The organism is Marinomonas sp. 63XJN7_7_ISO-PGPR-S23-202 (assembly GCF_056173505.1).
In genome coordinates this window covers 3,540,695-3,598,365 of record NZ_CM149677.1, presented here as the reverse complement: position 1 = coordinate 3,598,365, position 57,671 = coordinate 3,540,695, and the positions used below count along the sequence as shown (strand labels likewise).

The 57,671-nt window shown below is 44.2% G+C and carries 48 protein-coding genes (2 of these 48 running past the window's edge); 27 read left to right on the top strand and 21 right to left on the bottom strand.

Features of this window, described 5'->3' with window-relative positions; genetic code table 11:
* The 3 genes in view from AC0VYG_RS16625 to AC0VYG_RS16615 are tightly spaced (at most 52 nt apart) and all read right to left on the bottom strand, a layout consistent with a single transcriptional unit that may run on beyond the window.
* Positions 1–456, bottom strand: partial view of a VOC family protein gene (locus AC0VYG_RS16625; protein ID WP_475429056.1) — the start only. It extends 468 nt beyond the left edge of the window; only the first 456 of its 924 coding nucleotides appear in the window; its start codon is at positions 454–456; its stop codon lies off the left edge, out of view.
* Between the two features lie 29 nt (positions 457–485).
* Positions 486–1,616 (bottom strand): FAD-dependent oxidoreductase, encoded by a 1,131-nt coding sequence (locus AC0VYG_RS16620; RefSeq protein WP_475429055.1) that lies wholly within the window; start codon positions 1,614–1,616, stop codon positions 486–488.
* 52 nt (positions 1,617–1,668) lie between these two features.
* Positions 1,669–2,829 (bottom strand): alpha/beta hydrolase family protein, encoded by a 1,161-nt coding sequence (locus AC0VYG_RS16615; RefSeq protein WP_475429054.1) that lies wholly within the window; start codon positions 2,827–2,829, stop codon positions 1,669–1,671.
* 506 nt (positions 2,830–3,335) lie between these two features.
* Between AC0VYG_RS16615 and AC0VYG_RS16610 the strand changes: the two genes are divergently transcribed.
* The 6 genes from AC0VYG_RS16610 (at position 3,336) to AC0VYG_RS16585 (ending at position 10,712) form a co-directional block, all read left to right on the top strand.
* Positions 3,336–4,406, top strand: coding sequence for a sugar phosphate isomerase/epimerase family protein (locus tag AC0VYG_RS16610; RefSeq protein ID WP_475429053.1), 1,071 nt, complete (start codon positions 3,336–3,338; stop codon positions 4,404–4,406).
* Positions 4,406–5,536 carry a Gfo/Idh/MocA family protein gene (locus AC0VYG_RS16605; protein WP_475429052.1) on the top strand — a complete coding sequence of 377 codons (1,131 nt, stop codon included), beginning with the start codon at positions 4,406–4,408 and terminating at the stop codon, positions 5,534–5,536. The genes AC0VYG_RS16610 and AC0VYG_RS16605 overlap by 1 nt, the downstream gene beginning before the upstream one ends.
* 177 nt (positions 5,537–5,713) lie before the next feature.
* Positions 5,714–7,009 (top strand): C-glycoside deglycosidase beta subunit domain-containing protein, encoded by a 1,296-nt coding sequence (locus AC0VYG_RS16600; RefSeq protein ID WP_475429051.1) that lies wholly within the window; start codon positions 5,714–5,716, stop codon positions 7,007–7,009.
* Positions 7,010–7,092: 83 nt separating this feature from the next.
* The gene (locus AC0VYG_RS16595) at positions 7,093–8,316 is read left to right on the top strand and encodes an MFS transporter (protein ID WP_475429050.1); all 1,224 of its coding nucleotides are present in this window, start codon (positions 7,093–7,095) and stop codon (positions 8,314–8,316) included.
* A gap of 7 nt (positions 8,317–8,323) precedes the next feature.
* Positions 8,324–9,958, top strand: a complete 1,635-nt coding sequence (locus AC0VYG_RS16590) for a GMC family oxidoreductase (RefSeq protein ID WP_475429049.1) — start codon at positions 8,324–8,326, stop codon at positions 9,956–9,958.
* Positions 9,959–10,073: 115 nt separating this feature from the next.
* Entirely contained in the window at positions 10,074–10,712 is a 639-nt protein-coding gene (locus AC0VYG_RS16585; protein ID WP_475429048.1) for a TetR/AcrR family transcriptional regulator, read from the top strand.
* 318 nt (positions 10,713–11,030) lie between these two features.
* Here AC0VYG_RS16585 and AC0VYG_RS16580 read toward each other — a convergent pair whose 3' ends face one another.
* The 5 genes from AC0VYG_RS16580 to AC0VYG_RS16560 form a co-directional block, all read right to left on the bottom strand.
* Entirely contained in the window at positions 11,031–11,939 is a 909-nt protein-coding gene (locus AC0VYG_RS16580) for a LysR substrate-binding domain-containing protein (protein ID WP_475429047.1), read from the bottom strand.
* A gap of 136 nt (positions 11,940–12,075) precedes the next feature.
* Positions 12,076–13,572 carry a CoA-acylating methylmalonate-semialdehyde dehydrogenase gene (locus AC0VYG_RS16575; protein WP_475429046.1) on the bottom strand — a complete coding sequence of 499 codons (1,497 nt, stop codon included), beginning with the start codon at positions 13,570–13,572 and terminating at the stop codon, positions 12,076–12,078.
* Between the two features lie 38 nt (positions 13,573–13,610).
* On the bottom strand, positions 13,611–14,771 hold the full coding sequence (locus AC0VYG_RS16570; protein WP_475429045.1) for an iron-containing alcohol dehydrogenase: 1,161 nt from the start codon (positions 14,769–14,771) through the stop codon (positions 13,611–13,613).
* 132 nt (positions 14,772–14,903) lie between these two features.
* On the bottom strand, positions 14,904–16,535 hold the full coding sequence (locus AC0VYG_RS16565; protein ID WP_475429044.1) for a BCCT family transporter: 1,632 nt from the start codon (positions 16,533–16,535) through the stop codon (positions 14,904–14,906).
* The gene (locus tag AC0VYG_RS16560) at positions 16,528–16,989 is read right to left on the bottom strand and encodes an adenine nucleotide alpha hydrolase family protein (RefSeq protein WP_475429043.1); all 462 of its coding nucleotides are present in this window, start codon (positions 16,987–16,989) and stop codon (positions 16,528–16,530) included. Before AC0VYG_RS16560 ends, AC0VYG_RS16565 begins: the two co-directional genes overlap by 8 nt.
* A 432-nt stretch (positions 16,990–17,421) precedes the next feature.
* On the opposite strand from AC0VYG_RS16560, the gene AC0VYG_RS16555 reads away from it, so the two are divergent.
* Positions 17,422–19,935 carry a CoA transferase gene (locus AC0VYG_RS16555; RefSeq protein WP_475429042.1) on the top strand — a complete coding sequence of 838 codons (2,514 nt, stop codon included), beginning with the start codon at positions 17,422–17,424 and terminating at the stop codon, positions 19,933–19,935.
* Between the two features lie 114 nt (positions 19,936–20,049).
* Here the strand turns inward: AC0VYG_RS16555 and AC0VYG_RS16550 are convergent, their stop codons facing one another.
* A complete protein-coding gene (locus AC0VYG_RS16550; RefSeq protein WP_067341305.1) occupies positions 20,050–20,439 on the bottom strand; it encodes a tautomerase family protein in 390 nt (129 codons plus the stop codon).
* Positions 20,440–20,921: 482 nt separating this feature from the next.
* Between AC0VYG_RS16550 and AC0VYG_RS16545 the strand changes: the two genes are divergently transcribed.
* From AC0VYG_RS16545 to AC0VYG_RS16510, 8 genes are all read left to right on the top strand, one after another.
* Positions 20,922–21,179, top strand: a complete 258-nt coding sequence (locus AC0VYG_RS16545; RefSeq protein ID WP_475429041.1) for a hypothetical protein — start codon at positions 20,922–20,924, stop codon at positions 21,177–21,179.
* Positions 21,180–21,840: 661 nt separating this feature from the next.
* The gene (locus AC0VYG_RS16540) at positions 21,841–22,893 is read left to right on the top strand and encodes an efflux RND transporter periplasmic adaptor subunit (RefSeq protein ID WP_475429040.1); all 1,053 of its coding nucleotides are present in this window, start codon (positions 21,841–21,843) and stop codon (positions 22,891–22,893) included.
* Positions 22,893–25,961, top strand: coding sequence for an efflux RND transporter permease subunit (locus AC0VYG_RS16535; protein ID WP_475429039.1), 3,069 nt, complete (start codon positions 22,893–22,895; stop codon positions 25,959–25,961). Before AC0VYG_RS16540 ends, AC0VYG_RS16535 begins: the two co-directional genes overlap by 1 nt.
* 560 nt (positions 25,962–26,521) lie before the next feature.
* Positions 26,522–27,856, top strand: a complete 1,335-nt coding sequence (gene glnT / locus AC0VYG_RS16530; RefSeq protein ID WP_475429038.1) for a type III glutamate--ammonia ligase — start codon at positions 26,522–26,524, stop codon at positions 27,854–27,856.
* Positions 27,857–27,898: 42 nt separating this feature from the next.
* The gene (locus AC0VYG_RS16525; protein WP_475429037.1) at positions 27,899–28,798 is read left to right on the top strand and encodes a class II glutamine amidotransferase; all 900 of its coding nucleotides are present in this window, start codon (positions 27,899–27,901) and stop codon (positions 28,796–28,798) included.
* An 18-nt stretch (positions 28,799–28,816) separates the two neighbouring features.
* On the top strand, positions 28,817–29,500 hold the full coding sequence (locus tag AC0VYG_RS16520; protein WP_475429036.1) for a GltB/FmdC/FwdC-like GXGXG domain-containing protein: 684 nt from the start codon (positions 28,817–28,819) through the stop codon (positions 29,498–29,500).
* A gap of 19 nt (positions 29,501–29,519) precedes the next feature.
* On the top strand, positions 29,520–30,848 hold the full coding sequence (locus AC0VYG_RS16515; RefSeq protein ID WP_475429035.1) for an FMN-binding glutamate synthase family protein: 1,329 nt from the start codon (positions 29,520–29,522) through the stop codon (positions 30,846–30,848).
* Positions 30,849–31,111: 263 nt separating this feature from the next.
* Positions 31,112–32,371 carry an ammonium transporter gene (locus AC0VYG_RS16510; protein WP_475429034.1) on the top strand — a complete coding sequence of 420 codons (1,260 nt, stop codon included), beginning with the start codon at positions 31,112–31,114 and terminating at the stop codon, positions 32,369–32,371.
* Between the two features lie 204 nt (positions 32,372–32,575).
* On the opposite strand, the gene AC0VYG_RS16505 is transcribed toward AC0VYG_RS16510, so the two are convergent.
* The 7 genes from AC0VYG_RS16505 to AC0VYG_RS16475 form a co-directional block, all read right to left on the bottom strand.
* Positions 32,576–33,718, bottom strand: coding sequence for an ABC transporter ATP-binding protein (locus AC0VYG_RS16505; protein WP_475429033.1), 1,143 nt, complete (start codon positions 33,716–33,718; stop codon positions 32,576–32,578).
* A 10-nt stretch (positions 33,719–33,728) separates the two neighbouring features.
* Positions 33,729–34,535: an ABC transporter permease gene (locus AC0VYG_RS16500; RefSeq protein WP_475429032.1), complete on the bottom strand. Its 807-nt coding sequence runs from the start codon at positions 34,533–34,535 to the stop codon at positions 33,729–33,731.
* 2 nt (positions 34,536–34,537) lie between these two features.
* Entirely contained in the window at positions 34,538–35,389 is an 852-nt protein-coding gene (locus AC0VYG_RS16495) for an ABC transporter permease (protein WP_475449865.1), read from the bottom strand.
* Positions 35,390–35,468: 79 nt separating this feature from the next.
* Positions 35,469–36,488 (bottom strand): ABC transporter substrate-binding protein, encoded by a 1,020-nt coding sequence (locus AC0VYG_RS16490; RefSeq protein WP_475429030.1) that lies wholly within the window; start codon positions 36,486–36,488, stop codon positions 35,469–35,471.
* A 383-nt stretch (positions 36,489–36,871) separates the two neighbouring features.
* On the bottom strand, positions 36,872–37,165 hold the full coding sequence (locus AC0VYG_RS16485; protein ID WP_199477036.1) for a DUF1330 domain-containing protein: 294 nt from the start codon (positions 37,163–37,165) through the stop codon (positions 36,872–36,874).
* 23 nt (positions 37,166–37,188) lie between these two features.
* Positions 37,189–37,575: a carboxymuconolactone decarboxylase family protein gene (locus AC0VYG_RS16480; protein ID WP_199477035.1), complete on the bottom strand. Its 387-nt coding sequence runs from the start codon at positions 37,573–37,575 to the stop codon at positions 37,189–37,191.
* A gap of 11 nt (positions 37,576–37,586) precedes the next feature.
* On the bottom strand, positions 37,587–38,234 hold the full coding sequence (locus tag AC0VYG_RS16475) for a GntR family transcriptional regulator (RefSeq protein ID WP_199477034.1): 648 nt from the start codon (positions 38,232–38,234) through the stop codon (positions 37,587–37,589).
* Positions 38,235–38,374: 140 nt separating this feature from the next.
* On the opposite strand from AC0VYG_RS16475, the gene AC0VYG_RS16470 reads away from it, so the two are divergent.
* Genes AC0VYG_RS16470 through AC0VYG_RS16450 form a run of 5 tightly spaced genes read left to right on the top strand, consistent with a single transcriptional unit; the run spans position 38,375 to position 43,216 of the window.
* The gene (locus AC0VYG_RS16470) at positions 38,375–38,974 is read left to right on the top strand and encodes an amino acid synthesis family protein (protein ID WP_475429029.1); all 600 of its coding nucleotides are present in this window, start codon (positions 38,375–38,377) and stop codon (positions 38,972–38,974) included.
* A complete protein-coding gene (locus tag AC0VYG_RS16465) occupies positions 38,946–39,779 on the top strand; it encodes an alpha/beta fold hydrolase (RefSeq protein ID WP_199477032.1) in 834 nt (277 codons plus the stop codon). The genes AC0VYG_RS16470 and AC0VYG_RS16465 overlap by 29 nt, the downstream gene beginning before the upstream one ends.
* Complete coding sequence (locus tag AC0VYG_RS16460; protein WP_475429028.1) at positions 39,772–40,680, top strand: flavin reductase family protein; 909 nt, start codon at positions 39,772–39,774, stop codon at positions 40,678–40,680. Before AC0VYG_RS16465 ends, AC0VYG_RS16460 begins: the two co-directional genes overlap by 8 nt.
* Positions 40,677–41,711, top strand: a complete 1,035-nt coding sequence (locus AC0VYG_RS16455; protein WP_475429027.1) for an LLM class flavin-dependent oxidoreductase — start codon at positions 40,677–40,679, stop codon at positions 41,709–41,711. Before AC0VYG_RS16460 ends, AC0VYG_RS16455 begins: the two co-directional genes overlap by 4 nt.
* Before the next feature lie 11 nt (positions 41,712–41,722).
* On the top strand, positions 41,723–43,216 hold the full coding sequence (locus AC0VYG_RS16450) for an aldehyde dehydrogenase (protein WP_475429026.1): 1,494 nt from the start codon (positions 41,723–41,725) through the stop codon (positions 43,214–43,216).
* 133 nt (positions 43,217–43,349) lie between these two features.
* Here AC0VYG_RS16450 and AC0VYG_RS16445 read toward each other — a convergent pair whose 3' ends face one another.
* Positions 43,350–44,105, bottom strand: a complete 756-nt coding sequence (locus AC0VYG_RS16445) for an IclR family transcriptional regulator (RefSeq protein ID WP_199477029.1) — start codon at positions 44,103–44,105, stop codon at positions 43,350–43,352.
* A gap of 189 nt (positions 44,106–44,294) precedes the next feature.
* Between AC0VYG_RS16445 and purU the strand changes: the two genes are divergently transcribed.
* The 6 genes from purU to AC0VYG_RS16415 are packed head-to-tail and all read left to right on the top strand — an operon-like array spanning position 44,295 to position 51,163.
* Positions 44,295–45,149, top strand: a complete 855-nt coding sequence (gene purU / locus AC0VYG_RS16440; RefSeq protein ID WP_475429025.1) for a formyltetrahydrofolate deformylase — start codon at positions 44,295–44,297, stop codon at positions 45,147–45,149.
* A gap of 16 nt (positions 45,150–45,165) precedes the next feature.
* The gene (gene folD, locus AC0VYG_RS16435; protein ID WP_475429024.1) at positions 45,166–46,026 is read left to right on the top strand and encodes a bifunctional methylenetetrahydrofolate dehydrogenase/methenyltetrahydrofolate cyclohydrolase FolD; all 861 of its coding nucleotides are present in this window, start codon (positions 45,166–45,168) and stop codon (positions 46,024–46,026) included.
* 44 nt (positions 46,027–46,070) lie between these two features.
* Positions 46,071–47,318, top strand: a complete 1,248-nt coding sequence (locus tag AC0VYG_RS16430; protein WP_475429023.1) for an FAD-dependent oxidoreductase — start codon at positions 46,071–46,073, stop codon at positions 47,316–47,318.
* A gap of 25 nt (positions 47,319–47,343) precedes the next feature.
* Positions 47,344–47,655 carry a sarcosine oxidase subunit delta gene (locus AC0VYG_RS16425; protein WP_199477025.1) on the top strand — a complete coding sequence of 104 codons (312 nt, stop codon included), beginning with the start codon at positions 47,344–47,346 and terminating at the stop codon, positions 47,653–47,655.
* Positions 47,652–50,570: an FAD-dependent oxidoreductase gene (locus AC0VYG_RS16420; RefSeq protein ID WP_475429022.1), complete on the top strand. Its 2,919-nt coding sequence runs from the start codon at positions 47,652–47,654 to the stop codon at positions 50,568–50,570. Before AC0VYG_RS16425 ends, AC0VYG_RS16420 begins: the two co-directional genes overlap by 4 nt.
* The gene (locus AC0VYG_RS16415) at positions 50,570–51,163 is read left to right on the top strand and encodes a sarcosine oxidase subunit gamma (RefSeq protein ID WP_475429021.1); all 594 of its coding nucleotides are present in this window, start codon (positions 50,570–50,572) and stop codon (positions 51,161–51,163) included. Before AC0VYG_RS16420 ends, AC0VYG_RS16415 begins: the two co-directional genes overlap by 1 nt.
* A gap of 115 nt (positions 51,164–51,278) precedes the next feature.
* On the opposite strand, the gene prpD is transcribed toward AC0VYG_RS16415, so the two are convergent.
* Genes prpD through AC0VYG_RS16395 form a run of 4 tightly spaced genes read right to left on the bottom strand, consistent with a single transcriptional unit; the run spans position 51,279 to position 55,569 of the window.
* The gene (gene prpD, locus AC0VYG_RS16410; protein WP_475429020.1) at positions 51,279–52,766 is read right to left on the bottom strand and encodes a 2-methylcitrate dehydratase; all 1,488 of its coding nucleotides are present in this window, start codon (positions 52,764–52,766) and stop codon (positions 51,279–51,281) included.
* A 40-nt stretch (positions 52,767–52,806) separates the two neighbouring features.
* Positions 52,807–53,934 (bottom strand): bifunctional 2-methylcitrate synthase/citrate synthase, encoded by a 1,128-nt coding sequence (gene prpC, locus AC0VYG_RS16405; protein ID WP_475429019.1) that lies wholly within the window; start codon positions 53,932–53,934, stop codon positions 52,807–52,809.
* Between the two features lie 41 nt (positions 53,935–53,975).
* Positions 53,976–54,854 (bottom strand): methylisocitrate lyase, encoded by an 879-nt coding sequence (gene prpB, locus AC0VYG_RS16400; protein ID WP_067341295.1) that lies wholly within the window; start codon positions 54,852–54,854, stop codon positions 53,976–53,978.
* Between the two features lie 31 nt (positions 54,855–54,885).
* Positions 54,886–55,569 (bottom strand): GntR family transcriptional regulator, encoded by a 684-nt coding sequence (locus tag AC0VYG_RS16395; protein WP_067341291.1) that lies wholly within the window; start codon positions 55,567–55,569, stop codon positions 54,886–54,888.
* Positions 55,570–56,867: 1,298 nt separating this feature from the next.
* Here AC0VYG_RS16395 and AC0VYG_RS16390 point away from each other — a divergent pair.
* Positions 56,868–57,671 carry the 5' portion of a S66 family peptidase gene (locus tag AC0VYG_RS16390; RefSeq protein ID WP_475429018.1) on the top strand. Its footprint extends 222 nt past the window's final position, so the window shows 804 of its 1,026 coding nt (coding positions 1–804); it begins with the start codon at positions 56,868–56,870; its stop codon lies beyond the right edge, outside the window.

Below are 57,671 nucleotides of genomic sequence, written 5' to 3'. Positions count from 1 at the left end.
AGAAAGGGTCCTTGGCTTTGCATCCATACTAGGATTAACGGCAACCTGGTTTAATTGTCTTTGAGGTTCATGACCAGGTGAGTTTGTTAAATCATTTGGAGCAGAGAATTCTTTTCTCGCGGTGATTTGAAAAGCTAAATTAAAGCCTTCATCATCTTGTGAGTGTAGCGTGCCATCTTTATCTACAATGACTTCTCTATCAGATTGAAGCTCTCGTTTAATTTGATCGAGAGTTAATTGGTCTTTAACACCATATACAGTTTCATGAATGCGTGACCCAAGCGCATCAGATTCTTCATTTTCAATAAGAATAACAGCGGTTCCATCAAGCGCTTCATAACGCAATTGGCCATCATTAGCCTTCACAACATTTAAGCCGTAATCTACTAAAAAATCATGACTAGCTTCAATATCGTCGACGCAAAATGAAAGGGCTTCTAAGCCTATAATGTTCATTTAGTTTCTCCAGAATAAGGCGATTGGAATTAGATTGCTTGAGCCAATTGAGCGAATGAATTCATCATGAGTTGACCATGCTCTTGTTTATCACCATGGTTAACTTCGATTTCGCTCAATCTTGCTGAGTTTTCAACAACCATTCGACAGCGTTCCCAGCGACGTTCGTGGAATGCATTCAAGGCGAGTTGAAGGTCATTCTTTTTAGCCAATTCATCAGCTAACACCATGCCACTTTCAATGCCGATACAGGCACCAGAGGCTAAATGAGGAGTGGTGGCAGCAACGGCATCGCCTATGAGAATGATGCGACCTTTGTTCCATGGCGTAGGAACAAGAAGGTTAAACAAGGGGCGATAGTCAATGTTTGCTCGCTCCTCATACAAATGAGGAATAAGTGCCTGAATAAATGGATCTGGGAACTGCTTTAAAAGCCCTGCCATGATGCTCGGCCAATTATTAGGCTCAATGAAATCAAGTGTCGGTCTGATCTCGGTAATAAACATGTACATCTCAGAATCCGAGCACGGGTTTACACCGACTTTGGTGTTATCTGATAACCATAAACGTGTGTTAGATAATTCATGAGGCTTTGGTAGTACTGCTCGCCATACGCCTTGGCCAACATATTTAGGTTCAGCTTGATGAGGGAACAGTTTTTTTCGTAGTTGTGAATGAAGTCCTTCTGCACCTATCACCAAATCATAAAACTTTTCATTACCGCTTTGGAAAACGGCTTTAACGTGTTCGTCTGAGTCAATCAACTCTTCAACGGTTGTTCCTAGAAAAACATTGGTGCCGAGATCAATGACTTTTTTAGACAGGATTTTTCCTAACTCTGGACGAAGAATGCCGCCTTCTCCTCCAATATCTGAGCCGACTGTATTTCCCCCAGAAATATGGGAAATCAGCCTGCCAGTTGGAGTCAAAAGGTCTGCTCCAGTAGAGTTATGTCCTACCTCTTTAAAATCTTCATAAACGCCCAGTTGCTCCAGAGCTCGCAGTGTTGCTGCACCTAGGGAAATACCAGCACCTTCAGGGCGCCATGAAGCGTCTTGTTCTACTAAATCAACTTCAATGTTTCTTTTGCGAAGTTCGATTGCGGTTGCCATTCCAGAGAATCCACCCCCAATCACGAGAACGCGTTTAACTGCGGACATTTTCCACCTCAATTCTTATATTTATGATCTGTGATAAAAAGTATTTGATTGATTAGCTATGAGTTCGGCCGCCAAGGTTTTCAGCCACCCAATCTGCTATGAAAGCGCCAGCATTGGCTGAATTATCAAAACTTGAATGCTGAACCCCACCTTCGCGTTCAGTGAATATTTTTAGTTCGCGCTTTGGCGAATTGATTAATTGATCAAATGTACGTTGGGCCCAATGAAGAGGAATTTGTGAATCCTGACTTCCGTGGGTAACAAGAAATGGCACTTTGATATTTTCGACGACGCCATCAAGGTGAACGTTTTCCACAATTTGGAAAAATTCATCACGATCTTTTGCTCCCCAAACCCATTGAACATGCTCCCAGTAATGTGGGACAGGGAAACTGCCTTCACGCTCAAGACGTTTTTTCTGTACATCTCGCCAATCATGATTCGCTCCCCATACCACGCCACAGGCAAAACGAGGCTCGAATGCAACGGCTCTAGGGCAGTAATACCCCCCAAGAGAAACACCTTCACATCCAATTTTCTTTGGATCGACATCGCTTCTGGTTTCAAGGTAGTCAACGATCTTACTGGCCCAGATCTCAGTGTTGTATACAGCGTGTAGGCCTTGAAGTCTTAGTGCTTCCCCTGTGCCAGGTTGATCAACAATGAGAGAGGCAATGCCTCTTTTGGCTAACCACTTAGGTAGGCCAACTCGGTACTTCATCTCTTTGGTCGAGTCCAATCCATTTAATTGAACCAATACTGGCATTGGGCCATCCACGTTTTCTGCAGGTACAAATAAAGCGGTTAGGAATGAGTCTTGGAAAGGAATTTTTACTTTTTCGCAAGGCTCATTCGTGAGCTCGACTCCCTTTGAAAAAGTCTCTAAGAATTGTTTATAGAGTTCTGTTCTATCTTCAGAATGTACACCTTGTAGCCGCTCAGCTGTTAGATAGTAAATGGCTGCACGGTTGTACTTATCTCCAGCAGAAAACATACGCTTGAGTGATTCATCTTCCTGAGCCAAGTCGCAAAGCTTGTCGGCCATCTCGACCCATGTTTTGCGAAATGCAAGAGAGGCTGCTTTGTCTGGTTGCTCGGCGGATTCTTTCAGAGGACCGCACATTTCTTGGACCTCACCAATTTTTGCTCCCATTTCAAGAGCTAAATTGACAGACAAATCCCAAACATAATTGGTGGGGAAAAAGCGAAACATATAAACCTCAATATCTTATTTTTATATAAATTTATGCTGTGATCGGGCAAAACTTCTTTTATCCGTTTTGGTGGTTTCGCTTCTATTTAAGAGACTCAGGAGAAATGATTTACTTCCATCTCTGCTGAATTCACCTAATTGCTCTAATGGCTGTAGAGTGAAAATTTAAGAGCAAAAAGTTAAATAGAACGCGATTCCATTTTTCGAATATAGATCTATAAAAATAGAATTAGAATATGGTTCTATTTTAATTTTCACTAAATCAAGGTTTTGAATACCATTTGTAATGAAAAGAATTCATCTAACATTCTGATATAAATAGAAAAATAATATTATTCTGGCTGAATATTTTTCTATTAAAAAATTATGCTAGTGATCCTAAGTAGAAAAAACGAGTGAATATATTTACTTTGATGATCATTTCAGAAGATACTATTAGAGAATGGCTGTAGAGGGTCATCTGCGAGTATTGGGCAACTTTGTCTAATGCTCTAAGGAGTTTATGTATGCAAACGATTAAAGGGCCTGCCATTTTCTTGGCCCAGTTTGTGAGCGATGAAGCCCCATTTAACCAATTTGATACTATCTGTGAATGGGCATCCTCTCTTGGATTCAAAGGCGTTCAGGTTCCAACATGGGACAAGCGTCTGATTGATCTTGAACAGGCCGCTGAAAGTCAACGTTATTGTGATGAACTGCTTGCAAGCGCTGCAAAGTTCAATATTGAAATCACGGAATTATCAACTCATTTGCAAGGGCAGCTTGTCGCTGTTAATCCGATCTATGATGAAGCCTTTGATGGTTTCGCTCCTGAACACGTCCGTAATAATCCTGACTTAAGGCAGCATTGGGCTGTTGAGCAATTACTTTTAGCTGCAAAAGCTTCCAAGCGGCTAGGTTTGAAATCGCATGCAACGTTTTCAGGCGCCTTAGCTTGGCCATTTTTTTACCCTTGGCCGCAACGTCCTGCAGGGTTGATTGAAGAAGCTTTTGCCGAATTGGGTAATAGATGGTTACCAATTCTAGATGCATTTGAAGAGTCAGATGTGGATGTGTGTTTTGAAATTCACCCTGGGGAAGACTTGCATGATGGTGCTACATTTGATCGCTTTCTTCAGTCAGTAAACTATCACTCAAGGGCAAACATTCTGTTTGATCCTAGTCATTTTGTTCTTCAGTGTATGGATTATTTGTCTTTCATTGATCACTACCATGATCGTATCAAGATGTTTCATGTCAAAGATGCTGAGTTTTTGATGAATGGAAAATCAGGTGTTTATGGCGGCTACCAGAATTGGATTGATCGGGCTGGACGTTTTCGATCCATTGGTGATGGCCAAGTCGATTTTCGAGCTATTTTCTCAAAGCTATCTGCTTTCAATTTTTCCGGTTGGGCTGTTTTGGAATGGGAATGTTGTTTGAAAAATTCCTCGGATGGTGCTCGCGAAGGGGCTCAACACATTAATAGCTTCATAATTGAAGTCACAAAAAAGGCATTTGATGATTTTGCAAGTAGTGGTGTGGATAAAGCCGCTAATAGAAGAATGTTAGGGCTTAACCATAAGGGGAGCGAATAATGGGATCAGCTATTAAACCAAAACTGAGACTCGGGATGGTCGGTGGAGGAGAAGGCGCCTTCATTGGTAATGTTCATCGTTTTGCTGCTCGATTAGATGATAGGTATGAGCTCGTTGCTGGGGCACTATCAAGTCAAGAAGAGAGAGCGAGGCACTCGGCAGATGTTTTAGGGATCGAACGTTCCTATAAAAACTACAAAGAAATGGCCTTACAAGAAAGTCTTCGCTCAGATGGCATACAGGTTGTATCTATAGTAACTCCAAATCATCTGCATGCAGAGGTGGCTTTGGCGTTCTTGGAAAAAGGTATTCATGTGATATGTGATAAGCCTTTAACTGCAACATTAGATCAGGCTGGGGAGTTGCTTGAGAAAAGCCAACTTAGTAACGCTAAATTTATGCTGACACATAATTACTCTGCTTACCCTATGGTGCGAGAGGCTAGGGAAATGGTGGCTCAGGGAAAATTAGGAAAAATCCGATCAATTCAAGTTGAGTACGCACAAGACTGGTTGACTGAGCCCTTGGAGCAATGGGGTAACAAACAGGCAAACTGGCGATCAGATCCCAGCAAAGCGGGGATTGCCGGTTGCATGGGAGATATAGGATCTCATGCCTATCAACTTGCATGCTTCATTATTGGTTCAGTCGCAAATAAGGTTTTAGCGGATTTATCGAGTTGGGGAGAGGGACGGGAGCTTGATGATGAAGCCAATATATTGATTCATTTCAAAAACGGCTCGAAAGGGCATTTATGGGCTAGTCAGGTGGCGCCAGGAAATGAGAACTCTCTTAAGATTCGTGTCTTCGGGGATAGGGCAGGAATAGAATGGGAGCAAGAAACACCAAATAGCCTTTATTTTACGGAACTAGGACATCCACGAAAAACACTTACACGTGGTCAAGCTTACCTAAGCTCTATCTCCCTTGAATCGGCTCGGATTCCTCCTGGCCATCCAGAGGGTTATCTCGAAGCCTTTGGAAATTTGTATCGTGAATTTGCTGACATGCTTCTCGGTGAAACGTCATTTCACTGTCTACCTACCATAGAAGATGGTGTTCATGGAATGTGGTTCATAAACGCGTGCGTTGAATCACACCAAAATGGATCTGTGTGGCGTTTAGTCTAGTTTTTTTGAAAATTAAAATAGAACTATATTCTAATTTTATTTTATGTGAATTATATTTTAAAAAATAGAATTTGATTCTAATTTTGGTGTGGGTGAACTCTTACTGCTTCATCTTCTTTATACAAGAATAAATATAAATACATCAGACAGATAAAAATCCTGGTGTTAAGGATTCATATGCTTCAAAGAACAATAATACAATCTCGAGGCTGTAAAGCCGTTATTTTAGAAAATGGTCAATCTGCGGTGCAGTTCCAACTTCGCAACCCAAACTATCGTGGAGTACAAGCTAGTCTTATTGATGGGATTGAAATTACTTTAGATGGCCAGAGTTACTCTCATGAAAAAGCACTTTGGACTCTTCAAGGTGAAACTCATGACCTTGATAACCTACGTAAAACAACCGATTTGCGTTGGCAGTTGGATGAAGTTGCCATTATCACTTTACCTCTTGAAACGCCTTTTACGGCCGGAGTTCATGATTTAGAAGTAGTGATTTTTATTCGCCGTCCATATATTCCTGCTCAATTTGCAAGATCTCCTTTTAAAACGGCTTCTAAAGTGGTTGCCGTTCCAGAAATTGAAAGTGACACGGGAATAAAACTAGGAGTATCAACTTATAGTTACAGTGGGGATATGAATACGCTGGTTACTCTTGAAGATATGATGGCTGATTTAGATGATATTGGTGCTCAGGGAATTGAACTGCTGAGTGAGGGAGATATTTCTGGTTACCCAGCGCCTTCCAATCAGTGGGTAGATCAGTGGTTCAATCTTTTGGATAAATACCATCTGCAACCTACTAACTTGGGAACGTGGGTTGATACTAATATGTGGCAGGATCGAGATCTCACTGCTGACGAAGGAGCTAACCAAATCAAAAAAGATTTAGAGTTAGCTGCAAAACTTGGCTTCACATCGATTCGCCCAAAGTTTGGTGTTACCTCACTGGATTTACATCCTCACCCTATTTGGAAAGAGTCAGTTGAAAGATCGTTAGATCTAGCCCATAAGCTGAACATCGTCATTTGTCCTGAAATTCATAGCCCCACCCCCATTCAGCATGTAGTGACTCAAGGCTACATTGACTTTATTGAAACGACTAAAACGGATCATTTTAAATTGATCATCGACACAGGCATTTTTCAAACTGCTCCCTGTGATGATGGCCATGAAGGGATTGAATTGAAACCAGGGCAGAAACGTCCGCCATTCTTAGAGCCATTAAAAGTTCCTATGAGTGATTTGAAAGACATTTTGAAGCATGTCTATTTCATTCAATCAAAGTTTTTTGAAATCGATGACAACTTAAATGATCTTCATATTCCGTGGAAAGAAATCATAACCACTCTCCAAGAAAATAGCTGGAAAGGTTGGCTTTCAAGTGAGTATGAAGGAAGAAGAGAGCCATATAGAGGAAGAGACCAGATTCGCCGTCAGCATGCTTTGCTGAAGTCACTCATTAATCAGTGATGTTAAACGTAAGTGAATAAAGCTTAACGCTTCAAAAATGAAGCAAATTAATAACTCATAAAACAAAAAACGGAGATAAAACTATGTCTGGAATGAGTAGCACTTCCACGACAGCAGGTCGAGGCACATTCATAAAGGGGATTACGCTTTTATACGCGCAAATTCTACCTGTAATGGCGATTGTTTGTTTGTTACCGGCAATACCAAAATTGTTTCAGCATTTTGGTGGTATAGAGAATGCAAAAACACTTATACCAATGATTGTGACGATACCGTCGTTATTTTTGGCGATAACAGCGCCATTCGCGGGGATGATTTCTGATCGTTATGGCCGTCGTGTTTGTTTCATCGGGGGAATGGCGCTGTATTCGATTACGGGCATCATTCCTGTTTTGACAAATAATATTGAAATCATAGTGGCAAGTCGCGCTGTACTGGGAATTGCAGAAGCATTTGTAGTGACAGTTTCCAGTACTTTAATTGCAGACTACTTTGGTGAAAAAAGACATGGTTGGGTGTCTTGGGTAGGTATATCTACGTCAACCGCTGGCACACTTCTAGTTCTTGCTGGTGGGGTTCTAGCTGATGTGAGTTGGAAAGGTCCCTTTTTCATCTATTTGCTAGCTATTCCTGGCTTCATCATGGCTCTGCTGTTTATTGATGAGCCAATTAAGGATTCTTCTAAATATAATAGTTCAACAAATAAATCACTTGGGTTTCCTTTTAAAGCGGCAATGCTGATTGGTAGTGTAACACTGACTTCATCCATAATTTACTATGTAGAGCCTCTTAATGTTGCCAATATTTTAGCTGCAACTGGAATAAAATCGTTCTCAAATATTGGTCTGATTCAAGCTGCGACAACGTTGCCTTATATATTAGGAGCCCTTTTATATCGCTGCTTATCCCATTGGAAAATTGGTAGCTTACTTTGTTTAGCGGCGGTTTTTATTGCTATTGGGCAAGTCGTTATTGGCTTAGCGCCAACCTATATCGAAGTGTCACTTGGTGCCGTTATCCAGCAATTAGGTGCTGGCATGGTTATCCCTGCGTTATTAGCTTGGGGACAATCTGTTCTTCCGTTCGAGCAAAGAAGCCGTGGTATGGGAATCTGGGCGACAGCCTTTTTTACTGGCACTTTCCTTTGTCCGATGTTGTTCAACATCATTTCATCCGAATTTGGTGGCGCTCAGCCAGCAATGGTCGTTGTGGGTGTCATTGCGGTGCTTCTTGCTCTGCTTAGTTTTTCTCTTTCAAGAATGTTTCACAGTAAAAATGAGCGCAGTGAAGTATCTGCTGCCCAATAGGTAACTTATGTCAAAACATACAAAAAACTTTGATTACATCATCATCGGCGCAGGCTCTTCAGGAAGTGTTTTAGCTGATCGCTTAAGTGCTGATGGGAAAAGCACCGTTCTTCTAATTGAAGCTGGTGGGCGCAATCATTCAGAACTTGTAAACATGCCTAGGGCATTCTTGAAAATGTGGGGAACGCCTGGATACTTCTCCTATTTTCCCATTAAGGAACAGAAAGATAGACCACCAGGTGAAACATGGGTGTATGGACGTGGGCTAGGAGGTTCTAGTTCAACCAACGGAACTTGGTTTCTTCGTGGAATGCAGGCTGATTATGATTCATGGGCGGATATGGGGTTAAAAGAGTGGTCTTGGGATCATGTATCTCGCTGCTTCAATGAGATGGAAAATTATAAGCATCCCGATGCTCACCCATCAAGAGGAAAAAATGGTCCATTACAGGTAACCGAATTGCCCTATCGAGGCCGAATCCTAGACGCTACTCTGAAAGCCGGTATGGAACTAGGGTTACCAATATTAAAAGATATTAATACCCCAAATACAGAAGGTATTGGCTATACGCAAGCAACGGTTGATAGGAGAGGGCGTCGAGCCTCTTCGTATAGAGCATTTTTAAAACGAGCACTTGGTAGAAGTAACTTGACTGTTATGACAGATACCACAGTTGAGCGTATTAATTTTGACGGTCTTCGTGCAGTGGGGGTTTCATGTAAAGCACAAGAGTCATCCTTTGATGTAGATGCTAACTGTGAAGTGATTGTTTCTGCTGGGGTGATGCAAAGCCCTAAATTGCTTCAGGTTTCAGGACTTGGGCCTGAATCGGTACTTAGAAATGCTGGAGTCGACGTTGTAAAAGATTTACCTAATGTCGGTCAAAATTTAGTTGATCATGCCATGCTTTCATTGTCATTTAGATTGCAAAACGAACAGGGCGCGAATAGAGAGTTTCGTGGCTGGAGATTAGCAAAACACGTTATCCAATATTATTTAACTCGTAAAGGTCAAATGGCTTATACGTCTCCAGAGATAACCGCTTTGATTGCATTAAATTCTGAAAAACATTGGCCCGATGTTCAATTTGGAATCGGACCTTTTTCAATGAGGTCGTCTGAGGAAATGAAGGCGAACCCAGGTCAAGGGGCTTTAGAAGATAAGCCAGGTCTGACAATCAATGCCATGTTTCTAAGACCAAAGAGCCGCGGAAGTATTGAAATTCAATCTTCGGATATCAAAACTCCAGTGCTTGTGGACGCAAACTGGTGGGGGCATCCAGATGATAGAAATGATCTGATTAAGGTTGTTAAGCTAATGAGAGAGTTCGTTTCTCAGCCAGCATTATCTCCTTATATTGTTCATGAAGTTTCGCCAGGCGATGAATGCAAAACCGATGATGAAATATCTGAGGCTTTAAACTGGCTAGTGAGTCCGGGTCTTCACGGTACAGGGACTTGTAAAATGGGGAGCCCAGAAGATTCAGTATTAGACTCTAGGTTGAGGGTTCATGGAGTAGAGGGCCTTCGAGTCGTAGATTGTTCCTCCATGCCTACACCTCCATCAGGGAATACAAATGGCCCAGCAATGATGTTAGGGTACAGAGCGAGTGAGTTAATTCTCGAGGATAGAGACCGTTAAAATGTCATAATAATTCCCACCTTTGTATGAAAAATCACAAAGGCGGGATAAGATGTTTTATCTTATTAACTTTCTTGACCATTAAGCCATGATAGGTAATCAAAAGAATCAAATAATGTTGGACTCTAAATCATTTTCTTCAAGAAAACCTAAGCAAGATAGGAGTGTTGCCTCTCTTAATAGAATGTTCAATGCCACAATGAAGCTTTTATTCGAGCGTCAGTGTGAGGATTTTACTTTACAAGAGGTAAGTGCTGAAGGTGGAGTGTCAATTGGTTCTATCTACTACCGATTTAAAAGCAAAGATGATTTGGTTAGAGAAGTCATTGCACATGGTTTGGCTAACATGGCGTCTAAAGAAGAAGATTCAATTAATCGTCTTTTGGAAGAATGCACCACCCTCAAAGACTATGTCCCTCGTTACATATCTGAATATGCTGAAATTCTAAAACAGAATGAACTGCTTCTTCGTCTATCGATGACCAAAGCGAGTTCGGACAATATCGCAAGTCAAAGAGGCAACTCGCAGATGCAGAATGCCACTAAGATTAGTACAAATGCTTTACTTCAATTTCGTGATGAAATAAATGGAAATCCAGATCTAAAAGCCCGAATAGTGTTCCAAACAGCATTTGCCACCTTAGCAAGGAATTTAAGTTTGGATACAAAAGATGATCAACAACTGATGGTTGAGTGGAATAGTTTAGTTTCTGAATTAGGGATGATGTCGTTGGCATACCTTGTGAAAGAGTAGTTGAATAGTCGCGTGAATCGACAGTTTTTAGTATCTTTACGAACGGTTGCTGATGTCAAAGACGATGATTTTGTTACGTTCTAACAGAATTATGGCTTTACCTTCCTTCAGAAAGAGGAACACAGTGTCAAACTTTGTGGGCCGATCGAATCCATTGTGACGTTTTTCAAAGATTGAGAATAACCAATTAAGGCTGCAATCCATTGCGGATTGCTGCCTTAACGGCTAACTCTTAGGGTTGGTTACGTTGTTTCCTGAGAGGGTACAGCATCGTTTCGTCTGAAACTTGGCTGGCCAAACAGTATCTAAATTTAACGTTCATCCCGTTAATTGAGCAGTATTTGACCCAATTTCCTGTAATATCCACTGTCGGAAGACTTCGGCATTGGGATGCGGAATTTGTTTGATGGGCCTTGCAAGATAAAAGGCTTCTGAGGTTTCTACACTATGCTCAAAAGGAGAGATGAGTTTCCCGTTGGCCAGCATTCCTTCGATAAGAGACGAACGTCCCAGAGCAACGCCTTCACCTTGAGCGGCGGTTTCCAGTGCGGAGATCAAGGTATCAAATTGGATATTGGAAGCGGCTTCCACGTGCCCGTATCCGGTTTTGTTAAGCCAATGTCCCCAACCTTCCTCGTATCCGAGTACATGCAGCAGTGTACATTGTGATAACTCCTCAATCGAAACAGGAGGGCGTTGTAAGCTACTGAGTTTTGGAGCGCAAACGGGGATCAAACGATCCCAAGTTAGGCGCTCACAGATCATACCTTGCCAGTCACCATGGCCATAACGAATTTCCATGTCTGCATCCTTTCGATCCACTTCATTCACCCAAATATTACTGGTGAAACGTAGAGAGATATTGGGATGAGCTTCACGAAAGCGTGCGAGCCTAGGAATCAACCAGCAAGTGTAGAAGACTAAACTGACTTTTAAGGTTAACGGGCGAAGTCGAACTTGGCCAAATATTTCATCTGTTGCAGCCTCCATGCGTGCTATGGAATCACGAATCACCGGAAGATAAGCAAGACCAGAATCTGTCAATTCAAGCCCTCTTGGTAAGCGCTTAAATAATGTACAGCCAAGCTGTGATTCCAGCCCTCTTATTTGCTGACTTACGGCCGCTTGAGTAAGGTTTAACTCTGTGGCTGCTAGAGTAAAGTTTAAATGACGAGCAGCAACATCAAAAGAGTGCAACCAATTTAAAGGTGGGAGACGCTTTTTCATATTTGTTAGGGGTCTCAGTACAAAGTTTAAAGCGGAGCTTAGAGTCGTTTACTTTTATGGAATACTCCCAAAAAATATCCATCAACTAAGCTCATTTTTTTGTAATTGGCGGCTTTTAAAAAGCCGCCAGTCAAGGTTACTTCATAGTCGGCATTGAGAACTCTATACCCTCTCGGACTCCAGCGGAAGGCCAGCGTTGAGTAATTGTTTTACGCTTGGTGTAAAAGCGAACGGCATCCGGTCCATAGGCATGTAAGTCACCAAATAAAGAGCGCTTCCAGCCACCAAAACTATGGTAAGCCACAGGCACTGGCAGAGGAACGTTGATGCCCACCATACCAACCTGAATATGATCACTGAAATAGCGGGCCGCTTCTCCGTCACGAGTGAAAATACACGTACCGTTACCGTATTCATGGGCGTCAATCAGATCCATTGCTTCCTGCATCGTCTTCACTCGAACTACCTGCAATACTGGGCCAAAGATCTCTTCTTTATAGCTCAACATGTCAGGTGTTACACGGTCAATCAGTGTACCGCCAACAAAGAAACCGTTCTCATATCCTGCTACTTGAGGGTTGCGTCCATCAACGACCACTTCTGCGCCATTTTCTTCTGCGCTATCAATATAACCAACCACTTTATCCTTGTGAGCGCAGGTAATCACTGGGCCAAAATCGTTGCTTTTATCACTATGGTTGCCAACTTTTAGGCTGACCATGGCTTCTTTCATTTTACTAACGAGTTGGTCAGCAGCGGCATCGCCGACGGCGACGGCAACTGACAATGCCATGCAACGTTCACCAGAGGAGCCAAAGGCGGCGCCGAGTAGTTGATTGACCGCATTGTCCATATCTGCGTCGGGCATGACAATGGCATGGTTTTTGGCACCACCTAGGGCTTGGCAACGTTTACCGTGGGCGTTAGCGGTGCTGTAAATGTACTCAGCGATGGGGGTAGAGCCGACAAAGCTGACGGCTTTTACGCGTTCGTCAGTCAGTAGCGTATCCACCGCTTCTTTGCCGCCATTAACGACATTGAATACACCCGCTGGTAGTCCTGCTTCCTGCAACAACTGTGCGACAAGCAAAGTTGAACTTGGGTCGCGTTCCGATGGCTTCAGTACAAAGGTGTTGCCGCAAGCGATTGCCATGGGGTACATCCAAAGCGGTACCATGACAGGGAAGTTGAATGGCGTGATGCCAGCCACCACACCTAGAGGTTGGAATTCGCTCCAGGAATCAATATTGGGACCCACATTTTTACTGTATTCGCCCTTTAGTAGTTCTGGTATGCCACAGGCATACTCAACATTTTCAATACCACGCTGGAGTTCGCCAGCCGCGTCATGAACAATTTTGCCATGCTCTTCACCTACCAGTTCACAGATCTTGTCAGCATGTTCTTCCAGAAGCTGCTTGAACTTGAACATAATTCGTGCGCGCTTCATCGGTGGCGTGTTGCGCCAAGCAGGGTAAGCCGCCTGAGCCGAGGCAATCGCTTCCTCGACGGTTCTTTTAGAGGCTAAATCAACCTTTTTGGTCGCTTCTCCTGTCGCAGGGTTAAATACGTCCTGGTTTTGGCTGCCTTCAACAACCATTTTGCCGTTGATCAAATGTCCGATAGTGTTCATGTTATTTCCTATTTAATAATAAATTAACGTTTGATATTTCAAGCCCAAAGAGTGCGATATATTTCTACAATCTCGTTGTCACTAGGAATTCTAGGGTTGTTACCAGGAGAGCCTGATGCCAGTGCCTGCTGAGCCATTGTCGGCATCAGTTCTAGAAAATGTTCACGGTCGATACCGAATTGCTCAGGTGTGGGGACTTGTAACTCACTATTCAAGTCTCGGAGTTCCTGAAGCAATTTTTGGTTTGCTTGATCCACACTGTCTGTTTCTTTTGCAATTCCCATCGCTTTAGCGCAATCCGCATAACGATCTGGTGCGGCAGGAATGGAAAACTCAGTAACACTTGGTAATAGCATGGCGTTGGAGAGTCCATGTGGGACATGGAAAGCCGCTCCAATAGGGCGACTCATGCCATGTACTAAGGCAACGGAAGCATTCGAAAAGGCGATCCCCGCCATGGTTGCGCCGAGCATCATGGCTTCACGTGCTTGTGCATCTTTACCATTGTGGTAAGCCTTGCGAAGGTTTGGTGCCAGTAATCTCATGGCGGCGAGCGCTTGACTATCACTGTAAGGGCTCGCTTTACGGCTGACATAAGCTTCTATTGCATGGGTAAGGGCATCTATGCCGGTATCAGCGGTAATTCGTGGGGGCAAACTGAGGGTGAGTTTGTAATCCACGAGGGCGGCGATGGGCATGAATCCAATGCCGACACATAACATTTTCTCGTCATTGGTTTCATCGGTAATAATGGTAAAGCGAGTCACCTCGGATCCTGTGCCAGCCGTTGTTGGCACGGCAATAACTGGCAAGCCTGCTTCGTTTACAACGCAAGGAAATTTATAATCTCGCATGGTTCCCCCAAAGTGGGCGAGAATACCGATTGCCTTAGCGCTATCAATTGGACTACCACCGCCCAGAGCAATGATGCAGTCGTAATTGCCATCACGTGCTTTTTCGACACCTGCCTGAATAGAGGCAACTGTTGGCTCAGGGATGGTGTCATCGAAGACATCGGCATTTAACTCATTATCATTGAGTAGGGTTTGTAAGGTTTTGGCATAGCCAAGCTGTACCATCATCTTGTCGGTAATGATCAGTGGTCTTGTGCAACCGAGCCCTGCAAGGATATTGGGGATCTCTTTAGTTGCATCTGCTCCGACCTGCATAACTCTTGGCAGTATAATTTGAGTAGACATATCAACTCCTTGATTTTTAGAGTACAGAGACGGCCATTTTCTTTGGGTGATATTGCTAGCCAAAATCCACTTAGGTCTCTGAGTTAAGTTCCATCTCTTAGTTAACTAAGAGATGGTGTTAAAATTTTGTTGTTAAAGGTTTCTGGTGACTACTTGCATACTTTCATCCTCTTTTGTGTATAGATGAGATCGCTCACGCAGAGTATTTTCCGATAACTCTGGCTGTTCAGAAAACTCTGCCCTTAGTGACTTATACAGTCCGATGACGGCAAGGATGATAATGATGGAGAAGGGAAGCGCGGCCACAATGGAGGCCGTTTGCAGCGCCTTGAGTCCCCCCGCAATCAACAATGCAGCGGCTACTGCACCGACAGCAATCCCCCAGAAAATGCGGTAGCGTGCACGTGGATGTTCAGCCCCCATGGACAGCAGTGTACAAATAACCAAGGTGGCGGAGTCAGCAGAGGTGACGAAATAGGTAATCAGCATCAAAGTACAGAGGCCAGCCATCAGAAGCGTTATTGTTTGACCGTTACCCAGTAGCTCGATTGTCTTGAAAAGCGCAGTGGTGGTGTCTTGATTCACCGCTTGCACAATGCCGCCGCCACCGAATAATTGTATGTACATAGCGGAATCACCAAAGATTGTGATCCAAAGTGCAGCAAGAAGTGTTGGCGCAAGCAGAACGCCGAGAACAAATTCTCGGATAGTACGGCCCTTGGAGATACGGGCGATGAATATGCCACAGAAAGGAGACCAAGCAATCCACCAGCCCCAGTAAAAGATTGTCCACCAGCCTTGCCACTGGCTTTTAGGTGTCGTGTCGACCCAAAGTCCTAGCTGTACGACGTGGGACATATAGTCGCCAAGATTGTTAAAAATTGAACCTAGAATATAAGTAGTTGGTCCAAAAATAACAAACAATCCAAGCATCACTACGGTCATTTGCATATTCAGTTCACTGAGAATTCGGATGCCTTTTTTTAGACCACTAAGTACTGATAGCGTTGCGCAAACAGACAGTAGGGCAATCAGTACGACTTGTGTTCCGATCGACATTTTGATGCCAAATAAATAGTTCAACCCCGAGTTCATTTGTTGGGCCCCTAACCCAAGTGACGTTGCTATTCCGAACACCGTACCAAACACAGCGAGAAGGTCAGCAGCGTGTCCAATTGGGCCATATATGCGCTCTCCGAACAGTGGGTATAAGCAGGAGCGGATTGAAAGGGGGAGACCTTTGCGATACGAGAAGTAAGCTAGGGACATGCCTATTACCGAGAACAGTGCCCATCCATGCAATCCCCAGTGGAAGATCGTGATGCGCATCGCGACCTGAGCGGCTTCGGGGGTTTGCTGTTGAGCGGCCGTAATAAAGGGGTTGTGTTGGAAGTGGTCGATAGGCTCCGCAATACTCCAAAACAATATGCCGATACCGATACCCGCACCGAATAACATGGAGAACCAAGAGAAAAAACCAAATTCAGGACGATCTGAGTCTTTACCAAGACGGATATTGCCATAACGGCTGAATATGAGCCAAACCGAGAAAAACAACATAAAACTCATTAGGCCGATGTAGTACCAGCTGAGCTTAGAGGTAATAAAACTCTGAGCTGAGTTATATACGGAACTGGCATATTTTGGATTGGCAATTGTAAATACGACGAAGGCAAGTACAAGAACCGCTGAACCGATTGCCATAACTGGATTTACACCCGCCAATAAACCTGATTCCGGTATTTTATATTTTTTATTATTCATGATGTTTTTTTCTCCATTTTTTACACATTACCATCAAAGAATATTGGATATGGCGCATTACTTTCTTTGTATTTACTCTGATTAAGTAATTAGAAACGCCAAAAGTGTATATGGCTGTAATGATTAGGCCAGTAATTAATTTCGACACAATAGGCAAGGTTTTAGAATAGATTCGTCCCCGTCCCTCTTGGGACTGAACGCTAATGTTTTTATAAATATATCCGGCAATAAACTGATTAAGTTGATTTATCCCTTCTTTACAGAGGCGACTATTCATCACGTTAGAAAAATAGTTTTTGATGGTGGAAACGCCCGTTTTTTGGGCGATAGCGGCGATCTCCAGCTGGGCGTGATAACGCTGGGCAAGGTCGGTTGTGGCCGATAATAAACTTTGCCACGAACGTTCGTGGTCCCTGTCTATCGGCACGAGGATGCATTTATGCATTGTATTCATTGGTGCTGCTCCTAACGGTTTGTATTTTTTTTTATTGAATTAATCCCGTGGCAGTGATGATCGAGATGGGCGGTTAGATCCTATAACGATATCGAGGGTCATTATTTAAAAAGAGTTAGAAGCAGAAAAGAAATAAAAAGACACTCTAAGACTAAAAATTATTTATGGCTAAGTTTACTTTTACTGAGATAAACCGGATTAGGAAGTTAAAACACGCATTACTCATAAAAAAAATTAGCCCTAAGGCGGATTATTTATTGCTGGTAGACAACCCAAACCATTCCTAGACTCAGCTCCTATCCAGAGTGTGACAGCTTTAATCGGTTGTTGGTTAAGCGAAATCAGAAAGTCAGTAGTCATTTTGGTTATTGCGATATTAAAGCAACCTCACTTTTTGTTAAAAAACGCTTTACATAGATAGGAAAGGTGAAAATGAATAATAACAATGAATTGCCTTTGAAAGGTGTCCGTGTTGTAGATTTTGGTCAACAGATTGCCGGCCCAGCCGCCGCTATGGCATTGGCCGACTTTGGCGCTACCGTTATCCATATTGATCCACCGGGTGGGCCAACTTGGAAAAATCCTGCCAATGAAATTCTCAACCGAAATAAGCTGAGTCTAGAGCTGGATTTGAAGTCTGAACAAGGTCTTTCTAAGGCATTAGCCTTGATCGACAAAGCGGATATCGTGATAGAAAACTTCCGTCCAGGCGTTATGAAAAAGTTAGGGGTTGATTTAGAGGCTCTACGTTTGGCTAGACCAGAACTGATTACATTGTCGATACCTGGCTTTGCAAGTAACGATACACTGCGTCGAGAATGGAAAGCGACGGAAGCCGTCGTTGCCGCTACCTGTGGCGGCTATACCGATATGGGGTTCAATCGCGTCTTGATGGGGTTGAACCCAAGTTTTTCACCGCTTCCATTGGGCTCATCGTATGCGACGGCATTGTCGGCGGCTTCCGCTGTTCTTGCCCTATACGAGCGAGAAAAAACGGGGCGAGGTGATCATATTGAGGTGCCTATCGCAGCAGCCATGATGGAAGGACTGTCCTATAACTCCTATGTTATTGATGGATTGCCTGAACGCTACAAAACCATGCGTGAGCATGAGATTGAATACCGCCGCAACAACAACATTCCCTTGGATCTTTCGTACGAGGATCTACAAGAGTATCTAGACCCCTTTTATCGTACTTATGAATGTGCCGACGGCCGTAAATTTTATTGTGTCTGTCCTTCTCATCGTAACCATGCCAAACGAGCGTTAACCGTCTTAGGCATCTATGATGAACTGGTTGCCGAAGGGCTACCAGAAGTCGCTGATTTACATCTCCCTATCAGTGAATGGGATGGTGAGACATCCATTGGTGTTTACCCATTACCGAAAAGGTGGGCGGATATTATCGCAGCGAAAATGAAAGCCGCTTTTCTTACCAAAACCTCCGAGGAATGGGGACGCATTTTTGGCAAAGCATCGATTCCAGGCGCGCCTCACCGTACAACGGAAGAATGGGTGCAGGACGAGCATGTTAACCTTGCAGGCCTGATTGTTGAGGTAGACACTCCTGATTACGGCATCATGAAGCAACCCGGTCCTATCGCTTGGTTAGAAAATGAAGCCGATGCCATGCTAACGCCGCGAGCTTGTCGCCATGTCAGTTTCGATGAAGCATTGGCTGAACTGAATGAGGTCGCTGCCCAAGAAAAAGTCACTCGACCCACTGGAACCGATATACAGCCTGCATCGGGTAAAGGTTGGCTAGAGGATTTGCGCATACTAGATTTGACGAATGTTATCGCGGGGCCTCACTCCGCTGCATTCTTATCTCGCTTTGGTGCTGAAGTCATCAAGTTAGATCCTGTCAAGCCACTTTATGATCCATTGATCGGGACCATGTATACCTTCCAGTCAGGGGTTAATAAGCGCAGTGCCGTCGTCAATATCTCCACCGAAGAAGGTCGTGAGATCTTCAATAGGCTGGTACGGTCAGTGGATATGGTCGTCATGAACGCACCTCAGCGGCAGATCGTCCAATTAGGGCTGGATGAAGAGACATTGAAGAGCATCAAACCCGATTTACTGTTTTGTCGTCTGGACTGCTTGGGTGGACCGCGAGTTGGGCCAATGTCGGAGTACATTGGTTACGACGATATTATTCAAGCCATCAGTGGCATTATGAGTCGCTTTGGGGGGATTGAAACACCTGAAGAACATGCACACATTGGAACTCTTGATGTTAATTGCGGTTTTGCTGCTGGCTTGGCAACGGCTGTGGCTTTGTACCAGAAATTGAAAACAGGCAAGTGCTCCCGTGCCCGTACATCACTTTCGTCAGTGACTAACTTGTTGCAGATTCCCTATTGTTACGACTATGCGGGACGTCCACCATTTAATGAACCTTCTGGTAGAGAGGGGATGGGTTTTGGACCGTTGGCACACTTTTATCAAACCAATAATGGTTGGATCTATCTAGATTCCGATAGTGTAGAGCTGGAAAAAATAGCAGCCATTGAAGGGTTTGAAGAAATGGTCAAGGTGGATGATATCAAATCCTTCCTGACCAAGCAGTTTGCTAAGGCACCATCTGAATACTGGGCCGATCAGCTGCGGGAAAAAGATATCGCTGCTGCTATTCCTGAGTCGATCGAACATCTACGTACGGAAAACAGTCGCCTTAGTGATGGAACCACTGGTATTGACCGAGGTAGCTTTGCGTTTACGATCTTCCCTGATCACCCGTGCGGCCATCAAGTGACTCAAATTGATCATTATGCGATTCGCCCCACAGAGGCCGCTATTCGCCCATTGAAACCAACAGAGCGCACAGGTCATTCGACGCGGGAGATTTTGGCAGAAGTTGGGTATGACGTGGCCGAGATCGACTCCATGCTCAAACGCAACATTGTAGGGTTAGGGTGGGGGAAAGAATTCTTACCAAGCTAATGTTTATGGCGGGCTTGTGCCCGCCAATGCTTTTTTGTTAAGAGTCGATGAAAAAGTACCTTGTCTTCATCGACCCCAAGTGACTCTATGAGCCAAAATAACGGTCTGGCCTCATTATAAGCGACCTGTTAGATATTGAGACTCACCAAATCCAAAGCTCCAGTCGACATCTGTATTGGTGATGACTGAGATGAGAATGTCCTTAGGCGATAGTCCAATGGCGTTGCCAAGCTGTTCAGTGACATGTTTATAGAACTGAGTCTTCATAACCGTTGCACGGGGACTGGTGAAAACTTGGATGACGATGGCGTCTTCGCTGCGTTCGAACCCTAATCCTGTATCAAGCAGCACCATGCGTCCCGGTTTGTGTTCGGTCACTATCTGGTAGCGATCGTTTTTGGGCACGTTAAAGGCGTCAACAACGCAATCTTGAATGGTATCCATGATAGTTTTTATCTCATCATCCGAACGTCCTTCGTTTAAATCAATTCTTACTAGTGGCATGTTACCTCCATCAGTTGGTTACTATTTGTTTATTAGCATACAGACTTTCCTTTGCGATTGATGGGTAAGGCCGAGGCTTCCCTAATTGAATCATGTTACTTGGAAATTTGAAGTTTGTGATATTTGGAGTCAGGTGAAAAACATCCTTTAATCTTTATCGACCCCAAAGCGACGACAACCCAGTTTCCGCCCGCAAGAGGCGACAGCAAAGTAGGGTACAAATGTTTTGCGATATTAAGAGATGTCCATAAATTCGCTATCAACTTTGTCGTGCTCGCAGTTATTTTGTTTGAAATATTTAACTAATTGATTTATATGAAATATATTTGACATTGAAAATGTATTTTTTTATATGCGTTTTCTTGTTATCCTTTTTGTCTATCCATTTTGATGGGGATTTTGTGAATCGCCAGTCAAATTAAATAAAGCTAAGATAGCTTGGTAGAAAAATAAACAATCATATTCATTTAGGATGGGTTTTAATGACGTCGTTAACTTCATTAGAGATATATAGAACAGAGCACGTTCGCATTGCTGGTAACAAGTACAAAATCAAGTTGGCTTCAACGGAAGATGGACATGAACATGCCTTGATAGTAGAAAATGAAAAGACTAAGCAGAATGCTTCCTATCATTTAAGTGCAAAAGAAGCACACTATATCAATCTCCATAGAAATGAAGAGCTTGAAGCAAAGTTGCTCGAAATCATTAAAGATGACATAGACAGTCAGCATTTATAAGCTGGCTTTCGCTCTCATGATTTCATTCTTATTAGTAGCCTGTGTGGGCTGATGAAAATCTTCATCAGCCCACAAGAATTCAACGAACAAAACTTACTCCCCACTTAGACCGACTCCGCCGTACTGGCAAGAGAAGGCCACCCTATCTCGATCTAAACGCCACTCCATGAACGCTCTTGTTTAATCATTTCTTGATATTTATCGACTAGTTTGTTGGTTTCCTACTCAGACCATTAAAGATGAGTTTAAAATGATTGAGAAGCGGTTGTTTTTTCTGTGTTATTAATCGTTTCTTCGTAAAGAGCTTCTAGGTTCATCCCCATTCACTCGATGGCTTTGGTTGTCACAGTCCATGTTTAGCGGAAATACAATGGTTTTTGATGATGGGGGATAAGAACAGAATTTGAAGTGAGGTTGATCTCATCTTTTGAGCCAACATTGTGTGGTAACGGTTCCATTTGACTACATTTATTTAGAAAATAAAACATGGCTCAATTGTTGTTAAAAAGTGGTTTTAATGCTGTTATCGCAATAAGTTATACCTTTTATTAAGCTCTTTTTTTGCTGGTTTTCGTCTTCTAATGAGGTTTTCGAAATGATGTCTTTTCGCTTAGGTCAGGGATTGCAGAGGTCTTTTACATCAATTTTTGGAAAAACTGTTGTGCTGTCATTTTGTGTGGCGCTGTCTGGCTGCAGTGAGCAAAAGAAAATCGAACCTGCGCCGCCTAGACCGGTGAAAACCGTGTTGTTGTCTGCAGACTCATCGTCCGATCAGGTGAGCTTGATTGGGGATATTGAGCCAGAACATGAAACTATTTTAGGGTTTCGCATAGGCGGTCGTATTATTGAGCGCAAAGTGGATGTGGGGAATAAGGTGTCTAAGGGTGAACTGCTGGCGGCATTGGATACCAGTGACGCCAAAAATCAGTTAGCCAATGCTCAGGCGAAGTTAGTAAGTGCGCAATCCAGTTTGCGTTTGGCAAAAATCACCTACAAGCGCTATAAAAAACTGCTGTCAACACATGTTATTTCCCAATCGCAATTTGACATGAAAAAGTCTGATTACGATACCGCCATGTCGCAATATGAAAGTGCGAAATCGGCCGTTAAAGAAGCGTCCGATAATTTGGGTTATACCAAGTTGCTGGCACCGGAAAGTGGGGTGATTACTCAGGTCAGTGGTAATGTTGGGCAAGTGGTTTCTGCTGGACAGGAGGTGGTGAAACTGGCTTCTCTGACTCAGCGCAATGCGGTGTTTGATGTACCGGAGGAGATGATTACCAATACACCACCTCACAGCAAAATCACAGTGGCATTATTGTCTGATCCGAGTATTAAAACCACCGGAACGGTTAGAGATGTCAGTCCTCAGGCGAATACGAATACAAGAACCTATCGAGTTCGTATTAAGTTAATGACCTTTCCAAAAGAAATGGTGTTGGGCGCTATTGTGAAAGGCTCGATTCGTCTTCGTGAAGCCAATATTATTCAATTACCAGCATTAGCGCTAACGCGCCAAGGCAAGCAGCCTGCTGTGTATATTTATGATCCGTCAACCCAGTCCGTTCACTTGCAGCCGGTAACCATTGCGCGCTACAGCAATAACAGTATTTTTGTGTCCAAAGGCTTGTCGACTGGAATGCGTGTTGTGGTGGCGGGCGTATCGACATTGCGTCCTGGCATGAAAGTCACCCTGTTTAAGGATGAGAACTGATGTCTGACCCACGCAAGCGTTTTAACTTATCCGAATGGGCTTTAAATAATCAACAAATGGTCAGTTTTTTGATGATGGTTGTGGTCGTCATGGGCGTGCTCAGCTATATCAATCTGCCCCGTAATGAGGACCCTTCTTTCACGATCAAAAAAGCTGTGGTGTCGACCGTATGGCCGGGTGCGTCAGTGAAAGATACCACGCAATTTGTTACTGATGTGGTGGAAAAGAAACTGCAAGAAGTTCCATATTTGGATTATTTAAAAAGCTACACTCGGGAAGGTGAGTCCGTTGTCTTTGTGAATCTTCGGGATAATACACCGCCTAAAATGGTGCCAGAGATTTGGTATCAGGTTCGTAAAAAAATGAAGGATTTATCCCCTAGTTTGCCAGCGGGGGCCAGTGAACCTGCCGTGGATGATGAGTTTGATGATACCTATGGAACCATCTATGGGTTTACCGGAAAAGGTTTTACTGAGCGCGAACTGCGGGATGTGGTGGACCGTATTCGGGATCGGCTGTTGAGTGTGGCAGACGTGAGTAAAATAAAGGTGCTGGGGGCGCAAGATGAGCAAATTAATATTGCCTTTTCGCCTGAAAAATTAGCGGGTTTAGGGTTAAGTCTTAAGCAAGTGACGACCATGCTACAACAGCAAAATGCCATTGTTCCTGCTGGGGTGATTCGTACAGGAAGTGAGCGTATTGATTTGCAAGTGTCGGGGGCCTTTAAGTCCGAAAAAAGTTTGCAAAATATTGTGTTGCATATCGATGGGCATTTTGTGCCGTTAACGCAAATTGCCACCATTCATCGAGTGTTAAAAACACCGCCGGAACCCGAGTTTCGAGTGAATGGGCAGCCTGCCATAGGGCTGGCCATTTCCATGTCGAAAACAGGCAACATGTTGGATTTTGGTCAGCGGCTCGACCAAGAAATGGATAAGGTCAAGTGGCTTTTACCCCATGGTATGCATGTCTTTACAGTGGCTAATCAATCTAAGGTGGTAAAAGGGGCGGTGAACGGTTTCGTCAAAGTGCTGGTGGAAGCCATTGTGATTGTGTTGGCGGTCTCGTTTATTTCTCTAGGTATGAGAGCAGGCTTAGTGGTCGCCTTTTCTATTCCCATCGTGTTGGCGATGACCTTTGTTGGCATGGAAATCGTTGGTATTGGACTGCAACGTATTTCCTTGGGGGCTTTGATTATTGCATTAGGTTTATTAGTCGATGATGCGATGATTACTGTTGAGACCATGGTTTCCCGGTTGGAACAAGGTTGGCAACGCAAAGAGGCCGCAGTGTACGCGTTTAAGAGTACGGCTTTTCCAATGTTAACGGGTACGCTGGTGATGGTGTCAGGCTTTATTCCAGTGGGTTTTGCCGCCTCCAGTGCGGGTGAGTACTGTTATTCCTTGTTTGTCGTGGTGTTGATTTCTTTGTCGAGTTCTTGGATCGTGGCGATTTTATTCTCACCTTTGTTAGGCGTTTGGCTCTTGCCACGAACACTGGTTTCTCACAAAGATAAGGTCAGCTTCCACTCAAGGATGTTTAGTCGTTTGTTATCTTATTCACTCTCTAAGCCTAAGAGTGTGATTATGCTTGCCTGTGTTTTGCTTGGTCTGTCCATTGTCGGGATGGGCCAGTTGAAGTCGGTTTTTTTTCCATCATCAGATCGTCCCGAATTGCTGGTGGATTTGACTTTGCCGCAAAACGCCACGCAAAGTGCCACCCGAGAAAAAGTCATAGCGCTTGAAAAATGGCTTAAGACACAGCCAAACGTGGCGCATTTTTCCTCCTATGTTGGCTCCGGAGCGGTACGCTTTTATTTGCCGATGGATGTCTTGCTCAGTCATGAGAATGTGGCCGAACTGGTGGTTGTGGCGAAGTCTACTGACGTTCGAGATAGGCTAAGTGCTGATATCAAGCGTTATTTGAATCAGCATGATTCGGATATTGTCAGTCGTGTAGCGCCCTTAGAGCTTGGTCCACCAGTGGGTTGGCCTGTGCGTTATCGTATTATGGGCCCAGATTTGGATAAGGTGCGTTCATTGGCAACGGATTTAGCCGTGTTAATAGGAAAAGATCCGCAGACGCGTGATATTAATTTGACCAGCGGTGAGCCAGAACGTCGCATCGCCATTGATATTAATCAAACTCAAGCTCGGGCGGTGGGGCTAAGTTCTGAACAAGTGGCCAATACACTGGCTAATATCTTCTCTGGCCATGTGATTACTTCGCTTCGTGATCATAACCGTATGGTAAATGTGGTGGTGCAAGGCAATAAAGAAGCTAAGGAAAATGTATCCACCATCAGTAACTTGCAAATACCCATAAGCAATGGACAAACGGTGCCACTAAGACAGATTGCCACCATTCAATATGGCATAACCGATCCCATTGTGTGGCGCTGGAATCGAGAGCCGTATATTAGCGTGCAATTAGATGCGGCGTCGGGCGAGTTGCCGCAAGCCTTGTCCAATGAGTTGGCTCCCATCGTTCAGCAGTTTACGGATAAATTGCCACCGGGCTATCAGTTAAAAGAAGCGGGAGCCGTTGCTGAGTCAAGTAAGGGAAACCGGTCAGTCTATGACGTATTGCCAGTGACCATTTTATGCATGCTGACATTATTAATGATTCAGTTACGTCGCTTTTCACGGATGTTATTGGCTTTATTTATCGCGCCTTTTGGCTTAATCGGGGTCGTGATCGCCATGTTGCCAACAGGCACCCCCATGGGATTCGTCGCTTTACTGGGGATTATCGCTCTGTTTGGTATGATCATTCGCAATGCGATTATTTTAATTTCTGAGGTGGATCGCAATGTTCAAGAAGGTGTATCCATTCACGAGGCCATTACGCGAGGGGCGATACATCGCTCCCGTCCTATTTTATTGACGGCTTGTGCGGCGATTTTAGGGATGGTGCCGATTTCCCGAGAAGTCTTTTGGCAGCCAATGGCGTATGCCATTATCGGTGGATTATTGATTGCGACCCTCATTACCTTATTGGTGCTGCCTGCGGCGTTAAAACTTGTTATGCAGTGGGAAAGTGCACGCCGGGGCGACAATGCGCTTTAGTAAATAATAAAACGCTCTCTTAAGGGGGACTCTTTAGTGGCAGTGGCACGGCTTCTGCCACTAAAGATTTGTTTTTATCTTTATGCATGATAAAGGAGCGTCGCTTAATTTTGTAATAGGTTTGCGTCTTGCCTGTATAGCCGTCTTCCTCAAGCTTTTATTTTGGTGAAACCTCTCTTGTTTGAATCATTCCGCCCTTATTTAGGGCATTGTCGTGTCTAGATGGTGCGCTTTTCTCATCGCTGTTGGCCTTCCTACCTCTTACTAATGGGTCTCTTTACTCTTTATGTGATTTTTAGATCATAAAAATCATTACCTTACACTGATAAGAAAAAAAATTCCTAAAAATCAAATTTTGGCAAACATGTTGCTTTCCCATAAGGAAATAAAAATTCCCTTTGAGAATATTATGGGTTTTTTTATTCGGTGTTATCTACTCTAGCAAGATTGATAAAGGTTATTACTAACAGCATTAGTGAGACTTTTGGATAGTTTGCTTTGGTTGTTTGATTCACCAATGAGAACACACATTACGTTCACCATAAGTTAGGAGATCAGCAATGCAATCAGATGCAGTAGAAGACTTTCTTAAAGACAATAATATTAAATATATTTTAGCGCAGTTTGTGGATATTCATGGTGTGGCAAAAACAAAATCTGTGCCGGCAAAGAATATTTTTGATGTCGTTGAGAAGGGGGCTGGCTTTGCGGGTTTTGCCGTTAGTGGTCTTGCTATGGCGCCTCATGGGCCTGATTTTATGGCGCGTGGCGACCTATCTACTTTGAGTATCGTTCCATGGCAGCCTGGCTATGCAAGATTAGTCTGTGACGGTTATGTTAATAATGAGCCACATTTATATTGTTCACGAGTCGCTTTAAAAAACCATCTTAAACGCTTAGAAGACAAGGGCTGGACCTTGAATACCGGGCTTGAACCAGAGTTTTATTTGTTCAAGAAAGGGGAGCAAGGAGAGCTGCTTCCCGTTGATCAATCCGATACGCTTGCTAAGCCCTGTTATGACTATAAAGGACTTTCTCGTTCTCGTGAGTTCTTAGAACGTTTGGTGGAGACCTTACAAGCCGTTAATTTTGATGTTTATCAAATTGATCATGAGGATGCCAATGGCCAGTTTGAAATCAATTACACCTATGGCGATGCATTAGAGTCTGCTGACCGATTTACTTTCGTTCGTATGGCGGCCGGTGAAATAGCGAATGATATGGGGATGATTTGTTCCTTTATGCCGAAACCTGCTCCAGATAAAACAGGTAATGGTATGCATTTCCATTTATCTATCACTGATGAGTCGGGTAAGAATTTATTCAACGATGACAGTGATACTAATGGCATGGGCCTTTCAAAATTAGCTTATCACTTTACAGCAGGCATTCTGGCACACGCTAAAGCGATTTGTGCTTTTGCCGCCCCGACAGCTAACTCCTATAAGCGTTTAGTGGTTGGCGGTAATAGTTCAGGTGCCACTTGGGCGCCAGCCTATGTTTGCTACGGCGACAATAACCGTTCAGCGCTAGTTCGTGTGCCCTATGGCCGCTTAGAATTCCGTCTACCTGACTCAGGTTGTAATCCTTACCTTGTTCATTCTGCCTTAATTGCTGCGGGCCTCGATGGAGTTGAGCGTGAACTGGATCCTGGTGAGCCCATGAACATCAACCTTTATGACCTATCTTTGGAAGAAATCCTCGCTAAAAATATTTCTATTCTTCCTCAATCTCTTGGTGATGCGCTGGATGAGTTAGAAAAAGACACCGTTTTCGTTGACGCCATGGGCAAAGATCTTGTCGCGGAATTCCTTAAAGTGAAGCGTGCTGAGTGGAATGAGTATTCGCGCCAAGTTTCCTCTTGGGAAGTCGAAAAATATGCCGAGTTCTTTTAATTATCCAGTGCTAAGTTTTAAAAATATATTGAGGTTTCTACTATGTGTGGAATTGTTGGGCTTTATTTAAAAAACGATAAATTTGAAAAAAAATTGGGTGAGTTATTTGAGCCAATGCTGATTTCAATGACAGATCGTGGTCCAGATAGTGCGGGTTTTGCCATTTATGGTGATGAGGTTGGCGAGAATTGGGTCAAGTTAACATTAAGACACCCTGATGAGGCCTTTAGCTGGGAAACGCTGAGTGACAAGCTATCAGTGTCATTAGGTTGCGAAGTCAAATGGATGCAAAACGCGAATGTCGCTGTGTTAAAAATTAACTCGGATGAAAGGTCTGCCCGTAGCACCTTGAATGAACTGTATCCCGATGTATTGATTTTGAGCGCGGGCTCCTCTATCGAAATTCTAAAAGAAGTTGGGTTGCCTGAAAACATCGCGTCGAAATTTAACCTAAGTGGAATGCAGGGCAGTCATATCATTGGTCATACGCGTATGGCAACAGAGTCTGCAGTCACCATGGAAGGTAGCCATCCTTTTTCGACAGGTTCTGATTTATGTCTTGTCCATAATGGTTCGTTATCAAACCACAATCGACTGCGCGATAAACTCAAACGAGAAGGCATTACGTTTGAAACGGAAAACGATTCCGAAGTGGCAGCTGGTTATTTGACGTGGCGTCTTAAGCAAGGCGATACACTGAAAGAAGCCTTGGAAAATGCGCTGAAAGATCTTGATGGCTTTTTTACGTTTACGATTGGCACTAAAGACGGTTTTGCTGTTATGCGTGATCCTATTGCTTGTAAGCCAGCAGTACTTGCTGAAACCGATGATTACGTTGCAATGGCATCAGAGTATCAAGCTTTGGTTACTTTACCAGGTATCGAAAACGCGAAAGTTTGGGAACCGGAGCCTGCGACTTTCTACATTTGGGAACGTAAATAGTTTTGGGAGAATTGGGAAATGATGACTGTTGATTTAGCGGCTCAATCTGTACGAGATTTAAATAAAGCCTTACATGAGTGCAAAGATAATTTAACGGAAAAAGAATGGATAGTGACAAACCCTAAAGGCAATCACAACATTGCGGTTGGGTTGGATGCGGATATCTCGGTCGATGTTCACGGGCATGCAGGTTACTTCTGCGCGGGTATGAATAAAACGGCCAACATTACGGTTCATGGCAATGCTGGCCAAGGTGTTGCCGAGAATATGATGTCCGGTGTTGTGCGTATCAAGGGCGATGCATCTCAAGCCGCTGGGGCAACGGCCCACGGTGGACTGTTGGTTATTGAAGGTAATGCGGGGGCTCGTTGTGGTATTTCGATGAAAGGTGTCGATATTGTGGTGAAAGGCAATATTGGTCATATGAGCTGCTTTATGGGGCAGTCTGGATCACTTGTGGTGTGTGGCGATGCCGGTGAAGCGCTCGGTGATTCCTTGTATGAAGTCCATATTTATGTGAAAGGGACAGTGAAGTCTCTTGGGGCAGACTGCATCGAAAAAGAAATGCGTAGCGAACATATTGCGGAGTTGAAAGGCTTATTGGAGAAAGCGGGCGTTGATGAAAATCCGCTTGATTTCAAACGTTATGGATCGGCTCGTCAGCTTTACACCTTCAAAGTTGACAATGCATCGGCTTACTAATTTTTGAGAGATTTTTATTATGAGCAATGACACAAATAACAACCCTAGCTTAAAAGAGTCCGCCACCTTTGATCGCGCCACAATGGCTGAAATTCGCCGTGCGGCCAATACAGGCATTTACGATATTCGTGGTTTTGGGGCAAAACGTAAGGTGCCTCATTTTGATGATCTTTTGTTTTTGGGAGCGAGTATGTCTCGCTACCCTTTAGAGGGGTATCGTGAGACCTGTAACACCTCGGTTATTTTGGGTGATCGCTTTGCAAAGAAACCCATTACGTTAGATATACCCGTGACCATCGCGGGGATGAGCTTTGGTGCTTTATCGGCGAATGCAAAAGAGGCATTAGGACGAGGGGCTTCGATAGTTGGTACATCGACAACCACGGGCGATGGCGGTATGACACCGGAAGAGCGTGGTCAATCCAGTAAATTGGTTTATCAGTATCTGCCTTCTCGTTATGGCATGAACCCAGACGATCTACGCAAAGCGGATGCGATTGAAGTGGTTTTAGGACAAGGCGCTAAACCGGGTGGTGGCGGTATGCTACTTGGACAAAAAATTACTGATCGGGTGGCAAGCATGCGCAACCTCCCCAAGGGGATTGATCAGCGCTCGGCTTGCCGTCATCCCGATTGGACTGGTCCTGATGACCTTGCTATTAAGATCCAAGAATTACGAGAAATTACCGACTGGGAAGTCCCTATTTACATTAAAGTGGGGGCTACACGCACTTATTATGATGTGAAATTAGCGGTTAAGGCGGGTGCGGACGTGATTGTTGTGGATGGCATGCAAGGGGGGACTGCTGCTACGCAAGACGTTTTTATCGAACATGTTGGTATTCCAACCATGGCGGCCATTCCTCAAGCGGTTCAAGCGTTACAAGAAATGGGCATGCATCGTAAAGTGCAGCTTATTGTTTCTGGTGGTATCCGAAATGGTGCCGATGTGGCTAAGTGTATGGCGCTGGGTGCCGATGCGGTAGCCATTGGTACGGCGGCGTTGGTGGCTTTAGGGTGTAATGATCCTAAATGGGATGAAGAGTATAAAGCGATTGGTTCTGCTGCGGGTTTTTATGATGACTACCAAGAAGGTAAAGATCCAGCGGGTATCTCCACTCAGGATCCTGAACTCATGAAACGTCTAGACCCTGTGGATGCGGGTCGTCGTTTAGCGAATTACCTTCGTGTATTGACGCTTGAGGCTCAGACATTGGCGCGTGCTTGCGGCAAGAATGATTTACGTAATTTGGAGCCAGAAGACCTGGTGGCTTTGACCGTTGAATCGGCAGCCATGGCACGTGTTCCTTTGGCGGGAACAAACTGGATTCCTGGTCAAAAATTCTAAATTAATTGAATGTCCCCAGTTTTGGCCACGTTTCTGACGTGGCTTTTTTTTGTGCAAAATTTATTTTTGTGATGCTTTCTAGTGCCTGACTGATGTTGTTCTTTTGCTTATATAAATTTTCATTCCGTATATCAAACATTAATAAATTATTTCTTATTTTTCAATGTCTTAAATAATGTTGGCCTAGAATTTGATATTGTCTTGTTAGGAAATTTATTTTCTCTTTAGTGAATTTTGTGTTTCTCAACTTGGAGCTTATATCTATGGGCAATATGGTAATGGAAGTTAGTTATGCATTGGATACATTTTATTTTCTGATGTGTGCTGCACTAGTCATGTGGATGGCCGCTGGTTTTGCAATGTTAGAAGCTGGGCTTGTTCGTGGTAAAAATACAGTAGAGATATTAAATAAAAACGCACTGCTTTACGGTATTGCGTGCTTTGTTTATCTATGTGTTGGTTACAACATCATGTATCCAGCGGATCCTATTAGTGCCTACATTCCTGGCATTAACTTTTTCTTGGGGAGCGATAATACTGTTGATGCTGTCATAGGGGGAGGTGATGGCGCTCCGTATTATTCGTCTATGGCTGACTTTATTTTTCAAGCTGTTTTTGCCGCTGCAACCATGTCAATTGTTTCTGGAGCTGTAGCAGAAAGGATGCGCTTATGGCCTTTTCTGGTTTTTGCTGTGGTAATGGTTGCCGTTATTTATCCTGTAGAAGGGTATTGGAAATGGGGCGGTGGCTTTTTAGATCAATTGGGCTTTCAGGATTTTGCTGGATCGGTTGTTGTACATATGGCGGGTGCCTCTGCCGCACTGGCTGCTGTGATTATGGTCGGCCCGCGTAAAGGTCGTTATGGGAAGAACGGAGAAATTCGTGCTATTCCAGGTGCGAACTTGCCACTTGCAACATTAGGTATGTTTATTCTTTGGATGGGATGGTTTGGTTTCAATGGTGGCTCGGAACTCAAAATATCCAATGTTGAAGAGGCTAACGCGGTGGCCAAAATTTTTGTTAATACCAATGCGGCAGCGGCAACAGGAATGATAGTAGCGGCTCTTTTTGCGCGCTTCTTATTTGGTAAGACGGATTTAACCATGACAATTAATGGTGCGTTAGCGGGTCTAGTGGCTATTACCGCTGAACCTCTTGCACCTTCAGCGGCTACGTCGTCACTGATTGGTGCCGTTGGCGGTATTGTTGTTGTGCTGTCTGTTTTAGCAATGGATAAATTGAAAATTGATGATCCAGTGGGGGCGATTTCTGTTCATGGTTCAGCTGGTATTTGGGGCATCTTTGCTGTTTTGATATCGAATGAGGAGGCGACCTTTTTTGGTCAATTTACTGGCACGATTTGTACCTTTATTTGGATGTTTGTGATGACCATTATTTCTTTGTGGGTTATTAAGAAAATTATGGGACTTCGTGCTAGCGAAGAGGAAGAATTAGAGGGAATGGATATGCATGAGTGTGGTATGCATGCTTACCCAGAGTTTGGTGTAGAAGCCAATAAGTAGTGTTTTACACTACTGCATGTCGCGCCCCCCGATAGCGTGACCTAAAGGCTCCGAAAGGGGCCTTTTATTATCTATTCCCCTCAAATTCCTTTTAATTCCCCAGCCTTTATAAAGCATCAGTAATGTATTGATTGAAAGACGTTTAGTATAAAAAGGGGAATGGATATCCCATTCCCCTAAGGTAGCTATTTATCCTTTTGAGGATTATTGGGGGGCATTCTTATTAATATCACCTTGCTCCCATTTTGAGTACAGAGAACTATGCTTGCTATTCCATCGAATGAAAACTGTCGATCCCGGTTCTAAATCTGGCTGTTCCGTTGCGATATTTTTACTGATTAGCTGATGACCAGATGGCGTTGTGATGCTACAAGTTAGACTTTCACCAAGAAAAACTGATTCATTGACAGTGCCTGATATTTGATTAAACCCGTCTAATAATATCTCGTTTTCAGCTTGTTGATGAGTGAGCACTTGTAGGTTTTCTGGTCGTATCATTAATAATGCTTGCTGGTTTATTGGCATCTCATGTAAATCGTCCAATATAATGTGATGTTTATCGAGTTGTGCAGAAGTTGGTCCTGTCACATTTACTTTTAAGAAATTTGAATTTCCTAAAAACGAAGCAACGAAAGCATTGGGTGGTTTGCGATATAAATCTTTCCCCGTTCCTAAGCCAACGATTCCACCTTCTTTGAAAATGGCTATTCGCTCAGACAAACGCATTGCTTCATCTTGGTCATGGGTGACATATACTATGGTTATGCCAAGCCTTTTATGTAATAAGCGAAGCTCGTCCTGCAAATCCTCTCTTAGTTTTTTATCCAATGCTCCTAAGGGTTCATCCATTAATAGTATTTCAGGCTCGTAAACCAAGGCTCTAGCAATGGCAACACGTTGTTTTTGTCCTCCAGATAACATTGATGGGCGGCGATCTGCAAATGCTCCCAGTTGCACTAAATTTAATATTTCGTCTACTTTTTTATCGCGCTTTCCTTTTTCGACCTTACGAATATCAAGAGGAAAGCCAATGTTGTCTCTCACGCTCATATGCGGGAATAAAGAGTAGTGTTGAAAGACCATGCCAATACCTCGCTTATGGGAGGGAATATTAATAAGAGACGTGTCATTCAATAATATTTCGCCTGATGTCGGTGTTTCAAAACCGGCAATCATGGACAGAGTTGTACTTTTACCCGAGCCACTGGAACCTAAAAAGGTTAAAAACTCGCCTTTTCTAATGTCTAGATTGATGTGATCTACCGCCGTAAAGTTACCGTATTCTTTATTCAATTCTCGTAAACAAACTAAAGGGGATTGAGTCATCGTGTTTGTCTGTAAGCGCATAATATGTCTCCTAGTGTCGATTACTTTGTTTACGAACAAAGCTGGCAATAATCATAATGAACAACGAAAGTATAATAAGCGCGGTCGATGCGACGGCTATCACCGGGGTCAGGTCCTGTCGAAGGGTTGACCACATCTTGACGGGAAGTGTTTGTAGGTCGGGGCTGGCCATCATGACACTGATAACGACTTCATCCCAGGATGCCAAAAAGGCAAACAATGCGCCTGATACAATCCCAGGTTTAATTAAAGGGAAAGTCACTTTAAATATCGCTTGTAAACGGCTTGCTCCGCATATTACTGCAGCGTCTTCAATGGATTTATCGAATAACCTTAATGAGTTAATAATGGAAATGATGGCAAAAGGAAGCGCTACGATAATGTGGCTGACCACAAAGGCGAACATGGTTCCAGTCAATCCTAACGTTAAAAATACGCTATACAATGCAACGGCAATAATGACGACTGGAATCATCATTGGTAGAGTGAAAAAACTATATAAATAATCTCTTCCCTTAAACCGTCCTCTAACCAAAGCAAACGACGCAGGCATAGCAATCAAAGTGGCAATGATAGAGGTCAGACAAGCCACTTCAAGACTGGTGATGGCTGCGTCTATCCATTCTGAGTTATTAAAAAACTGAATATACCACTTTAAAGTCCAAGCTGGTGGTGGAAATATTAGCCATTGAGATGACCCAAACGATAAAAAAACGATAAAAATTATGGGCAGTACCAAGAAGGCTGCAATTGCACCACTGGTAACATAAAGCGAATATTTTAATTTCCAACCCAAAGAGTTATGAGAAAGTAACATAATTAAGCGCCTGTATTGGAAGAAACGGGGGAGTCGGTTTGTACTTTTAAGTAGACATAAAACATCGCCATAGTAATAATGACTAACACAACCGCTGATGCACTTGCCATTCCCCAATTCAAGAAGTTTTGTACTTGCTCGATAATGAACTCGGGTAGCATCATATCATTCACACCGCCTAGGAGTGCTGGTGTGATGTAATAACCTAACGACATGACAAATACCATCAATCCACCTGAGAATAGTCCTGGTTTGCACAGGGGTAAAAACACCCGGAAGAAAATGGTTTTTGCGGATGCACCGCAAATAGATGCCGCCTGTAATACCATAGGATCAATAGCAGACATACAGGCTTGTAACGGTAAGACAATAAATGGAATCATGATATAACTCATACCAATGATGACCCCTGTCATGTTATGTACCATTTCAATTGGCTGATCGATAATCCCTAATGCCATGAGTATCTTATTAATAATTCCTGAGGATTGAAGTAACACGAGCCAAGAGTAGGTTCGAGCTAATAAACTTGTCCACATGGATAGCAATATTATATTTAATAAAATTCTTCCCCACCCTTTTGGTACTAAGGTAATGCACCAAGCTAAAGGGAAGCCTAATAAAAGAGAAATACTTGTTACAAGGATCGAGACGAGAAAGGTATTGTATAAAACTTTAGCATAAGTTGTGGTTGCTAAGAGCTGATCAAAGTTTTGCATGCCAAATTTTGGGTCCGTAATACTATGAAGTAATAAACCGACCAGTGGAATAATAAAAAAACTGCACAAAAAAACTAATATAGGCAGTAAAAGCATACCAACACGCCATTTTTTTATTGAAAAAGCCATAAACATGGTTGGGGCACCTCAATTTTGTCTGGATGGTGTGAATACACCATCCAGACCAATGGTAAAAATGAAATATCCGAAGATATTATTTTAGTAACCAAGCATTCCAGCGTTTTGCAATTTCTTCTCCATGTTTCGCCCAATACTTGTAATTGAGTGAGACTTGCTCTTTCGAGTAATGGGTAGGCAGATAGGTTGTTAGGCCTTTTTCCATCAATGCTGGGCTGTCTTTATTGATCGGGGCGTAGGCTGTCAATGAGGCAAAGTCTGCTTGTCCTTGAGGGCTAGAGGAGTAGGCAAGAAACTTCATCGCAGCTTTTTTGTTCTTAGCGCCTTTTGGAATAACAAGAAAATCAGCCATGACTAAATTTTGCTTCCAACTGATTCCAACTGGCATACCATCTGATTGGAGGGCAAATACACGTCCATTCCAGAACTGACCAAGTGACACTTCACCTGAGGCAAGAAGTTGTTGAGATTGGGCACCACTGCCCCACCACACAATGTCTTTTTTTATTGTGTCGAGTTTTTTAAATGCTCGATCTAGATCAAGAGGGTAAAGGTTTTTAGGTTTGACACCATCAGCCAGTAAAGCAAGCTCTAAGACCCCTGGACTTGGCCACTTATAAAGGGCGCGTTTTCCGGGATAGTCTTTCGTATCAAACAGTGCATTCCAACTTTTGGGTTGGGCACCATGAATTTTGTTTTTGTTGTACGCTAACACAAAAGAAAAGTAGAAAGAGCCTATGCCGTATTTAGAGACAAAGCGAGGATCGATTTCGGATTTATTGATCACCGAGAAATTAAGAGGTTCAAGAAGTCCTTCCGCTGCTGCACGATAAGCAAAGTCGGCTTCAACATCGACTACGTCCCATTGTACATTGCCACTTTCAACCATGGCTTTTAGTTTACCGTAATTCGTAGGGCCATCCTGAATCACTTTAATCCCGGTTTTGTTGCTGAAAGGTATTGCCCATGCCTGCTTTTGAGCATCTTGAGTGGATCCCCCCCAACTTACAAAAGTTATGCTGTCTTGAGCATAGCATTGCATAGCGCCGACACTGCAGATGGAGGCGATAAGTGCGCCTTTTAGTAGTTTTCTCATCGTCTGTTCCTTTTGCTTTTTTATGTACGTGAGTGTTTGCTGCTAAGGCCTTTTTTGCCTCCATAGTGAGAGTTGAGCAAAAAACAACCTTAGAAGTCCATAATATGGTATACCATATTATATGCAAGCATATGTTTACGTTTTTTTATGAGTGCAGTTTTTTTTGACAGAAGTAACAAATGCATTGGCGTGAGCGAATGGAGGAAGGTTGAGAAATTTCGTTAGCCATGCTGCTGCCGTCATTAACGGGTAGATCCAGAGGGGGATTTTTGCTTGTGTTCAGCGGTAATTGATCGCTGGGAAGTGTTTTTTGGTGGCGGTGGAAAGTTTTCTTTTGTTGATGTGAGGACGTATAGAAACGTCCTGTTACATACAGAATGGGATTAACTTAGACCATGCATAATTAAAATATTGGCCTGGGCACAGTTAACTCTGTGCTTTCTGGCTGCTTGATATTCCTCTGAGTGATAGCAGTTTAAGGCACTCTCGTAGCTATCAAACTCAAATACGACGGCTCTATCTGGTGGCGATTCAAACCCCTCGATAGCGGTCACGCCTTCGCCTCTAGAAAGGAGTTTCGCTCCATATTTTTTGAGTGCCGCAGGAGCAAGATCCAAATAATCTTGATACGCCACTTTATCATTAACGTTAACAAATGCGACCCAGTAGCCTTTCATAGTAACAGCTCCTCATGGTTGGTTTAGGACTTTAGTAAGCCCTTATCGGTTAAAACAACACGTGCTATTCGAAAGCATTCCACGCCTTGTGGAACGCCACAATAGATGGCAATGGCATGAATAACCGCGCGTACTTCTTCTACGGTTACACCATTGTTTAGAGCACCTTTAAGGTGTAATTCCCATTCTTCCATTTTCCCTAACGCGGCAATCATAGTAAGGTTCATCATCGAGCGGGTTTTGGCGTTTATGGTCTCATCTCCCCATCCAAATCCCCAGCACCATTCCGTCATCGCCTCTTGAAAAGGGCGATTAAACTCATCGGCTTTCGCTAAGTTCTTCTCAACGTATTCAGCGCCTAGGGTTTCTTTACGTTTGCTGATTCCTAATTCAAATAATTCTTTATTCATTGCTTGAGTCCTTAGTCAGTTTGCATGGCGATTTCATAGGCTTCTTTTAAATGGCGAGCACAAATTTCTACCGCTTTCTCAGAATCTTTCTCTTCCATTGCCTTGATGATGCCGTATAAATCTTTTGGTCCAGATGTTTTTCGTCCTGTTGAGCTCAAGGTTAGGGCTCTTAACCGAGAAATACGAGAGTTGAGCTGCTCAACTAGATCCCAAGAGACGTGTTTTTCGGCCGTTTTAAAAATGATCTCATAGTAGTCTTTTGTTATTTTCAAGGCTGTACTGACATCATCATTAAGCAGGTGAGTGGCTATTTCATCATGTAGTTCATAGAGTTGTTGAATGACTTCTGGTGTCGCTTTTTGACTGCATTCTCTTACCGCAGAGCATTCAAGCAAGGTGCGAATATCGTAAATTTCTTTGACTTCTGCATCACTGATGGAAGCGACAATAAAACCAGAATTTGGTATCCCTACAACAAGTCTTTCGCTTTCTAAGTGTCGAATGCATTCTCTAACAACCGTTCGGCTCACTCCCATGCTTTCGCACAGGGTTCTTTCTACTAGCCTGTCCCCTGGTTTTAATAGGTTGCTTGTTATGGCATTTCTTAAGGATTCAAGAGCACTTTCTTTTAGTGTTTTAGGGCGCTCAACTTTTTGCATCCGGTTTTCCTCTAATAAAGTATCGATCAATTACTTTGAGATCATAGCATATTTATTGTTGCACCTTGTAAGATTGTATGTTTAATATTATGTAATATGGTATACCATATTACAAATAATTTTCCATATTAGGTGCCAACATGACTATAGAGATTCGCAAAATCGTTAGTTTTGAAGAAGAAACATTGATCGAAGGCTATAAAGAAACGGATAAGCCTCTACGGATGTTTGCTGTTGCCGCTGTTGTGAAAAACCCATGGGCAGGAAGGTATGTTGAAGATTTAAAGCCTATTGTGTTGGAATACGGGCCGCAGCTCGGAAAGCTATTAACCGATAGAATCTGCGCGTTAGCAGGCGGCGCTGACAAGATAGAAGCCTTCGGTAAAGCCGCGCTTGTTGGCTTGAACGGAGAGATAGAGCATGCCTCAGCTCTGATTCATACCTTACATTTTGGCAATTTCTATAGAGAAGCCGTAGACGCGAAATCCTTCCTATCTTTCACCAATACTCGCGGCACTGCCAATGCTTCTATCTGTGTTCCCATGATGGACAAGAACGATGGCGGCAAACGCTCCCACTATTTGACACTGCAATTCAATATTAATGATGCGCCAAACGCTGATGAAGTCGTGGTGGTATTAGGTGGCGCAACAGGCGGTCGACCACATCACCGTATTGGCGATCGTTATCAGGAATTGAAGGAGCTAGGGCATGATATTGACAACCCTGCAGCGGTTTAAATCTTCGACGGGGCTTTCCTATGTGAAACTAGGGCAAGGGCCTTCTCTTGTACTAGTTCATGGGGTAGGGCTTAGATTAGAAGCGTGGGGTAACCAATTCGAAGCCTTGTCTAAAAACTATACCGTCTATGCTGTTGATATGCCTGGTCATGGCGAGAGTCGTCTGATGAAAGAATGTACTGATATTTCCAAATACACAGATGTGATTGCTCGCTGGATAAAAACAGAGTTGAAGTCATCTGTTGTGATGGCTGGTCATTCGATGGGCTCGATGATCGCGCTTAACTTTGCCATTCGGTATTCAGAGCTTTGTTCTGGAGTGATAGCGCTTAACTCTGTTTATCGCCGATCTGTAGAGGCCAAAAAAGCTGTTTTGGCAAGAGTTCAACAAATTAAAAATGACATTAATCCCCAAAATGTGACTGCCCCAGTAACACGTTGGTTTGATTATCCAGTACAAGGTGATGATGCTCTTTACGCGGATTTGTGTTGTCAGTGGTTAAGCCAAGCACCGTTAGATGGTTATCGACAAGCCTATGAAGTTTTTTGTTTAAATGATGGCCCAGCCGAAAGTGACCTCAAGGCCCTTGGAGTGCCTGCCATATTCATTACGAGTCGTAATGATCCCAACTCTCAGCCTTCGATGTCTGAGAGTATGGCAACCATCTGCCCACAAGGTCAGTCATATATCATTGAAAATGCTAAACATATGGCGCCATTGACCCATTCAAATGAAATAAACCCTATCATGATTGATTTTGCCTCTCGCTGCTTTAGTCAATCAGAGGAGATGTCTTATGAGTGATTTTGATGTACGCGAACTACGCAATGCGTTTGGCTCCTTTATGACTGGCGTCACCATTGTTACCGCAGTGAGTAAAACAGGAGAAAAAGTTGGCTTTACGGCGAACTCGTTTACATCGGTATCAATGGATCCACCTTTATTACTGGTTTGCCCAGCGATGCGTTTGTCGAGTTATGACATTTTTGAATCTTGTGATCATTTTGCCGTTAGTGTTCTTGCAGAGGACCAACAGCATGCATCAAATACATTCGCGGGCTCCAAAGGCGATCGTTTTGCTGAGGTGGAATGGCATGCGGACGAGTTTGGGACGCCTCTTATTGCGGGGGCGGTAGCACATTTTTCGTGCTCCTCTTTCCAAAAAGTTGAGGCGGGCGATCATTTATTGTTGATGGGGAAAGTTGAGTGCTTTTCAAGCAATGAAAAGTTTGGACTCGGTTACGCTAAAGGTGGTTATTTTAGTTTAGGCATGGAGCATAAAGCGGAAGAAATCGCTTACGAACAATACGCACAAGTTGGTGCTTTAGTAGAATGTAATGGCAAGCTGTTGTTGAAAAAAACTGACAAAGGTTTCAGCTTACCACAAGGAAAAATGCAGACAGATATCTCTTCTCTGCAAACTCTAAAGAACATGCTTGTTTCTTTAGGTATAGAAGCGGAAGTTGGGCAGGTGTTTTCTGTTTATGAAAGGTCTACTGCTGGAAACTTTGTCGCGTTTTATCGTGCAGAGAGCGCGACAGAGAAAGAAATCGAAGGCTATGAGTACGTTGCAATAGATGAATTGTCTGGTGTGGCGTTTGCCTCTTCAGATATAACGTCTATGGTCACTCGATTTGTTCATGAAAAGAGTAATGGTGTTTTCCGTTTATATGTCGGTAATGAATTGGAAGGAGATGTGCGATGAAATTTTCACTTTTTGCCCATATGGAACGAGTAGATGAACAGCAACGTCAAAAAGACCTTTACGATGAGTTTATGTCACTTTGTAAAATGGCTGACGAAGGGAGTATGACAACGGTTTGGACAGGAGAGCATCATGGTATGGACTTTACCATCGCGCCTAATCCCTTTTTGAATTTAATTGATCTCTCCCATCAAACTCAGCATGTACGCTTGGGGACGGGGACGGTTGTTGCCCCATACTGGCATCCCATAAAGTTGGCTGGCGAAGCGGCGATGACAGACATCATCACCAAGGGTCGTCTGGAGTTGGGCATTGCCCGTGGCGCTTATGCTTTTGAATATGAGCGTATGGTTCCTGGCGGAATGGATGCTTGGAGTGCTGGTGAGTGCTTACGAGAAATGGTGCCCGCTATTAAAGGTCTATGGAAGGGAGATCATACTCAAGAAAGCAAACATTATAATTTTCCTAAAACGACGTCATCACCTAAACCTCTAACAGAAGATGGTCCGCCAATCTGGATTGCCGCACGGGATATTAATAGTCATGAGTTTGCCATTAGTCATGATTGTAATGTGCAAGTTACGCCTTTATGGCAAGGTTTAGAAGAAGTCGAAGGGCTCATTGAAAAGTATAATGAAGCCTGCGCTAAGTTTGATCGCCGTACTAAAATCATGATTTTGCAGCATGCTTTTGTCGCAAAGGATGACATAGAGGCAGACAAAGCGGCGAGTAAATTACATGAATTTTATTGTTATTTTGGTGCCTGGTTTAAGAATGAACGCCCAATCAGTCAAGGTTTAATCCAACCTCTTACTCAAGAAGAAATTGATAACCATCCGTTCTACAAAAAAGAAGCGATTAAAAACGATCTTATGATAGGCACATCAAAGCAGATCATTGAACGCCTTAAGCACTATGAAGCGCTTGGTTATGATGAGTTTGCCTATTGGTCTGATTCCGGTATGAGTCGTGAAGAGAAAGAAACGTCTCTACGTCGCTTTATTGATGAAGTCATGCCCGCTTTTAATTAAGGAGTTACCCCATGATGTCTAATAACAAGTTACCGCATTATAAGTTGCTCATTGATGGTGACTGGGTCGATGGTACAAAGGCTCGCTCTATGACAACAACCAATCCAGCGACTGGTGAACCCTGGGCAACCTTTGCTATGGCAGAAGCGGAAGATGTTGATCGCGCCGTTAAAGCCGCTCGTCAAACTCTTGCTAAGAAAGAGTGGCGGGGATTAAATCCAACACAGCGGGGGGCTTTACTGCATAAATTGGCCGATTTGTTAGAGCAGCATTCGGAAGTGTTAGGTGAAATAGAAACGACGGATAGCGGTAAATTGGCGGCGGAAACCAAAAGCCAGGCGAAGTACGTAGCCAGTTATTATCGTTATTACGCAGGTTTAGCGGACAAAATAGAAGGTCACACCTTACCTATCGATAAGCCTGATATGCATGTCTTTACCAAGCCTGAACCGATTGGTGTCGTGGCAGCCGTTGTGCCTTGGAATGCGCAAATGTTTTTAACCGCCACCAAGCTTGCTCCCGCTTTAGCGGCGGGTTGTACCGTGGTTATCAAGGCTTCTGAAATGGCGCCAATTGCCATTTTAGAGTTTGCCAAATTGATCGAGAAAGCTGGATTTCCAAGTGGTGTTGTCTCTGTTATTACGGGTGATGCTGAAGGTTGCGCGATACCACTGACCTCTCATCCAGACATTGATCGTCTCGCCTTTACTGGTGGTCCAGAGACGGCAAAACATGTGGTCAGGAATACTGCTAATAACTTCGCCGTGACTTCACTTGAGTTGGGAGGGAAATCACCGATTTTAGTCTTTGATGATGCCAATATTGAAAGTGCGGCTAACGGCATTATCGCAGGTAATTTTGGCGCTTCGGGTCAGTCCTGTGTTGCGGGGTCGCGAGTCTATGTGCAGCGAGCTATTTACCCCAAAATTTTAGCTCGATTGTTAGAAAAAACCGCGGCTATTGTGGTGGGGAATCCATTGGATGCGACAAGTCATATCGGGCCCTTATGTACATTAGCGCAAATTGATGGCATTGAGCGAGTGTTAGAAAAAGCCAAAAAGCAAGGTGGCAAAATTCTAACAGGAGGAACACGCTTAACAGACTTAGGGTCTGCATATTACTTTGCTCCAACGATTGTTGAGTGCCCGACGAACGATATTGAAACCTTGCATGTTGAGCTGTTTGGCCCGGTTTTATCCATAGCATGCTTTGACACGGAAGAAGAGGCCATTGCATTAGCAAATGACTCTGAGTTTGGTCTTGGATCCGGTGTCTTTACTGAGAATTTAGCTCGTGCTATGCGTGTTTCTCAGCAAATTCAGTCTGGCATATGCTGGGTTAATACTTATCGAGCGGTGTCTCCTATAGCCCCTTTTGGTGGTGTTAATCAATCCGGTTATGGGCGTGAAGCGGGCATTCAGGCGATTCAAGATTACATAAGAGTCCGCACCACTTGGATCAGCACCTCAAGCGAACCTATGGGCAATCCCTTTGTAATGCGGTAAATATTGGTTATCTGTGTCTTTAAGCAAACTCAGACATCGCCTTTTTCAAATGAAGTGATTGCTTCATACCGAGAAATAGACTGAAAAGAATGCGTCTAAGATCTTATCTTGAATGTGTTAGCGATGTCCTTTTTTAGGGGGTTAACTGTGAAATGGCTTTTGCCGTATTGAGTAACTCCTCTTTTGCGGCTTCAAATTGTTCTTGATTATTCATGACTTGGTCTGCCCCCGATATATTAATGGCGGCGACTATCTTGCCTAAATAATTCGTGATTGGTACGGCAATGGCGGTGGCGTTGTCAGAGCGATTACTTGAGTAGCCTTGTTGCCATTCTTTTTTCAAAAGTGCTTTTAACTCAGGGAATGATTGAGGGTAGGGGCCAGGGTAGGTGTCTAATTGTTGGGTTTGATACATGGCATTGAGTTCAATATCACTGAGTTGCTGTAAGAGTACTCTCCCCATAGCGTTGGTATGGCAAGGCAAGCGTGAACCGAGAGGGATGTTAACGGATAAGCGTTGAGAGGCTTGAGATCGGTAAATGTAGACCGTTTCTAATCCGTCGCGTATGCCTAGATGACAGGAGATAGACGTTCTGTCTCTTAGCTCATTTAGATGAGGGGCGGCGATATCAACTAAGTCTTTGCCCGCTAAAAAGGCAAAGCCGCGAGACACTATTTGGGGGCCTAGCTCGTAAGCATTTCTAGTGACTTTCTTCAGATACCCCATATCCAATAAAGTTTGAACAATGCGATAGGTGGAGGAGGCACTCACTCCCAAATTGTCAGCAAAATCTTGCGTGTTTAATACCCTTTTTTCTTTATCAAACATCTCAATTATTTGTAGCCCTCTCGATAACGCGGGAACGTGGTAGTCAGTGTTTTTTGTCATATTTTATTCCATATATGATTAATTTTTTTGTATAAGTATTAGTTTTTGGTTTTTTAAAAGTTTTTACGCTTTTTACTTTCAAAAATATTTAGATTTAATATATTTGAAAACAACTGATTTTTGAAGTGAAAAAATCAAGACTTTTTATTCATATATAAAGAAATTTTTCATATTTGAGGTTTTGTTGATATGTCTAAAGATTTTATTTTAAAGGCTTCTTGTGATGCGACCAGTGGCATTGTCGCGACGGTGTCTTCTTATCTTGCCGAGCATGATTGCTATATCTCTGAAATGCATCAATTTGATGACGAAGAGAGTTGTCGCTTTTTTATGCGCGCTGAGTGTCGAATAGAAGGCCATGTTCAGTCTATTGAGTCAATTCGAAATGGCTTTGACGAACAGGTTGCCCGCTTCAATATGGACTGGGAAATTTTAGATAAAGAGCAGCCTGTAAAAGCACTGCTTATGGTCAGTAAATTTGACCATTGTCTGGATGACCTGCTCTACCGTCACCGCAAAGGTGAATTGCCAATGACCATCACTGCCGTGGTGTCAAATCATAAAGATCTAAGACCGATGGTGGAGCGAGAAGGCATTCGTTTCGTTCATTTACCCGTTAATAAAGAGAATAAAACGGAACAAGAAGCCGCTTTGCTGGACATCATCACGGAAACCAAAACGGATCTAGTGGTTCTAGCTCGCTATATGCAGATCTTATCGGACGCGCTTTGTAAAAAGCTACATGGCCGAGCCATCAATATCCATCATTCCTTTTTGCCAGGGTTTAAAGGGGCTAAGCCATATCATCAGGCTCATCAGCGGGGCGTTAAGCTCATTGGTGCGACGGCACATTACGTCACATCGGATCTGGATGAAGGGCCAATCATAGCGCAGTCCGTCCAGCCTGTAGATCACACTTATTCACCCGAACGGTTAGTTGCTGTGGGTCGCGATACAGAAACCGTGGCATTGGCGACGGCGGTTAGGATGCATCTTGAGCATCGTGTGTTTATGTACGGTAATAAAACGGTTGTCTTTAAATAGACCAGTGGAGAGCACCATGACAGTTATGATTGATGGCAAAGCGCTTGCAGATGAAATCGTCCAACACGTGGCGCAAGAAGTCTCTGCTTTTAAACTAAAACATAAGGTAACGCCTGGATTAGCCGTTGTTTTAGTGGGCGACGATCCGGCAAGCGCTGTGTATGTGCGCAATAAAATCAAACGTACAGAGCAGGCTGGGCTGCAATCCATCGCACATTATTTGCCAGCAGAAACGACTCAACAACAGTTGGATGAACTAATTGATCAGTTGAATCGAGATGACTCTGTCCATGGCATCTTGGTGCAACTTCCTTTACCAGCACACTTGTCTGAAAGCCGAGTAATCGAAGCCATTTCACCGGAAAAAGACGTTGATGGTTTTCATCCTGAGAATGTTGGCAAGCTAGTAACCGGTCAGCAAGTCCTTGTGCCATGTACACCATTGGGTTGCATGATCATGCTGAAACGACATATTGATGATTTATCAGGTAAGCACGCTGTGGTGATTGGTCGTTCCAATATAGTCGGGAAGCCGATTGCCAATTTGCTGCTGCAATCCCATTGTACCGTGACGATTGTTCATTCTCGGACGCAACATATTGAAGAAATCTGCCGTGCTGCAGACATTGTGGTGGCGGCTGTGGGTCAACCTCTGATGGTTAAAGAAGACTGGCTGAAGCCTAATGCCGTTGTCATCGATGTTGGTATCAATCAAATCTCATCCAATGGTAAAAGAAAATTAGTGGGGGATGTCGACTATCACAACGTGTTTTCAAAAGTGTCCGCAATAACACCTGTTCCTGGTGGCGTCGGTCCAATGACCATTGCTTGCCTTATGCAGAACACGTTAACCGCTGCCCAACACCAACTCAACTAGGTGTTTAGTCGAATACCCATTTAGATTTTCTAAGGAGCTGCTAAATGCCTTTTTCATTACTGAAATACGGTTTACAAAACGACTATCCATTTGAAAATGATGCTGACTTACCATTACCGACTGAGCTCAAGCAGCATTACGATGTGGTTATTATTGGTGGGGGTGGGCACTGTGTCGCAACGGCTTACTATCTTGCCAAGTACCATGGCATAACTAACATTGCCATTTTAGAAAAAGGGTATCTTGGAGGAGGCAATACAGCGCGAAATACGGCGGTTATTCGTTCTAATTACCTAACCTCCGAAGGGGTTAAGTTTTATAAAGAGTCCGTTGATATGTTTAAAGGGCTGTCAAATGAGTTCGACTTTAACATCATGTATTCCTCTCGCGGCCAATTAACTTTAGCTCACACGGATTCGACGGTTCGCTCATTTCGACAGCGTACAGAAGTGAATACCCACTTTGGTGGTAATACTGAGCTTATTGACCCTCAGCAAATTAAAGAACTGGTGCCAACCTTAAATATGAACCCGGCTGACATGCCTATTCTAGCTGGCTTGTGGCATATCGATGGGGCTACAGCACGGCATGATGCTGTGGCTTGGGGGTACGCCAAAGGGGCCACGCAACGTGGCGTTGAGCTTCATCAATTAACGGAAGTCACGGATGTTATTGTCGAAAATGGTAAGGCGAAAGGCGTAAAAACCAACCGAGGGACGGTTACTTGCGGTTGTATTGTTCAAGCCGTAGCGGGTCATAGCTCCATTGTTGCGGCCATGGCGGGCATTAAAATGCCGATCACCACTTATCCGCTGCAAGCCATGGTGACCCAGCCAGTTAAACCTTTCCTTGATCCATTGGTGAGTTCGTCCGCACTGCATTGTTATGTGCAGCAAACAGGCCGAGGTGAAATCGTATTTGGCGGCGGATCTGACCCTTATCCACTTTATAACACACGCTCGACGCTTGATTTAAAAGAAAGCTTAATGGCAAGCGCGGTGGAAATGTTTCCGTTTATGGCGAATTTGAAATTGATGCGTCAATGGGCGGGGATTACAGACATGACCTCAGATTACAGTCCAATCATGGGCTTAAGCCCTGTTGAGAATTATTACCTTGACGCTGGGTGGGGGACATGGGGATTCAAATCAACCCCTATTTGCGGGAAATCAATGGCCGAGCTCGTGGCGAGTGGCGGCAAAGTGCCAGAGTTAATTGCGCCATTTTCTATGGATCGTTTCGATGTGTTTCGTCAAGTGAATGAAATGGGTGCCACAGCGGCCAGTCACTAAGTGATTTCCTAGAATAGGAGGCATTATGAAAATTATGAACTGCCCGTTAAATGGGCCAAGAAATATCAGTGAATTTGTTTATGGTGGCGAAGTGAAAACCATGCCCAATGCTTTAACCTGTTCAGATAAAGAGTGGGCTGAGTATGTGTTTTATTCTGAAAATACCGTTCGTGTGGTAACCGAGTGGTGGTTTCATTCACCTTCTGGCTATTGGTTTATTGCAGAGCGTCATACGGCCAGTGATGAGATTCTTAAAACCTATGATCCATCTGAGCTGTTTAATAAACGCGTAGAGTTTGAAAGCGCCCCAGCAAGCGTTGAGGAGAAGCCAGTATGAGCATGAATCGACTACCTGCCCCTTTAGGTTTATACATCAAGCGAGACAAGGTGATCAATTTCATGTTCGAGGGGCGGCCTTATCAAGGGCTTGAAGGTGATACGATTGCCAGTGCCTTGATCGCGAATGATCAGTGGCTAATGTCGCGCTCCTTTAAATACCATCGACCACGCGGCCCATTAACCATGGCGGGTCAAGATGCGAATACGTTAGTGCAGCTCAAAAGCGAGCCGAATGTCTTAGCCGATAAGCAGCTTATTTGTGCTGATTTGGATGTGGTTGGGCAAAATTATAACGGCTCTCTGGAAAAGGATAAGGATGCAAGATTGTCCTATGCAGGACGGTTTATGCCAGTCGGGTTTTATTACCGTGCATTTTATAAACCTAAGGGGGTATGGGATAAATGGGAACCCTTTATACGCAAAAAAGCAGGTTTAGGCTTTGCTGATCTTACCTTTAAGCCTGTTTATCATGATAAAGCCTATCTATTTCATGATATTGCAGTGATCGGTGCCGGCCCAGCGGGTCTTGCTGCGGCATTAAAAGCCGCTGATGCTGGAGCAACGGTGTTATTGGTTGATGAAAACCCTATTTTAGGGGGGGCTTTGACCTATCATCATTTTGATGTTGAAGGTTTACGGGCCAACGAGTTAAGAACTCAGCTTACAGAGCAGGTTTTAAATCACTCCAATATCACAGTATTGAATAACGCGACCTGTAATGGCTGGTTTACCGATAACTATTTGCCCATTATTCAGGGCAATCGCATGTATAAAGCACGAGCCAAGCAATGCATCGTCGCGTCAGGGGCGTTTGAACAGCATGTTGTCTTTCGTAATAACGATGTGCCAGGTGTGGTGATGTCGAGTGCTGCCATGCGCCTTATGTCCCATTATGCGATTAAACCCGCAAACAGAGCCGTCGTTTTAACCGGCAATGATGATGGTTATTTGTGCGCACTGGCGTTAGTTCGAAATGGTGTGCAAGTTCCTCTTATTGTGGATATGCGTACCAATGGAGCGGATGACCGCTTGCAAAAAGCAGTGGCGCAACAAGGTATCAATGTGCGCTTAAATGCCACCGTGTATGAAGCTTTGCCAAGCTCGGATAAGACGCATTTGTCTGCCGTTCAAGTCCATGACATCACAGGAAAAGGACAGGTGTCTGCTGGTGGCGTAACGATTCCTTGTGACATGTTATGTATGTCCGCAGGCTATATGCCCGTTTACCAACTGCTTTGTCAGGCTGGCGCGAAGCTGAGTTATAACGATGACAGTGCGCGTTTTTCATTGACTAACTTGCCGACAAACCTCTATGTGGCAGGGTCTGCAAATGGTGTTCATGAATTAGACGCCGTCATCCGCGATGGTCAGTTAGCCGCATACAAAAGTTTGACATCATTGGGTATCCCAAGTAGCGAGCCAGAAGCGGTGTCTTGTGTTAAGCAGACGAACTTTCCTTGGCCTATCTTCAAACATCCGAAGGGCAAAGATTTTGTCGATTTTGATGAAGACCTACAAGCTAAAGACATCGTCAATGCGACTCGTCTAGGTTATCGGGATATTCAATTAGTCAAAAGATTTTCCACTGTTGGGATGGGGCCATCTCAAGGTCGTCATTCTGCATTACCGACCGCTCGATTAGTCGCCGAGGCAACGAACCGAACCGTGACCGAAACCGGCGTGACAACCGCTAGACCGCCTTTTGTTCCCGAAAAATTAGCCAACATTGCCGGTCGTATATTCAGTCCTCATAAACATACGCCAATGCATAGACGTCATCTCGAACTGGGGGCTCATATGATTCCTGCGGGTATTTGGCGTCGCCCAGCCTATTACGGTCATCCTGAGAATCGCGATCAGTTGATTCAGCAGGAAGCACAAATGGTTCGTAATAGGGTTGGCATGATTGATGTCAGCACATTGGGTGGTCTAGAAGTTCGAGGCCCAGATGCTGCTGAGTTTGTGAACCGTATTTATACGTTTGGCTTCTTGAAACAGCCCATTGGCAAAACACGCTATGCTGTTTTGACGAATGAGCAGGGCGTTGTGGTGGATGATGGCGTTGCTTGTCGCCTTGCTGAAGATCATTTTTACATTACGGCAACCACCAGTGGTGTCGATGCCGTGTATCGTGAAATGACCAAATGGAACGCTCAATGGCGCTTAAGCGTTGATATAGCCAATGTCACATCGGCTTTTTCTGCTGTTAATGTCGCAGGCCCTCTAGCGAGAAAAGTGTTGAGTAAGGTGTGTTTTGATGTGGATTTCTCCAATGAAGCCTTTCCCTATCTTGCTTACAAAGAAGGCACCATAGACGGTGTGCCCGTGCGTTTATTAAGGGTCGGATTCGTCGGCGAATTAGGGTATGAAATTCATATGCCTAGCTTGTTTGGCGAAGGTATCTGGGATCGCTTAATGGAGGCCGGTCAAGAGTTTGATATGAAGCCATTTGGCGTTGAAACTCAGCGATTATTGCGCCTAGAAAAAGGCCATATCATTGTAAGCCAAGATACCGATGGCATGTCTCACCCCGGTGAGCTTTCTTTGCATTGGGCGATTAACCGCAAGAAGCCTTTCTTTGTTGGCAGTCGATCGGTTGATATTGTTATGGCGCGACAACAGACACGAAAATTGGTTGGTTTTAAATTAGATGCCCAGGCAACACGACCTAAAGAGGGTCATCTCGTCTTGGCCAACGCCAGTCAAGCAGATTGCGCCATTACGGGCAATGTTACCTCTTCAGAGTATTCCAGTACGATTGGCGCAAACATTGGCATGGCCTTTGTCGGGGTTGATCAGCAGGAGGTCGGTTCAACATTCCCAATTCGAGTGGATAAGGGGGAAATCGTGATGGCAGAAGTCGTGAAATTACCTTTTTATGATGCAAATAATGCGCGTCAGGAGGTGTTGTAATGGAATTTTTTAACTTAAGTGCGGTCCCCAACTCACGCAAAAGTCTGCTGGATGTAACTAAAACTGAGTCACTTACCTCTAGTATCCAACGTCAGGATTGCACCCTGTATTCGAGAGTGGGTTTTCGGGGAATGGGGGCAGAAAGTTTTCTGATGTCGCACGGCCTGCCGATTCCCAGTAAGCCAAATCAATCCCTTCTCTTTGAGCATGGTTTGGTCGTATTACGGCTAAGTAAATCCGAGTTTTGGTTGGTGGATATTGACAATACCTACCATGAACTGATTGAAACGCTGGAGTTTGACGCGAAAGGGTTAGAGGATGTGTATCGCTTATTTTGTCAACATAGCCATGCTTGCTTCTTGTTTAAAGGCGAGCAAACGGCAACCATGTTTTCCAAAGTGTGCGGTGTTGATTTAAGAAGCGATGCCTTCCCATTGGGGAGTATTGCTCAAACGTCTGTTGCTCGTACCAATGGGATAGTGACGAAACAAGACAGCGACAGCCATGGGGAATTTTTTCTCTTACTGTCTGACTTGGCTAGCTCGCACTATTTATGGGAAGCACTAGCGGATGCCGCGTCCGAGTTTGTTTGAGTCTTTTCTGTCTACTGGCTGTTTAATTGGCGGTTTCAGTAGGGAGTAAATAATGAGGGCGCTTAATGATTTAAGCGCCCTCATTGAATGTATGGAAAATCAATGTCTTGGGCTGTTAAGCGATGACAAATAAATCCATAAAGCGGTTAACTGGCGTGCTTTCTAGCGTGGCTTGATCTTTACACAGAGTAAAGATGGTTTGGCATTGGCGGTTCGGAAAGCGCGTTGCCAAGTTGTTTTTGAATTTCTTCTCCAAAAGCGGAATGCCTTCTTCGCGACGACGACGGTGCCCAACCGGGTATTCCACCACCACTTCTTCTGTGCTGCTTCCGTCTTTAAAGAACACTTGAATGGCGTTGGCAATGGAGCGTTTGTCGGCTTCTAGGTATTCGGCAGAGAAGCGTTTGTCTTCGACGATTTCCATTTTATCACGCAGCTCATCGATGATGGGGTTGGCGTCATGGAAGTCATCTTCATAGTGTTCGGCAATTAAATGACCAAAGGCTAATGGAACGGCAGCCATGTACTGCAAGCAGTGATCGCGGTCGGCAGCGTTTGCCAATGGGCCGGATTTAGAAATAATACGAATGGCCGATTCATGGGTGCGAATGACGATTTTATCAATGTCTGCCAAGCGGTCTTTCACTTGGGGATGCAGTATCACAGCGGCTTCCGCTGCCGTTTGTGCATGGAACTCCGCCGGGAAAGAGATTTTAAACAAGACATTTTCCATCACGTAAGTGCCGTAGTCTTGTGAAAAAGCAAACTGACGTTGCGCTTCTGGTTTGATGGCTTGGTCTTTGTTGGTTTTCGAGAAAGACACATCATAAAACCCCCACTGTGGCGCCGTTAATACACCGGGAATGCCCATTTCACCACGCATGGACATATCGGCTAAGCGAACGGCTCGTGAAGTGGCATCCCCCGCCGCCCACGATTTCCGAGAGCCTGCGTTAGGTGCATGGCGATAGGTACGCAGGGCGGAACCATCTACCCATGCTTGGGAAATCGCGGCCATGATTTGCTCTCTGTCACCTCCCATCATTTTGGTTACTACGGCAACCGAGGCAACCCGTACCAATAAAACGTGACACAAGCCCACACGGTTGAATGAGTTTTCGAGGGCGATGACGCCTTGAATCTCATGGGCCATGATCATGCCTTCTAAGACATCTCGCATGGTCAGCGGCTGTTCGCCTTTTGACAAGCGTACTTGGGAAAGGTGATCCGCCACCGCCAAAATGCCCCCTAAGTTATCGGAAGGGTGTCCCCACTCGGCGGCTAGCCAAGTGTCGTTGTAATCCAACCAACGAATGATGCAGCCTATGTCCCACGCGGCTTTGACTGGATCGAGGGACAAAGACGTGCCGGGGACGCGGGCACCATTGGGGACAACCGTGCCTTGCACAATGGGGCCAAGATGCTTGGTACATTCAGGAAAGCGCAGGGCGAGCAAACCGCAGCCGAGGGTATCCATTAAACAGTTACGAGCGGTATCCAGGGCTTCTTGGCTTTCTATTTTATAGTTCAGTACATAATCGGCGATGTCCTGGATGACTTGGTCGTAATCCGGACGGTTGTTTTGGTCTACGTTGGCACTCATTTTTGATCCTTACTTAGTATTTCTCTTGTCTATTTTTCGCTTAAGGACGGTCGTCAATATCCACCCAATCCGCATGGTCCGGTCCAATGTAATCGGCACTGGGGCGAATAATGCGATTGTTGGCGCGCTGTTCCATGACGTGGGCGGTCCAGCCTGTCACTCGGGCGCAAACGAAAATCGGCGTGAATAGCTTAGTGGGAATGCCCATAAAGCGGTAAGCGCTGGCATGGAAAAAATCCGCATTACAAAAGAGCTTCTTCTCACGCCACATAACCGCTTCGCAGCGTTCAGACACCGCGTATAAATGGTCGTCGCCGACGTCTTCACTGAGTTTTTTCGCCCATTTTTTAATAATGTCATTACGTGGATCTCGATCACTGTAAATAGCATGACCAAAGCCCATGACTTTTTCTTTATTAGCCAGTTTTTGCAATAGCGCAGCTTCGGCTTCGTCTGGGGTTTGCCAAGGTTCGATCATGTCCATTGCCGCTTCATTTGCACCGCCGTGAAGCGGGCCGCGTAAGCTGCCAATACCACCTGTGACACAAGAATACATGTCAGATAAAGTGGAAGCGCATACCCGAGCCGTGAAGGTCGAAGCATTAAATTCGTGCTCTGCGTACAAGATCAGCGAGGTGTTCATGACCTTTGCATGAAGTGCGCTAGGGGCTTTGTCGTGCAACATGGTGAGGAAATGCCCCGCCAAGGAAGGAACATGGTCATTGAGGGTATCAATGCGCACACCATCATGACTAAAGCGATACCAATACAGCACGATAGCGGGCAGGGCGGCGATCAAACGATTCGCTGTATGGTGCGTTTCTTCGTTGTCCTGCTCTGGTTCTAGATTGCCTAAAAAGGAACAGCCCGTGCGCATGACATCCATTGGATGAGCTTCTGCGGGAATCAGTTCTAAGGCTTTTTTGAGGGTTTCAGGTAAGGCTCGCAAGCCCATAAGTTTTGCTTCATAGTCTCGCAGCTGAGTACGGTTCGGCAGTGCACCGTATAATAAAAGATAGGCGACTTCTTCAAAGCTCGCTTTATCGGCTAATACATCAATATCGTAGCCACGATAGGTTAATCCTGCGGCGGCTTTGCCGACGGTACAGAGTGCGGTTTGGCCTGCGCTTTGGCCGCGTAGGCCGGCGCCGGAAAGAACTTTAGCCATGTTTCTACTCCTTACTTTAATTGTTATTGTTTAGAGAGAGGTTATTTTTTAGAGAAAAGCTCGTCTAATTTGTCTTCGTATTCATGATAGTTGAGAAAGTCATAAAGCTCGTTACGTGTTTGCATACTGTCGACCACGTTACGTTGGTGGCCATCGTTCAATAGGTGTTGATAAACGTTAAGAGCAGCCTTATTCATGGCGCGAAATGCGCTCAATGGGTAGAGCACCAAACCTACCCCAACGCTGGCTAATTCTTCTTTGCTGAACAGCGGAGTGGCGCCAAATTCGGTGATATTTGCCAAGACAGGCACTTTGACGGCCTCGACAAATTCTTTGTATTGCTCCAAGGTAATCATGGCTTCTGGGAAAATCATGTCGGCACCCGCTTCTACACAGGCAATTGCCCGTTCAATGGCCGATTCCATACCTTCTACGGCGAGGGCATCCGTGCGGGCCATAATGACAAAACTTTCATCATGACGAGCATCGACACAAGCTTTAATGCGATCGACCATTTCGTCTTGGCTAACGATGGCTTTATTCGGGCGATGACCACAGCGTTTTTGCTGGACTTGGTCTTCAATGTGTACCGCTGCAACACCGGCTCTTTCCATTTGCTGTATGGTTCTGGTGATATTAAAAGCCCCACCAAAGCCCGTATCGATATCAACTAATAAGGGCAAGTCGGAAGCGGAAGTAATGCGCCGTACATCCTCTAGAACATCGTGTAAATCCGTCATGCCCAGATCTGGTAAACCATAGGAGGCATTGGAGACACCGCCGCCGGACAAGTAAATGGCATGGTGCCCTGTTTGCTCTGCCATCATGGCACAGTAGGCGTTCACCGCGCCCACCACTTGCAAAGGGGCGTGCTCCTGTACTGCTTGTCTAAAACGTAATCCTGCTGAGTGTTTTGTCATTATTTTTCTCCCTTTCTCTTTATCTTTTGGGTTAAGGCTTAACGAGGCATTGCTCCATGGCTTGTTTCAGCAATTGACTGGCACGGCTGATATGCCGACGCATCAGTAATTCAGCAAGGTCGCCTTCGTGATTGGCTATGGCGTCTAAAATGGCCCTGTGCTCACGCAACGCTTGGCGCGGGTCGCGTCTTTGATCTGCCGTGTGGTGTCGATACATGCGGATAACGGCATACAGCTCTTCTGTTAATAGACGAATAAGCTTGGTGTTGCCGCTAGCGTGAATGATGCGGAGATGAAAATCGTCGTTACCTCCTTGTTGCACATAATGCTCATCGTGGTTCGCATCAAGATAGGCTTGGTGCTCGTCTAGCAGATGATATAACCGAGTGACTTCCTCTTCGGGCATTTTTTCCGACGCCAACCTAGCGGCCATGCCTTCTAATGCTTCTCGCATTGCAAAGGTTTCTAACATGTCATCAATATTGAGCTCTATCACCCGTGCCCCCACGTTTGCCGTGCGAGTGACCAAGCCAAGACCTTCTAATTTAACAATGGCCTCCCTAAGCGGCCCTCTTGATACACCGTATTGTTTGGCTAATTCCGCTTCAGAAATTTTGCTGCCTTGAGGAATATGACCTTGAACGATGGCACGACTTAGCTGCTGGGCAATGTCTTCCGATAAGGTGGCAAATTTGACAGAAACAAGGTTACTCATAATGGCTACGTGTTCTATTTATTGTTGACAATATATGCAGTTTTAATCTTATTTTTAGTGTTTATCAAGTTATATTGTCGACAATTTTTATTTTTTAAACAAATTTTGAACATTTTTTAGTCGAGTAGAGGGCGCTGAACGGGCATTGCCGTGTACGGCGCGACTGATCACCAAGTCCCTTCCCCTTTTTTAAGGGGAAGGCTAGGATGGGGTTGTTCTTTGGGGCTTCCGGTGTAATTGTTTCCACTCAATTACTTTGAGTTGCTCGTTTATTCCGCTTTTTAATTCAGGAACGGCTGAGCGGGTAACTTTTTGCAAACGCCCAAAAAGTAACCAAAAATTCGCTTTTAAGGGCAGCGCCTCGTTTCCTCATAGAGGCATCATGTTGTCAATGCAGAGCCCGATCAAGGCATAGATTGGTTTTGAGTATAGGAGACAAGGTATTTTTAACTGACTTTGAAACACCATAAAGTCGCGCAACTTCGTTGCGTCGAAGCGGCTCTTTCAGTCTAATTGCTTTCATCCTCGTATAGGCTTTAACTCCGACAGAAGGCGAGGGCGACTAATCACCAAGTCCCTTCTCCTTTTTTTAAGGGGAAGGCTAGGATGGGGTTGTTCTGTTTGTTGTCTCTCAATCGCTTTGTATTTATGAGCTTTATTCCGCTCTGCTGAGCGGGTAACTTTTTGCAAGCGCCCAAAAAGTAACCAAAAATTCGCTTTTAAGGGCAGCGCCTCGTTTCCTCATGGAGGCATCATGTTGTCAATGCAGAGCCCCATCAAGGCATAGATTGGTTTTGAGGATAAGGGACAGGGCATTTTTAACTGACTTTGAAACACCATAAAGTCGCGCAACTTCGTTGCGTCGAAGACGATTTGTAGGTTGGACTTCAGTCCAACAATAGTTACCTCATTGGATTAAGGGGTCGAACACCTTTTCGACCTGATCAAACCTAATTATTTTGATGTGCTTTCACGAAAAGGGCTTTGATCCTGCTGGTCAATTCCAATCAGATATCAACATGTTCTAATTGGCACTTATTTGAAAATAGATTAGAGTGTAAACATGGCGTCTAGGAAGACGAAAGCCACATATTTTTCCTCTCCTGATGCACGGTTATTAGACAAAGCAAGCATGCTTGTTTAAGCCGAAGCCTGAACGCTTACCATGTTGAATAAATTTATATAAATCATGGTATTAGCTAAATTTATCTAAATGGCTAAGACTAGAATAACACGCACGCCGGTTTATTGGATAAATGCGCATGCGCACTATTAAAATGTTAGTTGTAAGGAGAAATATGAAATATCCAGTTCCATTAGGTAAAGGTAGTAGAATTGCTGTTACAGCATTCTCCGCAGGTGTTCCAAGCTCGCTTCACAAGCGTTTGAACATTGTAATCGAAAACTTAAAAAAACAAGATTTTGAAGTAATTGAAGGAGAGTGCTTACGTGAAAATACGAAACATGTGAGTGCTTGTGCGAAGCATCGGGCAGCGGAATTTATGCGATTTCTGTGTGATGATAGCATTAATGCAGTTGTACCTCCTTGGGGAGGTGAGTTTGCAATGGATATACTCCCGCTACTTGACTACGAGAAACTGCAAACCGTTAAGCCCAAATGGATTCTGGGATATTCAGATGTAAGTACGGTTTCTACGGCTTTAATGACAAAACTCGGTTGGATAACGGTTCATTGCTCGAACCTAATGGATCTCCATCCTAATGAGCCTGATTGGCTCACATCTAGTACCTTGAATTGGTTAACAAAGGCTGAAGGTTCTTCTTTTGAACAACATTCATCGAAGTACTATCAAATAGATGGTAGTTCATTTTCAGATGATCCTAACTTTACTTTAAATACAACAGAGCCGACAGTCTGGAAGGTATCAGGAAATCAAGAGGCTGTATTCAGTGGTCGCCTTGTTGGGGGCTGTTTTGATACCATGATGCATTTAATTGGCACTGAATATTTTGATATTCATCTTTTGCACAAAAGATTCAAAATCGATGGTCTCATTCTCTATTTAGAAAACGTAGAAATGTCTCCAACAGTTTTTAAGCGAGCACTTCAAAGCTTAAAATATAAAGGTGTATTTGAACTC

Bases quoted from the DNA above. Each gene is read 5' to 3' on its own strand.
- glnT (WP_475429038.1), top strand. From the start codon at position 26,522: ATGCAATCAGATGCAGTAGAAGACTTTCTTAAAGACAATAATATTAAA.
- AC0VYG_RS16485 (WP_199477036.1), bottom strand. From the start codon at position 37,165: ATGAAAGGCTACTGGGTCGCATTTGTTAACGTTAATGATAAAGTGGCG.
- AC0VYG_RS16615 (WP_475429054.1), bottom strand. From the start codon at position 2,829: ATGTTTCGCTTTTTCCCCACCAATTATGTTTGGGATTTGTCTGTCAAT.
- AC0VYG_RS16570 (WP_475429045.1), bottom strand. From the start codon at position 14,771: ATGTCTACTCAAATTATACTGCCAAGAGTTATGCAGGTCGGAGCAGAT.
- AC0VYG_RS16600 (WP_475429051.1), top strand. From the start codon at position 5,714: ATGCTTCAAAGAACAATAATACAATCTCGAGGCTGTAAAGCCGTTATT.
- AC0VYG_RS16580 (WP_475429047.1), bottom strand. From the start codon at position 11,939: ATGAAAAAGCGTCTCCCACCTTTAAATTGGTTGCACTCTTTTGATGTT.
- AC0VYG_RS16610 (WP_475429053.1), top strand. From the start codon at position 3,336: ATGCAAACGATTAAAGGGCCTGCCATTTTCTTGGCCCAGTTTGTGAGC.
- prpD (WP_475429020.1), bottom strand. From the start codon at position 52,766: ATGAGTGCCAACGTAGACCAAAACAACCGTCCGGATTACGACCAAGTC.
- AC0VYG_RS16460 (WP_475429028.1), top strand. From the start codon at position 39,772: ATGAGTGATTTTGATGTACGCGAACTACGCAATGCGTTTGGCTCCTTT.
- AC0VYG_RS16515 (WP_475429035.1), top strand. From the start codon at position 29,520: ATGAGCAATGACACAAATAACAACCCTAGCTTAAAAGAGTCCGCCACC.
- AC0VYG_RS16560 (WP_475429043.1), bottom strand. From the start codon at position 16,989: ATGAATACAATGCATAAATGCATCCTCGTGCCGATAGACAGGGACCAC.
- AC0VYG_RS16500 (WP_475429032.1), bottom strand. From the start codon at position 34,535: ATGTTACTTTCTCATAACTCTTTGGGTTGGAAATTAAAATATTCGCTT.
- AC0VYG_RS16510 (WP_475429034.1), top strand. From the start codon at position 31,112: ATGGGCAATATGGTAATGGAAGTTAGTTATGCATTGGATACATTTTAT.
- AC0VYG_RS16575 (WP_475429046.1), bottom strand. From the start codon at position 13,572: ATGAACACTATCGGACATTTGATCAACGGCAAAATGGTTGTTGAAGGC.
- AC0VYG_RS16445 (WP_199477029.1), bottom strand. From the start codon at position 44,105: ATGACAAAAAACACTGACTACCACGTTCCCGCGTTATCGAGAGGGCTA.
- AC0VYG_RS16495 (WP_475449865.1), bottom strand. From the start codon at position 35,389: ATGTTTATGGCTTTTTCAATAAAAAAATGGCGTGTTGGTATGCTTTTA.
- prpC (WP_475429019.1), bottom strand. From the start codon at position 53,934: ATGGCTAAAGTTCTTTCCGGCGCCGGCCTACGCGGCCAAAGCGCAGGC.
- purU (WP_475429025.1), top strand. From the start codon at position 44,295: ATGTCTAAAGATTTTATTTTAAAGGCTTCTTGTGATGCGACCAGTGGC.
- AC0VYG_RS16525 (WP_475429037.1), top strand. From the start codon at position 27,899: ATGTGTGGAATTGTTGGGCTTTATTTAAAAAACGATAAATTTGAAAAA.
- AC0VYG_RS16565 (WP_475429044.1), bottom strand. From the start codon at position 16,535: ATGAATAATAAAAAATATAAAATACCGGAATCAGGTTTATTGGCGGGT.
- AC0VYG_RS16450 (WP_475429026.1), top strand. From the start codon at position 41,723: ATGATGTCTAATAACAAGTTACCGCATTATAAGTTGCTCATTGATGGT.
- AC0VYG_RS16605 (WP_475429052.1), top strand. From the start codon at position 4,406: ATGGGATCAGCTATTAAACCAAAACTGAGACTCGGGATGGTCGGTGGA.
- AC0VYG_RS16480 (WP_199477035.1), bottom strand. From the start codon at position 37,575: ATGAATAAAGAATTATTTGAATTAGGAATCAGCAAACGTAAAGAAACC.
- AC0VYG_RS16585 (WP_475429048.1), top strand. From the start codon at position 10,074: ATGTTGGACTCTAAATCATTTTCTTCAAGAAAACCTAAGCAAGATAGG.
- AC0VYG_RS16490 (WP_475429030.1), bottom strand. From the start codon at position 36,488: ATGAGAAAACTACTAAAAGGCGCACTTATCGCCTCCATCTGCAGTGTC.
- AC0VYG_RS16430 (WP_475429023.1), top strand. From the start codon at position 46,071: ATGCCTTTTTCATTACTGAAATACGGTTTACAAAACGACTATCCATTT.
- AC0VYG_RS16545 (WP_475429041.1), top strand. From the start codon at position 20,922: ATGACGTCGTTAACTTCATTAGAGATATATAGAACAGAGCACGTTCGC.
- AC0VYG_RS16590 (WP_475429049.1), top strand. From the start codon at position 8,324: ATGTCAAAACATACAAAAAACTTTGATTACATCATCATCGGCGCAGGC.
- AC0VYG_RS16550 (WP_067341305.1), bottom strand. From the start codon at position 20,439: ATGCCACTAGTAAGAATTGATTTAAACGAAGGACGTTCGGATGATGAG.
- AC0VYG_RS16505 (WP_475429033.1), bottom strand. From the start codon at position 33,718: ATGCGCTTACAGACAAACACGATGACTCAATCCCCTTTAGTTTGTTTA.
- AC0VYG_RS16395 (WP_067341291.1), bottom strand. From the start codon at position 55,569: ATGAGTAACCTTGTTTCTGTCAAATTTGCCACCTTATCGGAAGACATT.
- AC0VYG_RS16520 (WP_475429036.1), top strand. From the start codon at position 28,817: ATGATGACTGTTGATTTAGCGGCTCAATCTGTACGAGATTTAAATAAA.
- AC0VYG_RS16475 (WP_199477034.1), bottom strand. From the start codon at position 38,234: ATGCAAAAAGTTGAGCGCCCTAAAACACTAAAAGAAAGTGCTCTTGAA.
- AC0VYG_RS16415 (WP_475429021.1), top strand. From the start codon at position 50,570: ATGGAATTTTTTAACTTAAGTGCGGTCCCCAACTCACGCAAAAGTCTG.
- AC0VYG_RS16535 (WP_475429039.1), top strand. From the start codon at position 22,893: ATGTCTGACCCACGCAAGCGTTTTAACTTATCCGAATGGGCTTTAAAT.
- folD (WP_475429024.1), top strand. From the start codon at position 45,166: ATGACAGTTATGATTGATGGCAAAGCGCTTGCAGATGAAATCGTCCAA.
- AC0VYG_RS16620 (WP_475429055.1), bottom strand. From the start codon at position 1,616: ATGTCCGCAGTTAAACGCGTTCTCGTGATTGGGGGTGGATTCTCTGGA.
- AC0VYG_RS16425 (WP_199477025.1), top strand. From the start codon at position 47,344: ATGAAAATTATGAACTGCCCGTTAAATGGGCCAAGAAATATCAGTGAA.
- AC0VYG_RS16595 (WP_475429050.1), top strand. From the start codon at position 7,093: ATGTCTGGAATGAGTAGCACTTCCACGACAGCAGGTCGAGGCACATTC.
- AC0VYG_RS16455 (WP_475429027.1), top strand. From the start codon at position 40,677: ATGAAATTTTCACTTTTTGCCCATATGGAACGAGTAGATGAACAGCAA.
- AC0VYG_RS16465 (WP_199477032.1), top strand. From the start codon at position 38,946: ATGATATTGACAACCCTGCAGCGGTTTAAATCTTCGACGGGGCTTTCC.
- AC0VYG_RS16420 (WP_475429022.1), top strand. From the start codon at position 47,652: ATGAGCATGAATCGACTACCTGCCCCTTTAGGTTTATACATCAAGCGA.
- AC0VYG_RS16470 (WP_475429029.1), top strand. From the start codon at position 38,375: ATGACTATAGAGATTCGCAAAATCGTTAGTTTTGAAGAAGAAACATTG.
- prpB (WP_067341295.1), bottom strand. From the start codon at position 54,854: ATGACAAAACACTCAGCAGGATTACGTTTTAGACAAGCAGTACAGGAG.
- AC0VYG_RS16555 (WP_475429042.1), top strand. From the start codon at position 17,422: ATGAATAATAACAATGAATTGCCTTTGAAAGGTGTCCGTGTTGTAGAT.